This window comes from Kingella oralis (assembly GCF_014054985.1).
Classification (GTDB): domain Bacteria; phylum Pseudomonadota; class Gammaproteobacteria; order Burkholderiales; family Neisseriaceae; genus Kingella_B; species Kingella_B oralis.
Genome location: NZ_CP059569.1, coordinates 1,500,730 through 1,556,345, shown reverse-complemented (window position 1 = coordinate 1,556,345; position 55,616 = coordinate 1,500,730). Strand labels below are relative to the sequence as shown.

Below are 55,616 nucleotides of genomic sequence, written 5' to 3'. Positions count from 1 at the left end.
AAGCGGCGTTGCTCGCGGGCTTTGCGTTGTTCTTCGCGGCGCAAACGGCGTTGCTCTTCAAGGCTGGCTTGGCTGTCGGCATCGGCAAGCGTGGGCGCGGTATCGGCGGCAGGCGTTTGGCTGCGCGGTTTCGCGCTGGTGTTGTCTTGCGCCAACGGTGGCACAGGCTTCACGCGCGTCCTGGGCGAGCTGGACGTAATAGGGCGGCTGGCTTCGGCGGCGGTTAAAGTGGGCACAGTGGAAGCGGTTTGCGGGGCAACGCCGCTGGGGCGCAACACTTCGGTGGTTACTTTTTGCTGCTGCTGCGGTTGCGCCATTTTGGGTTCAATGTTGTCTTTGGGTCCGTTGCTGGCGACGGCAACAAACAAGCCCCCTGCCAACACGGTAATCGCGCCTGCGCCGATTAGGCGGCGGCGGTTTTTGTTTTTCAGGTGCTCGTATTCGTCTAAAACGTCTTGGTTTTGCGGTTCGGGTTGGTTTTGGGGTTCTGGATTCATGTTGACGGGTCTTTCTGATGATGCGGCGGCGGCTTGGGCGGGCAAGCTGCCTAAAACTTCGGCTACGGTGTGGAACGAGCCGAATACAATTATTCTATCATTTTCCGTAACTTGCGATAAGGCGGCGGTGTAGGCAGCCTGAATGGTGTTGTAGGGATGGATGGGCTGGATGTCATGTTTTTTCAGCTTGGCGGTGAGCGCGGTGAGCGTCATGCCGCGCGGCAGGTCTAGCGGGGCGATATACCATTCGTCGATGCTGCCTTGCAGGGTGTTGATAACGGCATCGCTGTCTTTATCGGCAAGGATGCTGAACACGGCAATCGTGCGTTTGGCGGGCAGGGCGTTGAGGCTGCTGGCAAGGGCGCGGGCGGCGTGCGGGTTGTGCGCCACGTCTAAAATGATTTCAGGCTGCCGTTGGATGATTTGGAAACGCGCGGTGTTTTGCGCTTGGGCGATGCCTTGCGCCAACGCTTCGTTGCTCACGGGCAGCTGCTGTCGCATGATTTGCACGGCGGCGACGGCGCAAGCGGCGTTGTTAAACTGAAACGGCCCTTGCAAGGCGGGCAGCGGTAAATCGATTTTCAGGCTGCTGTTGTTGGCCTGCCATTGCCAGCTGTCGATGCGGGTGAGATAGGAAAATTGGTGATTGAGTTGCAACAGTTTGGCGCCGATGTTTTTGGCGTGTTGCCCCAGCGAATGTGGCGCGGGGTCTTGCCCGAAAATGGCGGGTTTGCCTGCGCGGAAAATGCCGGCTTTTTCTTTGGCGATTTGCTCCACGGTGTCGCCCAGATAGGCTTGGTGCTCCAAATCCACGCTGGTAACAATGGCGCAATCGGCATCAAAAGCATTGACGGCATCCAGCCGCCCGCCCAAGCCGACTTCCAAAATCATCACGTCCACTTGATGCAGCCTGAAAATATCCACCGCGGCTAAGGTGTTGAATTCAAAATAGGTGAGCGACACGTCGCCGCGCGCGGCTTCAATGCGCTCAAATGCGGCAACGATGTCTTCGTCGCTCACGGGCTGGCTGTTGATGGCGATGCGTTCGTTAAAGCGCAGCAGGTGCGGACTGGTGAGCGTGCCGACTTTATAGCCCGCTGCGGCATAGATGTGCGACAAAAAGGCGCAGGTTGAGCCTTTGCCGTTGGTGCCGCCCACGATGATGACGGGGCAGGATGGGACAAGGTCCATCGCGTTTTTTACTTGGGTTACGCGGGTCAAACCCATGTCGATGGTGGTGGGATGGGCGGTTTCTAAATGGGCGAGCCATTGGGGGAGCGTTTTGCTTTGCATTTTTTATAGACTGCTTATGGTTATCGAGAGTTGTGTGTCATTGAACGGGCGGATGCCCGGCCTGTGTTTTCAGGCTGCCGAAATAGATTTCAGGCTGCCCAAACAATGCTTTCAGGCAGCCTGAAAATCGGTTTACGATTGTCGCGCGTTTTTTTGTAGCACAACGACTTGTTCTACTTTTTGGGGTTCGGTTTTAGGCGCTTGTTCCGCCACGGGCGCAACAGGGTTGGCGGGCTGCGCGGGGGCGGCAGCGGTGCCCACATCAGGCTCGTTGCCCGCCTGCATGCGTTTGATGTTGTCGCGGTGGCGGACGATGACCAGCGCGCCCACCGCCATCAGCGACCAGCCCCAGCTCGGATGATAGGGGTGCTGTATCACGATAAACGCGACAAACGGCGCGCCCGCGGCGGCAACCAAAGCGGCGAGCGAAGATTTTTTAAACTTGAACGCAATCGTCGCCCAAATCAGCGCCACCCAAAACGCCGTCCAAAACGACATCGCCAAAATCACGCCAAAGCCTGTTGCCACGCCTTTTCCGCCTTTAAAACCGAAGAAAATCGGATACATATGCCCCAGCACCACGGCAACCGCCGCCAAGGCAATGGTGTAATCGGGCAAGTTCAGCCATGTGGTCAGGCAGCGCGCCAAGCCGATGGCGAGCAAGCCTTTGAATGCGTCGCCCAGCAGGGTGTAGGCGGCTGCTTTTTTGTTACCGCTGCGCAGCACGTTGGTGGCGCCGGGGTTGCCCGAGCCGTAGGTTTTGGGGTCGGGCAAGTCCATTTTTTTGGAAACCAAAACGGCGGTGGAAACAGAGCCGATTAAATAAGCCACTACCGCAATCATCAATGCGAATAAGAACATACAAACACCGCGCCTTTCGTTTACAATAACAAAAACCGCGCATATTTTAACGGAACTTTAAGTAAATGGACAAAATTTTCTTACACGGCATGAAAGCCGACACGCTTATTGGCGTGTACGACTGGGAGCGCCAGCAGAAACAAACGCTTATCTTGGATTTGGATGTGGTTTTGCCCGAAAACGGCCACCAAGACGACAACATTGAGCACACCATCCATTATGGCGAGATGTGCCAGCTTATCCGCCAAGAGCTTGCCGATTGCGATTTTAAGCTGCTGGAAAGCCTTGCCGAATTCGTTGCCCAGCTTGTGTTTGAACACTATCCCACACCGCAGCTGCGTTTGCGCGTGAGCAAGGCGGGCGTGTTGCCCGATGTGCGCGAAGTGGGCATTGAAATCGAACGCTATCGTGCCTAATCCTATGCGCTTGGTTTCACGCGGCAAAGCCTGTTTGGGCAGCCTGAAACGCCTTGCCCGCAAAGTCATCCGTTGGGCGCGGATTCGCTTGCGGCGCGTTGCGGGCAGCCTGAAAAGCCGTTTGCCCGGCAAGCTGGTTTTTCCTGTGGCGCTGGTGCTGCGGCAATATCGTTTTGCCCGCGCCAAATTGTTGCGCTTGCTGGCGATTAAAGGGCGCACCGCGTGGATATTTTCGCCCGCTTGCCGCACGCATTTTGTGAGCGGCGAGCATCCCGAAAGCCCGAAGCGGCTGGAAGCGATTGAGCGCGTGTTGCGCAAATCGGGCTTGTGGCATTTGCTGCAAAAAATCGAAGCGCCCGAAGTAACCGACATCCAGCTGTCGCGCGTGCACACCCGCAAGTATTTGAACAGCCTGGAAAACCAAATCCCCAGCAATGGCACGGTGAAAATTGAAGAAGACACCTATTTAAGCCGCGACACGCTCGCTGCCGCCCGCCATGCCGCTGGCGCAGCCATTAAAGCGGTGGACATGGTGATGAAAAAGCAGGCGAAAAACGCCTTTTGCGCCATCCGCCCCCCGGGGCACCACGCCCATGCCGACAAAGCCGCAGGCTTTTGTTTTATCAACAATGTTGCCGTTGCCGCCATGCACGCCATCGCCGAATACCGCTTGCAGCGCGTGGCGATTGTGGATTTTGATTTGCACCACGGCGACGGCACGGAAGACATTTTCCGCGACGACCCGCGCGTGATGCTGTTGTCGTCGTTTGAGCATCCGCTGTATCCGTTTAGCGGCGTGCCGTTTACGGGCAGCAACCCGAATGTGATTAACTCGCCGCTCAAAGCGGGCGATGGCAGCAACGAGTTTCGCGATGTGGTGCGCGCCCAATGGTTGCCGCGCCTTGCCAGCTTTCGCCCGCAGATGATATTTTTTGCCGCAGGCTTTGATGCCCACCGCAACGACGATTTGGGGCATCTGAACCTAACCGAAGCCGATTACGAATGGATTACCAAAAAAATCATGCTGATTGCCAACCGCCACAGCCAAGGGCGCATCGTTTCGGTGTTGGAAGGCGGCTACAAATTAACCAGCCTTGCCAAAAGCGCGAAGGCGCATATCGCGTGTTTGGTGAAGGCGAGTCCGTTTATTTGAGGCAGCCTGAAAACAGAAACGGATGGCTTGCCAGCCATTTCAGGCTGCCTTTTGTTGAATCCTTTGTATAACGCGCAACGGATGGAGCGTCGGCGGCTCGCCGACATCTTGGCAAAACAGTCATACTCTGTTGAATAAACCGGTTGGCAGCGAGCCGCCGCCGTTCCATTTTGGATTTCAGGCTTTTGGATTTCAGGCTGCCTCCTGTTTAAATCCTTTGCCCAACCCCAAAGGCAGCCTGAAAACGCACGAAGTGAGTTTCGGCGAAGCCAAAACAAGCGCAGCCCGTTTCATCAGCACGCCACCCTGTTTTCAGGCTGCCTTATCCTCCCAAAAAACCTTTACACCATGATCCCCAGCAAATTCCACCGCATCGGCATCCTCACCCGCCCCAACACCCCCGACATCGCCCCCGTTATCCACGACCTGATTGCCTTTTTGCACGCGCAGCGGCTCGCCATCGTCATCGACAAGCCCTGTGCCGACAACGGCTTGGTGAGCGAGCGCGACCTGCAATTTTGCGCCGTGAGCGACAACATCGGGCAAGACTGCGACCTGATTTTGGTGCTCGGCGGCGACGGCACCTTCCTATCCGCCGCCCGCAAAGCCGCGCCCTACCGCGTGCCGCTGATTGGCGTGAACCAAGGGCATCTGGGCTTTTTAACCCAAGTTTCGCGCGAAAACATGGTGGAAGAACTCAGCAAAATGCTGGCGGGCGATTATTTAGCGGACGACTGCATTTTGCTGGAAACCAGCGCGCAGCGCGGCGGCGAAGCGATTTATCACGGCATCGCGCTCAATGATGTGGTGATTTCGCGCGGCGGCGCGGGGCAGATTATTGAATTTGAAGTGTTTATCAACAACCAGTTTGTTTGTACCCAGCGCAGCGACGGCTTAATCGTTTCCACGCCCACGGGTTCAACCGCCTATTCGCTGGCGGCGGGCGGCCCGATTTTGCAAACCGCCATCCGCGCGCTCACGCTGGTACCGATTTGCCCGCAATCGATGACCAACCGCCCGATTGTGATCGGCGATGCCAACGAAATCCGCATTTTGATTACCAAAGCGGGCGACGCGCGCGTGCATTACGACGGGCAATCGTTTGTGGACATTCAAAACATGGACGAAATCATCATCCACCGCTATCACAACGAACTGCGCGTGCTGCACCCGAGCAGCTATCAGTATTACAAAACCCTGCGGCAGAAGCTGCATTGGGGCGAGCAGTTGATTTGACGTTGTGGCAATTCATGAGTTGGCAAAGGCAGCCTGAAAACGAGCAAATGCTTGTTTTCAGGCTGCCTTTATGCTGGCTTGGTTGATTGGGCAAGGTGGGCGGGCAGTTTCTTGCGCGGCTTTCGTGTTGTTGAAATCTGGTAATCGCTCAATCAGCACGATGAGTTCAAGGATTATCCAGCCTATTTTTCCTCACGCACAAGATTTCAGGCTGCCTTAATCATCAAAGGCAGCCTGAAAACAGCGTTTACCGTTGCCGCGCCTTAAATCGCGGATTGCTTTTGCAAATCACATACACCTTGCCCTTGCGGCGCACGATTTGGCAATCACGGTGGCGGTTTTTCGCCGCTTTGAGCGATGACAGCACCTGCATCTTATTTCTCCTTTTTCAGCGCAGACATCATGCCCGCATAGCGTTGGTTGAATTGGCTGGCGCGCCCCTCTTTGTTGTGCTCGCGCTGCTTGCCCGTGTAAACCGGGTGCGATGCCGATGAGGTATCCAGCATAAATACGGGATATTCCTTGCCGTCTGTCCATTGCATGGTTTTGTTGGTGGGCGCGCACGAGCGGATAAGCCAGCCCTCGTTGACGCTGCTGTCGTAAAACAGCACGGTGCGATAGTTTTCCGGATGAACGCCTTGTTTCATGCCACACTCCTTGGTAGATAAAACGTTATGGTATAACACTAGTAAGAAACATGTCAATCCTTGCGCTGGTGCCATTGGCGCAACGGCAGGCGATACAGCAGCAGCGCCGCGATAATCAGCGCGCCGCCCGTCGCTTTTTCCCACGACAATTGTTCGCCTAAAAGCAACACGCTAAACAACAGCGTCCACACGGGTTCTAACACCATAATCATCGCCGCGTTGCCAATCGGGCAGATTTTTTGCGCGTGCGTTTGCAGCAAAAAGCGCGTGTTGGTAATCACCACGATACCGATAATCAGCCACATCCAGCTGGCGGCGGAAAGCGGGAAATGCCATGTTTCAAACGCCAGCGAATAGCCGCCGCACACGATGCCCGCGCAGGCGAGCTGCACGGTGGTGAGCGGCAGCGCGTTCATGCCTTTGGAAAATTGGTTGTTCAGCACGAAAAACAGCGCGCTCATCAGCGCGGAAAGGGCGAACAAGCCGCTGCCCAGCGACATTTGCAGCGGCGATTTACCCGCGTTGAGCAAATACATACCGCAGCCTGAAATGGCGAGCGACAGCCACAGCATCGGCGAGGGGCGATGGCGAAACAGCAGCCACGATAACACGGGCGCAAGCAGCATGGATGAGCTGAGCAGCAGCGCGCCTTCGCCAAAATGGGTGCTGTGCGCCACGCCTTGAATCCAGAAAAAAATGTTGCCCGAAAACGCCGCGCCCACCGCCGCCGCGCGGGCAAATTGTCCCGCCGTCCATTGGCGAAGCTGCGGCAGCGCAAACGGCAAAAACAGCAGGGCGGCGCCAACCATGCGCGCGCCGATAAAGCCTGCGGCGGGCAGTTCTTGCAGCGCGGCTTTGGAAACAAACCAGCCGCTGGCGGCCAGTAGGGTTACGAGTATGAGCCAGAGTTCTCCGCGATAGTGGTGCATGGTTGGGCTTTCGGGTTTTCAGGCTGCCTATAAGGGCGAAAGGCAGCCTGAAAATGGGTGGTGGAATAGTGGCTAATCCCCAAAACAATCAAACGGCTGAAAGCGCATCACATTTCAGCCGTTTGCTATTTAGGAAATACAAATACAATGATTAGGGTGTGATTCCCCGTTTTCGCTTTTCAGGCTGCCTGATTAGCCGCCAACCTTGTTGCGAATAATCGCTTTCACCACATCCGCATCGTTATCAATCACTTGCACGCGTTGGGGCAAATCTTCCAAGCCTGCCAGTTTGGCGGGGCGGGGCACGGCAACGCTGCCCACGGCTTCGTGGATGGTGGCTTCAAACTTGGCTGCCAGCGCGGTTTCCAGGCAAACGATGGTTTCGCCTGATTCGCGCAGTTGGCGGGCAACTTTGATGCCATCGGCGGTGTGCGGGTCGATGAGTTCGCCGTCGGTTTGGTACACGGATTTTATGGTGGCAAGGCGGTCGGCGTGGGTGCTGCTGCCTGAAACGAAGCCGTATTTTTGGCGGATGATGTCTAATTTGTCTTGCAGATTGAAGCCGTTGCCTTGGGCAACGTTTGCCCACAGGCTTTGCACTTGGTCGGCATCACGCCCCACCAAGTCAAAAATAAAGCGTTCAAAATTGCTGGCTTTGGAGATGTCCATCGATGGGCTGGACGTTACATAAGTGTGCGCGGCATCGCGTGGGCTGTATTGCCCTGTGCGGAAAAATTCGTCTAACACGTTGTTTTCGTTGGTGGCGACAATCAGGCGGTGAATCGGCACGCCCATTTGTTTGGCGATGTGCCCCGCGCAGATGTTGCCGAAATTGCCGCTGGGCACGCAGAAGCTGACGCGCTGCTCGTTGCTTTCGGTGGCGCGCAGGTAGCCCGCGATGTAGTACACCACTTGGGCAACGATGCGCCCCCAGTTGATGCTGTTTACGGTGCTGATGCAGTAGCGTTGTTTGAATTCGGCATCGTTTTGCACGGCTTTTACGATGTCTTGGCAGTCGTCAAACATACCGCGCACGGCGATGTTGATGATGTTGTCGTCTTGCAGGCTATACATTTGGGCGCGCTGGAAGGCGGACATTTTGCCATCGGGCGAGAGCATAAACACGTTGATGCCGCGTTTGCCGCGCAGGGCGTATTCGGCGGCGGAGCCTGTGTCGCCGCTGGTTGCGCCGAGGATGTTGAGCGTTTGGTTTTCTTTGGCGAGCACGTATTCGAAGGCGTTGCCCAAGAATTGCATCGCCATGTCTTTGAACGCGAGCGTGGGGCCGTTGGACAGGGCTTGGATTTTGATGCCGTCTTTGAGCGTGCGCACGGGGGTGATTTCTGCGCTGCCGAATGTTTCGCGGGTGTAGGTGCGGTTGATGATGTCGCGCAGGTCGGCTTCGGGGATGTCGGTGGCGAATAGGCGGATGACTTCAAAGGCGAGTTCGGCGTAGCTGAGCGTGCGCCAATGGGTGAGCTGCGCGGGGGTGATTTGCGGATAGTGCTCGGGAAGCATTAAGCCGCCGTCGGGGGCGAGCCCCATAAGCAGGGCTTGGCTGAATGTTTTGGCGGGGGTGTTGCCGCGGGTGCTGATGTAGTTCATGGTGTGGCTTTCGGGTTGGGGGTTGAAAATCAGTGGCAGCCTGAAAACGCGAATGTTGTTTTAGCTTTGCTGAAACTCGCTTCGCTCGTTTTCAGGCTGCCTTTTGCTGTTTATTTTTGTTTTTGCAGATTATCGATCATGGCGTTTGCGCCGCAGCGTAGCGCGCCTGATAACAGGCTGTCGCCTTTGTTCATGCAGCTGGGGCGTTCGTTGTCTTGCACGGGCTCGGTGAGCTGGCGGCTGGCTCGGTTGCCGAAATCTTCTACTGCGTTGCCGATTTGTTTGCCGTTCTTTTTCATGGCGGGCAGCTGGTCGCGCAACACGTTCACAATGGCTTTGCTGTTTTGTTTGGTGATGATGCCAGTGGAATCTAGCTGGGGGAGCAGTTGTTCTAGGGCGCGTTGTCCACCGGGGGTGTCCATCACTTTGCTGATGCCATCCAGGCTGCTTTCCCATGCTTTTTGCCCGCAATCGCTTTTGCGGGCTTTGAGGCAGTCTATGGCTTCGCTGCCGACGTTGAGGCTTTGGGTGTAGGTTTCGTTGTAGAGGGCGGATTCGTCGTAGGGGTTGTCGGCTTGGGCGAATGGGGCGGCGAGCAGTAGGGCGGCGAATAGGGCGAGGGCTTGGGCTTGGCTGTTCATGGGGCTTCCTTTTGGCTGTTTGGCGCGGCGTGGATTTGAGCGGTGTTGAACTTGGTTTCAGGCTGCCTTGGGGGATGCGGGATAGGATTAAGGCAGCCTGAAAGTGTGTTTTGGTTTTTCAGGCTGCCTTGGGGTTATTTGGTGAACAGGCGTTTGTAGCACGCGGTTACGGTTTTGGCGGTTACTTCGGCGGCCACTTTCACGCGTCCGCTTTCGGTGAGCAGTTCGGGCAGTTGGGCGGCGGTGATTTGGTTGGGGGCTTCTTCGCTGGCGCAGCCGCAGATTTTGTTTTCCCATTCGGTTTGTTTGGCTTGGCTCATGGCGAGGGCGATGGTGCGCCATTCGGTGCGGGCTTGTAGTTCGTTTACACAGCGGTTTTGCACATACATTTGCACGGCGGATTTGCCGATGCCTGCTGCGCTAGATGTGCCTGCGCCGCCGCCAAGCAAGCCGCCTACGCCTGCTGTGCCGCTGTCCGCGCAGGCGGTGAGCAGGATGGCGGTGATAAGGGTGAGTGCGGTTTTTTTCATGGTTTTTTCCTGTTAGGAGTGGGTAAAAGGGTTGGGCTTTGCTGAATGTAGGGTTGATTAAAAGGGCGATGATGCGGCGTTGTCGCCTTGTTTCATGGTTATTTTTACCAACTGTGTTTCAGGCTGCCTGAAAGGTGCGGAGTATATCAAGAATTTGCAGGGGGTTGGCGGCGGATGCGTGGTAGCCCCATGTTTCGGGGGTGTCGCTGGGGGCGATGTAGCCCCATGCGGCGAGGATGGTTTGCATGCCTGCGCCCAGCCCTGCTTGGATGTCGCGCTGGGCATCGCCTACATAGATGCAGTTTTCAGGCTGCATTTGCAGGGCGGCGCAGGCGTGGTGCATGGGCAGGGGGCTTGGCTTTGCTTGGGGGCAGGTGTCGCCGCTCACGACAACGGCGGGCGGGATGGAAAAGCCGAGTTTGGGGACAAGGCGGTTGGTGAAGGTTTGGGGTTTGTTGGTGATGATGCCCCATGCGATGTTTTGTGTGGCGAGTCGGGTGAGCAGAGGGTTGATTTCGGGGAAGAGCGCGGTGTCGCGGTCGAAGCATTGTTCGTATTCGGCGAGGTAGTCGGCGCGCCATTGGGGAAAATCGGGGTGTTCGGGGGGGATGCCTGCGCCCAGTCGGATGAGGGCGGCTGCGCCGTGGCTGGCGTGGAGGCGGATTTGGGCTTGGGGTTTGGGGGGGAGCCCGCGTTTTTGCAGCAGGCTGTTGAGGGCGTTGCCTAGGCTGGGGGCGGTGTCGGCGAGGGTGCCGTCTAGGTCAAAGAGGATGGCTTGGATGGGCATGGTTTTGGGGTTTCGTTGGGTGGCTGGGTTTCAGGCTGCCTTGGGATTGGGCAGCCTGAAAGCGTTTGCTTGTATGATTGGGGCAGCCTGAAATGCAGCGGTTTGGATGGGGCAAACGGGTTGCGCCTGCGGTTGCTGTATTCGTTTTGACTTGGTTTAAGCTTTTGGTTTGGGCTTTGCTGAAACGAGTGAATGTGTTTTCAGGCTGCCTTTTGAGCTTGGCTGAACCTAGTGGATGGTGGTTTCGCCGAAGAGCCAGTCCAGCTGGGTTTGGTAGTAGCTGTTGCCGTTGCGTTGGTCTATGTCTTTGGCGATGCTGCGGGCGTTTTCTAGGGCATCTTCGTTTTGCGGGATGATGGCGAGTAGGTAGTGCCAGTAGGTGATGATGTCGGTTTGGCTGGCGTTGAAGATGTCGTCGTTGTATTCGTTCATCAGCTCTTCGGCGGTGTCGGGGTCGTTGAGTGGGTAGTAGAGTTGGATAAGCTGGGGGATGTACTGGATAAATTCTTGCCGTTCTTGGTCTAGGTGTTCTATGGCGTGGTCTAGCAGGTGGCGGGCGCGTGCCATGTTGCCTGTTTGAATCAAGCTGTGGACGATGTAGTAATAGCAGTTGTGGGGGACTTCGGCGCAGGTGAGTTCGCCCGCCAGGATGGGCTTGGCGAGTTCCAGCACTTGGTTGTAGTCGCGGATGAAGTGGTGGTATTGGATTTGGGTGCTTTGTTCGCAGGCGGGGCAGTCGTTCATGTTGTCGTGTTCGTTGTTTTGCCATTGCTGGTAGTGTTCGCGCACGGCATCTACGTTGCCCAGCAGGATGTTTTGCTCCATCAGGGATTTATGCAGCATGGCGGGGCTGAATTTGTAGCGTTCGTACCATTGCTGCATTTCTTGGTTGGCTTCTTGGATGCTGTCCAGGGTGGCGTTGAGGTCGCGCGGCAGGTCGCCCACCAGCCATTTGAACCGCCACAGGCAGCCCATGAGTTTGTTGAAGGCTTGGTCTTCTTCGGGGCTGTTGTTGGGGGTTTCGCTGAATTGGTGCTGGCACCAGTGGGTGAGCCATTTGAGACAGTGCATTTGCCAATCGCAGCCGAAGCCGTGTTGGCGGGTTTCTTCGCCGACAACGTAGTCGCTGATGGCGGCGGCGGTGTCGTAGTCGTGTGCTTCCATGGCTTGGTTGAATTGCTGGATGGTGGCTTTTTGGCGTTCGCGGCGGTCGGTGATTTGTTCTATTTGGTCGGGGTGGAAGGTCATGGGGTGTTCCTTTGTGGGATGTGTTCGGCTTCGGTTTCAGGCTGCCTGTGGGGTGTGCGGGATAGGCAGCCTGAAACGCGGTTGGGCGAAGCCAAAATTATTCTTTGCGGTTGCTGCCGGCAACCATGTCAAACAAGAATAGGCGGCAGTCCAAATTGCCGTTGAACAGTGGGATTTTGCGCTTGGGTTTTAGGCGCATGAGCTTGGGCATTTCCATGTCGCCTGATAACAAGCCCGCTGTCCAGCCCGCGTAGTGCTGTTTGAGCCAGCTTCCGAGCTGTGGATAAAGCGCGTGCAAGGCTTGGATTTCGGCAAGGCGCACGCCGTAGGGCGGGTTGGCAACAAGAATGCCGTTTGCGCCGTTTGGGCGGGTGTCTTGCGCGTCTAACACGTTGAACTGGATGATGTTTTCTACTTCGGCAGCGGCGGCATTGGCTTGGGCGGCGGCGATGAGGCGGCGGTCGTTATCGGAGGCGGCGATGGCGTTTTCAGGCTGCCTAATGGCGGCGCGAGCGGCGGCTTTGAGCTTTGTCCACAAGGCTTTGTCAAACGTGTTGAATTGCTCAAAGCCAAAGCGGCGCATTAAGCCTACGGCGCGGTTTTGCGCTATCCACGCGGCTTCTATGGCGATGGTGCCGCTGCCGCAGAAGGGGTCTTGCATCGGCTGCGTGCCGTTGTAGCTCGCTAATAGCAACAAGCCTGCGGCAAGGTTTTCGCGCAAGGGCGCTTCGCCTGTGTCTTGGCGATAGCCGCGCTTGAACAAGGCTTCGCCGCTGGTGTCTATAAAAATGCTGGCGGTTTTGTCGTCTAAAAACAAATGGATGCGAACATCGGGGCGGGCTTTGTCCACGCTGGGGCGGCTGCCTGAAAGATTGCGAAAGCGGTCGCACAGCCCATCTTTGATTTTTAGCGCGCAAAAATCCAAACTTTTCACACGAGCGCGCTTGCCTTCAGCTTTGATTTTGAATGTTTTTTCTACGCCAAACCAGTCTTCCCATGCAATGTTTTTGGCGGCGCGGTAAAGGTCGTCTTCGCTGCGATAGGGCGTTTGGGCGAGTTGCAACAACACGCGGCTGGCGGTGCGCGAGTGTAGGTTGATGCGGTAAACGTGTTCCATGCTGCCACGCGCGGATACACCGCCATCGGTGGGAACGATTTGGGCGCAGTTTTGCTGGGCGAGCTCTTGCGCGAGAATAGGTTCTAAGCCGCGTGGGCAGGTGATGAAGAGAGAGTGGGGCATGAGGTGCTTTCGGGATGGGCTTTCAGAATGAATTTCAGGCTGCTTTTAAGGCTTGCGCTTGGATGCGTGGGCAGCCTGAAAGCCATGTGTTGCCACGAAATTCAACGTTGGCAAAGGGCGGGCTTTCAGGCTGCCTTCGGGCGCGTTCGGATTAGCGGTAGCACACGCGGCGGCGTTCGTATTCGTCGTAATAGCAGCGGCGGCGCGGCGGTGGGTCGTAGTAAACAGGGGTTTCGCTGATGTTTACGGTGGTGCCGGGCGGAGCGTTGACGGTTACGGTTTTGTGGATGGTGGTTTGCGATTGCACAGGCAGGTCGATTTCGGCATAGCGCCCGAATGGGGTTTCGCTGTATGTGCAAGCGGCGAGGATGAGGGAGAGGGGAAGAATGCGCCAGTTCATTTGCGTGGGATGGGGAGTCGCGAATAGGCGGATTGTATAAGATTGGGGGCTGGCTGGAAATGAAAGGGGTGGATTTTTGTGGGGATGTGGGATTTCAGGCTGCCTTTTGTGGGGATTGGGGCGGCGGGTGGGGCGGGCATTGATGGGCGGCAAGGATTGGACACAAACGGGAAAGCGTCGGGCATGAATGTCCGACCTACGACTGCCTCAGGGCATAGAACGCGTGGGCAACGAGTGCCCACCCTACGCTTGCTTTTCTGTTGATGCCATAGTTTCCCCAATATATAGTGGATTAAAATAAAAATGAGACAAGGCGGCGAGCCGCAAGGCGTACAAGTAGTACGTCAAGGCGAGCCAACGCCGTATCATTGCAATTTTAATCGACTATAGCACCGATGTCGTTGATGTGTGATGTAGCATATCAACGGCAAAAAAGCAGCCTGCACTTTGGAGATTTTAAAGTGCAGGCTGCTTTTTGGGGATGTAGGGTGGGCATTTATGCCTACGCGGTTTCAGGCTGCCTTAGGGCATAGAACGCGTGGGCAACGAGTGCCCACCCTACGCTTACTGTTGATATTTTTTTATAATTTCAGCTACAGTTATTTCAAGTGACTTAGGAAATATCCACCCACTCAAAGAGCGATTCCATGAACCTCCTGCGGCTTTAAGTTTATCTTTAATAGGCGTTGTATCTCCTTTAACTAAAAAAGATTTGATTTTTCCATCTTTTTCATAATCTTCCATATATACTTTGCCTGACTTTATTATTTTTTTTATTTCTTTTGATTTTTCATGTACCTCTTCTGGAGTTGAAATATTATTATGACTTCCACCATTCAATAATTGACGGATATTAATAGAAATTTGATTTAATAATTTTTCTTTAAAATCTACTATATTTGTATAAGATCCTACTATACCAATTGATTTCATCTTTTTCTCAAATTCTCTTAATGCTTTAAATTGTTCTATATCCAACATAGATTGTTCTATTGGTCGAGATGAAAAATAAACCATGACTGGTTTTCTATTTTTAATAAAGCATTCTATTTCTTCAGCAGTGCCACTCTCACTAACGCCTGTAGATGAACCTAAACGAGTCCAGAACACACCTATTGCCATATCACAATTATTGACAATTTGGTCGTTTATCACTCCTTGAGGCCTATCTCCCAACATGGGAGCTGAATGAGTTTCCCATTTTATTGGTAATAATACTGTCTTCATTTGCTCTGAATTTATATTATTCCAATTCATGATTACCTCTGTAATAGCCTCTCGTTCCTCAAGCACATCTCCTGGGCTTGCAATTAATATTTTAAAAACTTTTGCATCAAAAGACATAATTTTCTCCTTAAATAAATAATAAATTTAAAACTATTACTCCGCCCCAAACAACAACCCTTCCTTAATCCCGCGTATTCTATCACGAATCACAGCCGCCTCTTCAAACTGCAAATCCCGAGCCGCCTGCTGCATGGCTTTTTCCAGTTTGGCGATTTCTTTAATCGCGTCTTCTTCGTTGTGAATCTCGCCGACTTTAACCTTGTTCTTACCTTTACCTTTCAGACGACCCTTGCCGCCGTCTTCTTCGTGATACACGCCGTCAATGATGTCTTTGACTTGTTTTTTAATCTGCTGCGGCACGATGCCGTGTTCTTCGTTGAATTTAATCTGTTTTTCGCGGCGGCGTTCGGTTTCGTCGATGGCGGCTTTCATGGAGTCGGTGATTTTGTCGGCGTACAGGATGGCGACGCCGTTCACGTTGCGCGCGGCGCGGCCTATGGTTTGAATCAGGCTGCGGTGGGAGCGCAGGAAGCCTTCTTTGTCTGCGTCGAGGATGGCGACGAGGGAGACTTCGGGGATGTCCAAGCCTTCGCGCAAGAGGTTGATGCCGACGAGTACGTCAAACAGTCCGAGCCGTAAATCTCTAATGATTTCAACGCGCTCGACGGTATCGATGTCGCTGTGCAGGTAGCGCACTTTGATGCCGAGTTCGCTGTAATAGTCGGTGAGTTGCTCCGCCATGCGTTTGGTAAGGGTGGTAACGAGTACGCGTTCGCCTTTTTGGATGCGGTCGTTGATTTCGCTCATTAAATCGTCGACTTGGGTGGCAACGGGGCGGATGATGATTTGGGGATCGACCAGTCCTGTGGGGCGGACGACTTGTTCGACCACTTGTCCGGCGTGTTCTTCTTCGTATTTGGCGGGGGTGGCGGAAACGAAGATGGTTTGCGGCATGACTTTTTCAAATTCGTGGAATTTGAGCGGTCGGTTATCGCGGGCGGAAGGCAGACGGAAGCCGTAGTCCACGAGGTTTTGCTTGCGCGATGCGTCGCCTTTGTACATGCCGCCGATTTGGGTGACGGTAACGTGGCTTTCGTCGATGAACATGATGGCGTTGCTTGGCAGGTAGTCCATCAGCGTGGGCGGCGGTTCGCCTTCTTTTTTGCCGGAGAAGTGGCGGGAGTAGTTTTCGATGCCTTTGCAAAAGCCCATTTCGTAGAGCATTTCGAGGTCGAAGCGGGTGCGCTGTTCGATGCGTTGTTGTTCGACGGGGCGTTGTTCGCGGGCGAAAAATTCGATGCGTTCGCGCAGTTCTTCTTTGATGGACTCGCAGGCGCGCAATACGGTGTCGCGCGGGGTAACGTAGTGGCTGGACGGGAAGACGGTGTAGCGGCCGACACGGTGGTGCAGGCTGCCTGAAAGCGGGTCGAACATATCGAGGCGGTCGATTTCGTCGTCGAACAGGCTGATGCGTAAGGCGTTTTCGGAGCTTTCGGCGGGATACACGTCAATCACGTCGCCGCGCACGCGGAAGCTGCCGCGTTTGAAGTCCAAATCGCCGCGTTCGTACTGCATGGAAACGAGCGTGGTGATGATGTCGCGCTGCTCGATGGTGTCGCCTTCTTTGACGGACAACACCATTTGTTGATATTCGGTCGGGTCGCCGATACCGTAAATGGCGGACACGGTGGCGACGATAATCACGTCGTCGCGCGTCATCAGGTTTTTGGTGGCGGAAAGGCGCATCTGCTCGATGTGTTCGTTGATCGCGCTGTCTTTTTCGATGAACAAATCGCGGCTGGGCACATAGGCTTCGGGTTGATAATAGTCGTAGTAGGAGACGAAATATTCCACCGCGTTTTCGGGGAAAAACTCGCGCATTTCGGCATAAAGCTGGGCGGCAAGGGTTTTGTTGTGCGCCATGATGATGGCGGGTCGGCCGCTTTGGGCGATGACGTTCGCCATGGTGTAGGTTTTGCCCGAACCGGTTACGCCGAGCAGGGTTTGATAGGCCAGGCCGTCTGAAAGCCCTTCGAGCAGGCCGGCAATGGCGGTGGGTTGGTCGCCGGCGGGCGGGAAGGGTTGGTTTAATTTGAAGGGGGAGTTGGGGTATTGGATAAAGGGCATTTTCAGGCTGCCTTGGGGTGATGAAAAATAGCCGTGCATTATAGTGCATTGGCTGTTTTAGATTCGCAGAAACTAGCTGCGCTTGTTTTAGCTTCGCAGAAACTCGTTATACTCGTTTTCAGGCTGCTTTGCTATTGCGCCCGCGTTCAGGCAGCCTGAAACGCTTGCGCTATAATCCGCCTTTTTTAATCGGATAACCCATGTTGCCCAAACCTTTTTTCAGGCTGCCTCTGCTGGCGGCAATGTGTTGCGCCCTGCAAGGTTGTGTGGTCGCATCCGCAGTAGATTTAGCTGCCACCACAGTCGTGCAAACCGGCAAAATCGCCGTAAAAGGCACAGGCGCGGTGGTGCGGGCGGTGATACCCGATGGCGATAATGACGACAAAAAAGCCACCCAAAAAACCAAGCAAGCGCAAAAACAGCGCGAACAAGCCGCGCGTGCGCAAGCCCAACAGCCGCCCACATCCGATTTCAGGCAGCCTGAAACGCTGCCACAGCCACCGCAGCCACCCATGCAGCCTGAAAACGACTAGCCCACAGAAGCAAGCCAAAATAAGCTATAATCCGCCCGTTTCATTTTTCGTAAATCTCATCCTTAACCCAACCAACGGAGTAACACCATGAGCGCAATCGTAGATATTTTTGCCCGCGAGATTTTAGATTCACGCGGCAACCCCACCGTAGAATGCGATGTATTGTTGGAAAGCGGCGTAATGGGGCGCGCAGCCGTGCCCAGCGGCGCATCCACCGGGCAAAAAGAAGCCCTAGAACTGCGCGATGGCGATAAATCCCGCTACTTGGGCAAAGGGGTGCTCAAAGCCGTAGAACACGTTAACAACGAAATCGCCCAAGCCATCATCGGCATTGATGCCACCGAGCAAGCCTATATTGACCAAATTATGCTGGAACTAGACGGCACGGAAAACAAAGGCAATCTGGGCGCAAACGCCACCCTAGCCGTGTCGCTCGCCGTTGCCCGCGCTGCTGCCGAAGATGCAGGCTTGCCGCTGTATCGCTACTTGGGCGGCGCAGGCCCGATGGCGTTGCCCGTTCCCATGATGAACGTGATTAACGGCGGCGAACATGCCAATAACAGCCTGAATATTCAAGAATTTATGATTATGCCCGTGGGCGCGGCATCGTTCCGCGAAGCCTTGCGTTGCGGCGCGGAAATCTTCCATCATTTGAAAAAACTGTGCGATGCCAAAGGCTTCCCCACCACCGTGGGCGACGAGGGCGGCTTTGCGCCCAACTTGGGCAGCCACGAAGAAGCCTTGCAACTGATGGTGGAAGCCACCGAAAAAGCAGGCTACAAAGCAGGCGAAGACGTTTTGTTTGCGATGGATTGCGCATCCAGCGAGTTCTATAAAGACGGCAAATACCACTTAGAAGCCGAAGGCAAAGCCTATACCAGCGAAGAATTTGCCGAATATTTAGCCGACTTGGTTGCCAAATACCCCATCATCTCCATTGAAGACGGCATGGACGAAAACGACTGGGCAGGCTGGAAACACCTCACCGAAAAATTGGGCGACAAAGTGCAATTGGTGGGCGACGATTTGTTTGTAACCAACCCCAAAATCTTGGCGGAAGGCATTGAAAAAGGCGTGGCGAACGCGCTGTTGGTGAAAGTGAACCAAATCGGCACGTTAAGCGAAACATTAAGCGCGGTCGATTTGGCCAAACGCAACCGCTATACCAGCGTGATGAGCCATCGCTCGGGCGAAACCGAAGACAGCACCATCGCCGATTTGGCGGTTGCCACCAACTGCATGCAAATCAAAACCGGCTCGCTCAGCCGCTCCGACCGCATGGCAAAATACAACCAGCTTTTGCGCATTGAGGAAGAACTCGGCTCCGCCGCCTACTACCCCGGCAAAAAAGCGTTTTACCAGTTGAAAAAATAATCGCCAAGTGCGTTTTAGCTTCGCCCGTTTTCAGGCTGCCTTAGCAACGCACGATAGGCAGCCTGAAAACGCAAAACGGAATCAAAACAATGAAATGGATAACATGGGGCTTGCTCATCACGCTGGCAGGCCTGCAATACAAAATCTGGCTGCACAACGGCGGCTTGCGCAGCCAATACGCCCAAATGCAGCAGCAAGCCGAAAGCATCAAGCGCGAAAACGCCGTCATCCGCCACGACAACGCCATGCTGCGCGCCCAAGTGGACGACTTGCAAAACGGCTACGAAGCCCTGTCCGAGCTGGCCCGCAGCGAGCTGGGCTATATTGAAGAAGGCGAAACCTACTATAACCTTAAACGCGAATAACCACCGTGCCGTTGCCAGACCGCACGGTTTTCACATCTTGCCAACCGCGCCTAAAACCGCGCCCAAAAAGTACCCACCATGAGCCCAAAATTTCCCCCAGACGAAACCGAAAACGATCCCCGCTACAAAGCCTTTGTGCAACAAGTGGTGCAATACCGCACCGTTTACACCCTGCAAGACAGCGAAGACTATTTCGCCGAATGCCCATCCGAAGTGTATGACGACAACCTCGGCGAGCCCGAAGCCGTGTATTGCTTTTGGGACAACCTAGAAGACACCCAATCCTGCCAACACGACGAATGGCAAGACTACGAAATCGTGGAAATCCCGCTGGTGGATTTTATGGAAGACATCCTTATCGGCATGGACGAAGACGCGCATTTGGTGGGTGTGGCGTTTGATGAAGAGTTATACGGCACAGAAGTTGAACCCGTTGAGCTGCTGCGCGATTTGCTCAACGAAATCCGCGTGCAAAACCAATCGCACGAATACGAAAACTACGGCAAGCTGCGCCATTATTGCGACCTTTGGGAACAAGAAATCGCCGCGCAAAACGCCCCCATCATTCATTAGGCAGCCTGAAAACCATTAGGCAGCCTGAAACCATCCCTACAACCCTTTTCAGGCTGCCTCATCTTGATAGGCAGCCTGAAAACCCCGCAAGGAACATCATGGAAACCGAACACATCAACCAACTGCAAAACCAGCTCACCGACCTATCCCAGCGCAACAGCGACATCCGCGTGTATATGGACTACCAAGGCAAAAAAGAGCGGCTAGAAGAAGTTATCGGGCTATCCGAAGACCCCGAGCTTTGGAACGACCCCAAGCGCGCCCAAGAAATCGGCAAAGAGCGCAAAATCTTGGAAGGCATCGTGCTCACGCTGGACAACATTGAAAACGGCATCGCCGACAACCGCGAGCTGATTGACATGGTGGTAGAAGAAAACGATGCCGACGGCTTTGCCGCCATTGTTGCCGACGTTGCCGCGTTGGAACAGCAAATGGCGGATTTAGAGTTCAAACGAATGTTCAACCAGCCTGCTGACCCCAACAACTGCTTTGTGGACATCACCGCAGGCGCAGGCGGCACCGAAGCCGAAGACTGGGCAGGCATGCTGCTGCGAATGTACACCCGCTACGCCGAGCGCAAAGGCTTCAAAGTGGAAGTGATTGAGCAAGACGACGGCGAAATCGCAGGCATCAACAACGCCACCTTGCGCATCGAAGGCGAATACGCCTACGGCTTGCTGCGCACCGAAACAGGCGTGCACCGCCTTGTTCGCTATTCGCCGTTTGATTCCAACAACAAACGCCACACCTCGTTCGCCTCCGTGTTCGTGTATCCCGAAGTGGACGACAGCTTTGAAATTGAAATCAACCCCGCCGATTTGCGCACCGACACCTACCGCGCATCGGGCGCAGGCGGTCAGCACATCAACAAAACCGACTCCGCCGTGCGCATCACGCACTTGCCAACAGGCATCGTTGTCCAATCGCAATCCAGCCGCTCGCAACACGAAAACCGCCGCATCGTGATGGAAATGCTGCGCGCCAAACTGTTTGAACTGGAAATGCGCAAACGCAACGAAGAAAAACAAGCCTTAGAAGAAGGCAAATCAGATGTGGGCTGGGGCAGCCAAATCCGCTCTTATGTGCTGGATTCCTCGCGCATCAAAGACTTGCGCACCGGCTATGAAGTGGGCAACACCAAAGCCGTGTTAGACGGCGATTTAGACGGCTTTATTGAAGCCAGTTTGAAACAAGGCGTGTAGCTCCATCGTTAAAGGCAGTCTGAAACCTAAAATGGAGCGGCGGTGGCTCGCCGCCAAATGGCTGATTAAACACGGCATTGCTGGTTTGCCAAGATGTCGGCGAGCAGCCGACGCTCCATCGGTTACAGGTTTTGCAAAGGTTTCAGGCTGCTTTGATACATCAAACTGTTGGCATCGCTTGGGCGATTGGTTGGTGTATGCCGCGTTGTAAACAAGACAACAATAAGGCAGCCTGAAAACGCATAACCCCGTTTTCAGGCTGCCTTTGTTTACAGCAAGAACGACCGATTACAAAACCGCAATCGCAGCGTCGTAATCAGGTTCTTCTTTGATTTCAGGCACTAAGCCAACGTGCAACACTTTGTCGTTTTCATCCAGCACCACCACCGCGCGAGCGGTTAAACCACGCAATGCGCCATCGGCTTGGGCAACGCCGTAATCTTGCGCAAAGCTGCTGCGGAAGCTAGACAACGTTACCACGTTATCCAAGCCTTCTACGCCGCAAAAGCGAGATTGGGCAAAGGGCAAATCGGCGGAAATGCACAGCACCACGGTGTTGTTAAGCGCAGCAGCGCGTTGGTTAAACGTGCGCACCGATTGTTGGCACACACCGGTGTCGATGCTGGGGAAAATGTTGAGTACTTTGCGTTTGCCCGCAAAGTCTGCCAGCGTTTTGTCGGATAAATCGGCAGCGGTGAGCGTAAACGCGGGAGCAGCTGCGCCTACGGTGGGCAATGCGCCTTTCAGTTGCACGGGGTTTCCTGAGAATGTAACGGTTGTCATCGTGTTTTCCTTGTGGGGTGTGGGTTAAATGTATTTCAGGCTGCCTCATAGCCGCCTAAAACCAAATGCTTTTCGCCAGCCGCGCATATCATCAAATGTTTCGCAAAATGGGCAGCCAAAAGCAGGCGAATAGTAGCGCAACGGCGTTGCCGGTTGCAAGCAGGCAAGGCAGCGGCAGCCTGAAAAGGCGGTTTTCTGTTTTCGGATGCGGAAAAGACCGACGAAAGGAAAAGGGCGTTTCAGGCTGCCCGAGCGCGGGCGCAAAAATGGGCAGTCTGAAAAGGCTGATTCGCGTTCCTACGGCTTGCTGGCAAGCCGTGCGCGGGTTTTCCAATATTGCTGCGGGGGCGTTTCAGGCTGCTTCACACAGCAGCGGCAGCCTGAAAACAAATGATGCCGTTGCCATGTCATTAGGTTTTCAGGCTGCCGCAATGCGCTTACTCCACCACGCTCACCCCCGCCTGCGGCGTGCACACGAACACTTCTTCCTGCAAGCCCGTGCGCGTTTGGTAATGCGCGGCGATATGCGTTTTCACCGCATCCACCAAATCATGCGGCACAAGGGCGACGATGCAGCCGCCGAAGCCGCCGCCTGTCATGCGTGCGCCGCCGCGCTCGCCGATTATTTCGCTGGCAAGTTCCACCAGCGTGTCCACGGCGGGGTGGGTGATTTCAAATTCGTCGCGCATGCCCGCGTGGCTTTCTGCCATCAGGCGGCTGAGTGCGGGGATGTCGTTGCGGCGCATGGCTTCGGCGGCATCCAGCGTGCGTTGGTTTTCTTGGATGATGTAGCGGGCGCGGCGGGCGGCGGTTGCGTCCAAGCCTTGTTTGCCTGCGTCAAATTGGGCGAGCGACACATCGCGCAGGGCGGGCACGCCAAAATGGGCGGCGGCGGTTTCGCATTGGGCGCGGCGCGTGTTGTATTCGCTGCCCACCAAGCCGCGCTGCACATGGCTGTGGATAATCATAATCGCCAAGCCTGCGGGTATGGGCACGGCTTGGGCGTTCAGGCTGCGGCAGTCAATCAGCACGGCGTGCCCCGCTTCGCCGCGCGCGCTGGTGAGCTGGTCCATGATGCCGCAGTTGCAGCCAACAAAGCGGTTTTCGGCGTATTGCCCGATTTGGGCGATTTCGGTCGCGCTCAAAGGCAGCCTGAAAACGTGTTGCACGGCTTTGCCGATGGCAACTTCCAGCGCGGCAGACGAGCTTAATCCTGCGCCTTGTGGCACGTTGCCGCTGACGGCGATGTCCACGCCTTCGGGCAGCCTGAAACCGTGTTCGGCCAACGCCCAGATTACGCCGCGAATGTAGTTTGCCCATTGTTTGTCGGATGGGGCGATGGGCGTGTCCAGCGAGAATTCGTCGCGCTCGCCATAATCGGCGGCATACACGCGCACGCTGCGGCTGCCGTTGGGGGCGATGGCGACGTGGGTGGCGAAATCGATGGCGCAGGGCAGCACGAAGCCGTCGTTGTAGTCGGTGTGTTCGCCAATCAGGTTTACGCGACCAGGGGCGCGAATCAGCGCGGTGTGTGGGCGGGCGAATTGTTGGTGGAAGAGTTGGGGGAGTGGGGTGGGGGTCATGGGGTTTCCTTTGAAGTAGTTTTCAGGCTGCCTGAAAACAGAGATACAAATCAATGGTGGGTTATTAAAGTTTCAGACCTGAATTTCTTTACTCGACAGTCGCTACAACACCAGGGGCAATCGGTCTGCCGTTTTGTTGCAGCAGAAAACGCTGACCTTCGAATACTGCCAGTGGTTTTTCGGCTTCCAGCAACACTTCGGGGGTTTCGCCAGCTGCCACGGTTTGGGGCGAAACGAGCTTGCAGCGCACCGTTTGCCCACCTATCCATATATCCATGCTATCGCCTGCCGACAGAGCATGACCGCCTTCTTCGCGGCTTAGGTTGTAGATATAGCTGTGTAGACGGCGACTGTTTACTTGCAGCGTGGTGGATGGCTGCTGCCGTGGTGTCAGCGTAGCAGCATCGGCAATCAGCTGCCGTAAGCCCTGATAGCCGACATAAATGCGGGCGTGCTTGCCGTCCATATCATAGCTGTCAAGTAAATCGCGCATTTCCGTAATTTCAAGTTCCAGCAGGTCTTTCAGGTCTTTATTGGTCAGTACCTCGCTTTGGGTAAGAAAAACAGCCAGCGGCAGATAAGCCTGTCGCGCTATCAGTGTGTGTTCACGAATAATAGGTAGCGGTCCAGTTGCGGAATCAAGAACCAACACGCCAAGCGCAGCTTGGTGCGCCATATCAGCAGTTTGAGCGGCAGTGGCGTGCGGTGGCGGCACTAGAAATAACGCTTCGCTGCCGTCTGGGCAGATGTTTTGGGCGATGCAGTCGGGCAAAATATTTTTGCGCATTTCATCGCCCAGTAAAACGATGCGGCTGCTATTTGGCGCGGTGGTGGGGGGCGTATTAGCTGTTTTTTCACTGCTTGCTTTGTTTGGATAGCAGGCGACCAGCAGCAGAGAGAGTAGGGCAATACACAGAAAAGATATTTGAGACATAACGGTTTTTTAATCGGTTTAAGGCAGCCTGAAAATGGGTTTGGTGGTTTGCATTATGGTGGGCAACCAGTTGCCCACCCTACGCTTATTAAGGCAGCCTGAAAATCATCTTTCCAAATAATGCACCAGCGACAACGCCGCCAACCTTTCCGCCGCCTGTTCTGCCGTTAAATCGCGCTGCGCTTCGGCAAGCATTTCATAGCCCACCATAAACTTGCGCACGGTTGCCGAGCGCAGCAGCGGCGGATAAAAATGCGCGTGCAGCGTCCATTCGGGGTGCGCTTCGCCGTCAAACGGCGCGCCGTGCCAGCCCATGGAATAGGGGAAGCTGGTTTCAAACAGGTTGTCGTAGCGCGTGGTGAGCTGTTTCAATGCCAACGCCAAATCGGCGCGCTCGGCGGCGGATAAATCGGTGATGCGCTGGGCGGGGAATTTGGGCAACAGCAGCGTTTCAAACGGCCAAGCCGCCCAATAAGGCACCACCGCCAGCCAATGCGCGGTTTCCACCACAATGCGCTCGCGGCGACGCAATTCTTCGGCGGCATAATCGTGCAACAAATTGCTGCCATGCAGCCTGAAATAGCGTTGCTGTGCGGCGTGCGCCTTGGCGGGTAAATCGGGCAGAAAATCGCTCGCCCAAATTTGCCCGTGCGGATGCGGGTTGGAGCAGCCCATCACCGCGCCTTTGTTTTCAAAAATTTGCACCCAGCGATAGGTTTCGCCCAATTCCGCTGCCTGCGCCTGCCATGTGGCAACCACGCGCTCAATTTCAGGCTGCGTGAGCTGCGGCAGCGTTTTGCTGTGGTCGGGCGAAAAGCAAATCACACGGCTGATGCCGCGCACGCTTTGGCTTTGAAACAGGGGATTGGCGGTGTCGCTGAACGCGGGCGTGTCGGGCAGGAGCGCGGAGAAATCGTTGGTGAACACAAAGGGTTCGCTGTAATCGGGGTTGGTTTCGCCGTTGATGCGGCTGTTGCGCGGGCAAAGGTAGCAGGCGGGGTCGTGGGCGGGCTTGGGCGCGGTGTCGGCTTTTTCTTGCTGCCCTTGCCACGGGCGTTTGGCGCGATGGGGGGAGACTAAAATCCAGCTTTCGGTGAGCGGGTTGTAGCGGCGGTGGGGGTGGTCGGTGGGGGAGAACATGGGACGGATACTCGTGTGTAGTGCTGTGAAACAGAATCTAGGCTCTGTTGATAATCAATATTTTGGCGGCTTTTGCGCCCTAAAACGGCATCTGCGGCGTTAAAAATATCCGCCTAGGGATGGCATAGGCTCGCATTTTTGCCTTGTATCTGCCCTTTTAGGACGCAAAATCCGCTGCAAAATTTGAATGGCAATAGACCTTAGGCTATTTTATGGCGAATTTTTACGAAAACATACATTTTTTTTCAATTTAAATTCAAATTGTTTGCAAAAAGGGGGAAATTTTTGGGTTTACAAAGTTTTTTGTTTGGGCGAAACTCGCCTGCTGTAATTTTGTGTAATTTGGTTGTTAACCAGCTAAATTCGTTCAATCAAACGTTTTCAGGCTGCCTTTGCCGGGCAGTAGGCAGCCTGAAAACGGTGCAAACCCACTTTTGGAGAGGTCATCATGCAATTCAAACCAACATTTTTGGCTACGGTTTTATGTGCAACTTTGGGCTTGGCGGCTTGCGGAGGCGGCAACGGCAGCGCGCCTGCGAGCAACGCTTCGGGCGCACAAGCGCAGCAAAGCAGCGGCGCGGTAGCCGTGGGCGAGGGGGCAAAAGTCGGGGTTACGATTTATAAATACGACGATAACTTTATGTCGTTGATGCGCAAGGCTTTGGAAGCGGAAGCGGCAACGCAAAAAACCGCCGAGCTGCTGCTTAACGATTCGCAAAACAGCCAATCTACGCAAAACGACCAAGTGGACGTGTTGCTGTCCAAAGGCGTGAAAGTGTTGGCGATTAACTTGGTGGACCCCGCCGCTGCGCCCACCATCATCAGCAAAGCCAAAGCGGCGGATGTGCCCGTGATTTTCTTTAACAAAGACCCCGGCGAAGCGGCGTTGAAAACCTACGATAAAGCCTATTTTATCGGCACGAACCCGCAAGAATCGGGCGAAATCCAAGGCAAATTGGTGGGCGATTCTTGGAAAGCGCACCCTGAATGGGATTTGAACAAAGACGGCGTGATTGATTATGTGTTGCTCAAAGGCGAGCCCGGCCATCCCGATGCGGAAGCGCGCACCAAATATGTGGTAGAAAAACTGAAAGCCGATGGCTACAAAGTGAAACAGCTGCAATTGGACACCGGTATGTGGGATGCCGCCAAAGCCAAAGACATTATGCAGGCTTGGCTGGCAGGGCCTAGCGGCAAGCAAATTGAAGTGGTGTTGTCTAATAACGATGCCATGGCGATGGGCGCGGTGGAAGCGATGAAAGCGCAAGGCAAAGTGTTGCCCACCTTCGGCGTGGACGCGCTGCCTGAGGCATTGCAAATGATTAAAGCCGACACGCTGGCGGGCACAGTGTTGAACGACGGCGACACGCAAGCCAAAGCGATTTACGCGCTGGCGGTGGATTTGGCAAACGGCAAAGACCCGAAACAAAACCCTGCCTTGAAGCTGGAAAACAGCATCATCCGCGTGCCTTATGTGGGCGTGGACAAAACCAATTTGGATAAATTCGTGAAATAAACGCTTACTGCGTATTAAATAGGCAGCCTGAAAACGGGGAGACGGATGCAATGTCTTTGCAAACCGTTTTCAGGCTGCCTTAAATAACGGCAACAATCAGGCAGCCTGAAACGCCCGACCCGACCGCACACCAATCAACGAGACCGAAAACATGACCGCTTCGCCTCAACCCCAAACGCAGCCTGAAAACGAAATCCTGCTCACCATGACCGATGTGCACAAAGCCTTTCCTGGCGTGAAAGCGCTCGATGGCGTGAACCTCACCGTAAAAGCCCATTCGGTGCACGCGCTGATGGGCGAAAACGGCGCAGGCAAATCCACGCTGCTCAAATGCCTGTTCGGCATTTACGCCAAAGATTCGGGCAGCATTCAATTCTTGGGCAAAGAAGTCAATTTCAGCAGCGCAAAAGAAGCCTTGGAAAACGGCATTTCCATGGTGCATCAAGAGCTGAATTTGGTGAAACAGCTCACCGTGATGGACAATTTGTGGCTGGGGCGATACCCCACCAAAGGCTTGTTTGTGGACACCGCCAAAATGTTTGCCGACACGCAAGCTATCTTCAACGAGCTAGACATCCACATCAACCCGCGCGAGAAAGTGGCGAAACTATCGGTTTCCGAAATGCAAATGATAGAAATCGCCAAAGCCTTTTCGTATAACGCCAAAATCGTCATCATGGACGAGCCGACTTCATCGCTGTCGGAAAAAGAAGTCGCCCATCTGTTTAAAATCATTGAAAAACTGAAACAACGCGGCTGCGGCATCATTTATATCTCGCACAAAATGGAAGAGATTTTCAAAATTTGCGATGAAATTACCATTTTGCGCGATGGCAAATGGATAGACACACTCGCCGTGGCGCAAACCAATATGGACGAGCTGGTCGCTAAAATGGTGGGGCGCAGCTTAACGCAACGCTTCCCCGAAAAAACCAACACGCCCAGCGAAGTGGTGTTGCAAGTGATCCATTTAACCGCGAAAAATCAACCCTCTATTCAAGATGTGAGCTTTGAATTGCGCCAAGGAGAAGTGTTGGGCATTGGCGGCTTGGTAGGCGCAAAGCGCACCGATATTGTGGAAACGCTGTTTGGCATTCGCGAAAAACTCAGCGGCGAAGTGCGCGTGCATGGCAAGCTGGTGGACAACCATTCGCCTGTGGACGCGATTAAAAACGGCTTTGCGCTGGTAACCGAAGAACGCCGTAGCACAGGCATTTTTGGCGGCTTGGACATCAGCTTTAACTCGTTGATTTCCAACATTCGCGGCTACGAAAAATCGGGTTTTTTGAACAACAAAAAAATGAAAGAAGACACGCAATGGGTGATTGATGCCATGCGCGTGAAAACCCCCGCGCACAAAACGCGCATCGGCTCGCTATCGGGCGGCAATCAGCAAAAAGTGATTTTGGGGCGTTGGCTGCTCACCAGCCCCGATATTTTGATGCTAGACGAGCCCACTCGCGGCATTGACATCGGCGCGAAATTTGAAATTTATCAACTGATTAACGACTTGGCAGCGCGCGGCAAAGCGGTGATTATGATTTCATCCGAAATGCCCGAATTGCTCGGCATCACCGACCGCATTTTGGTGATGAGCGCGGGGCGCGTGGCGGGCATTGTGGAAACCGCTAAAACCAGCCAAGAAGAGATTTTGCAGTTATCGGCGAAGTATCTATAAGCCGTTTTCAGGCTGCCTAAATCAGCTTATCGCAGACCACATAGGCAGCCTGAAAATACATTCGCCCGCCAACCACCGATTAACACTTCACAACCCAAGGCAGCCTGAAAACACACGCGCAACCGCGTAAGGCAGCCTGAAAACCATCCCATCCAAGGAAACCTCAACATGACCACCGCTTCCAACCAAGCCTTTGAGCTATTTAAAAACTATGCACTCTATTTTGTGCTGCTGATTTTGCTCGCCGTCATCGTCTCCAAAGACACCAGCTTCCTGAGCCTCACCAATTTCAGCAATATTCTCACCCAATCCTCCGTGCGCGTGATTATCGCGCTGGGCGTGGCGGGGCTGATTGTTACGCAGGGCACGGATTTGTCCGTGGGGCGGCAAGTTGGGCTGGCGGCGGTGGTTTCTGCCACGCTGCTGCAAGCAACGGATAATGTGAACAAAGTATTCCCCAACTTGGGCGAAGTGCCGATTCCGTTGGTGATTCTGCTGGCGTGCGCCATCGGCGCGGTCATCGGCTTGGTGAACGGCATCATTGTAACCGTGTTAAATGTAACGCCGTTTATCGCCACGCTCGGCACCATGCTGATTATCTACGGCATCAACTCGCTGTATTACGACCACGTTGGCTCTGCGCCCATTGCGGGCTTCACCGAAAGTTATTCGCAGTTCACGCAAGGCTTTTTCCGCCTCGGTGGCTTTCGCTTGTCGTATATCACCGTGTATGCGCTGGTGGCGATTGTGTTGATGTGGATTATTTGGAACAAAACGCGCTTTGGTAAAAACCTATTTGCCATTGGCGGCAACCCCGAAGCGGCGCGCGTTTCGGGCGTAAACGTAACGCTTAATTTGCTCGGCGTGTACACGCTATCGGGTGTGTTTTACGCCTTTGGCGGCTTGCTGGAAGCGGGGCGCATCGGCTCAGCAACCAACAACTTGGGCTTTATGTATGAAATGGACGCGATTGCCGCGTGCGTCATCGGCGGCGTGTCGTTTAGCGGCGGCGTGGGCACGGTGATTGGCGTGGTGATGGGCGTAGTGATTTTCACGCTGATTAACTACGGTTTGAGCTACATCGGCGTGAGCCCCTATTGGCAATACATCATAAAAGGCGCGATTATCGTGATGGCGGTGGCGATTGATTCGCTGAAACACGCCAAGAAAAAATAGGCGGCCTGAAAACGCAAAAACAGCACGCGCAAAACGTGCTGTTTTTTGTTTGCCATATGGCGGGCGGTGCGCAGAACGGCTAAACGCCGTTTCAGGCTGCCGATTGTCGTTTACCGTTTCAACATCATAATCACGTTAAACAAGCTGGCGCACAGCAAAAAGATAATGGAAATTTTCAGCAGATTACCGCGCAAAATGCTGGTGTGTTTCAGGTTTTCGCGCTTGTGGTTCAGATTGCTAATCAGCGATTCTTGCTGCCCATTGGCGCGAGATTTGGGGTTAGTTGCCATCGTTTTGTCCTTTGAAAAGAAAGAATTATAACACAACCGCGTTTTCAGGCTGCCTTTGTATCTTTAAACACACAGAAACGCGCCAAGGCTGCCTGAAAATAGGGGCATCTGAAAAGATATGTTAAAATGCTGCGCGTTCAATTCATTAGAAACAGAAGGAATACATTATGGCAGCAAACGATTCAGGCAAAACCATTGCCGTTCTCGCCCTTGTGGGCATTTTGGGCGCGGGTGCGTTTATGGGCAATTCGTGGCTCAACGCGCAACACGCTGATTACAACATCTTGCTCAATGATTTTGGCGCGTTCCAAAGCGCGTTGTCGGGCGATGCCGAAGCGCAATACACCGTGGGCAAGTTTTATGCCGATGCGGGCAAATGGCAAAACGCCATCTTTTGGCTCAACAAATCCGCCGACCAAAACAACGCCCAAGCCCTGAGCGAAGCCGCGATGGCGTATTTGGACGGCAGAGACGGCGTGCCCAAAGATGCCAACCATGCCTGCCGCAATCTGGAAAAAGTGTACGACTTGCACAAAGATGCCGCCAACGCCGCCAACGCGGGCTTCTGCTACGATGAAAATATGCAGGCCTTTGCCCAAGCCTTGCCGTTTTACCAAATCGCCGCCAAAGCGGGCAACAACGCCGTGCGCTACAAACTCGGTCGTTTATATGATTTAGGGCAGGGCACCGACCAAAACTACGACACCGCCGCGTATTGGTATCGCCAAGCCGCCAAAGGCAACAACGCGCCTGCCTTGTATTCGCTCGCGCTGATGTATATGCAAGGCAACGGCGTGCCCAAAAGTCCGTTTGCGGCTTATGTGTTAGCCAAATCCGCGCAAGCCAAGCAAAGCGGCAACGATGCCAACGAGCTTGCCCGCCGCAATTTTGATGGCAAACTTTCCGAAATTGAAACCGCCTATCTGCCCAACGCGCCCAAAGCCAAAGCCGAAGTGGAGCAATATGTGAAATCGCACAGCGGCGCAGAAACGCTGGAATTGATTGACAGCCGCGTGCCTTACACCGAAACCGTCCCCGAATAATTTGCGGCATCACTGAGGCAGCCTGAAAACCGTTTTGCCCTTTCAGGCTGCCTTGGGGAACACATCAAAGGCAGCCTGAAAAGCCCGCAGCGGTGGTTTTCAGGCTGCCGCTTCGTTTACAATCAGACCGTTTGCTAACCATTTTGCAGGAGAAGACTGTGAAAACCCCCGCCCCTAAACCCGCCGTAAGCACCGCCAAAGCAGGAAAAGCCCTGTTGCTCGGCAGCATCGCGCTGATTGTCGTGCTGCTGCTGATTTTCATCCGCCCCTTCGCCCGCATTGACACCGGGCAGGTGGGCGTGGTGCGCACCTTCAACGGCAAAATCAACGACGAGCCCGCCAATGTGGGCTGGCACACCACCTTCACCAGCCGCATCGACAAATACACAGTCAAAGAAATCCCCGTGCAGCTGCAAGATTTGCGCCCCACCACCAAGGAAAACATCTCCCTGCGCGATTTGGATTTTGAAATCCAATATTCCGTCAATCCGATGAAAGTGCCGATGATTGCCGCCAAATATTCCAATATGAACGGCTACGAGCAAAACAGCAAAATCTACATCCCCGCCTATATGCTGGTGGAAAAACAGGCAAAATCCGTTTCCGCCGACGCAGTTTCCCGCTTTGAAGCGCTCGCCATCAATTCCAAACGCAACGAATTGGAAAACATCATCCGCACCAACCTGCAAAAAGACTTGGATGCCAACGACCCCGACACCTTTATCGTGAGCCGTGTAACCATTTCCAACCTGCTGCCCGATGAGAAAATCCAAGAATCCATCCGCATGATTGCCGATTCGGAAAACCGCAAGCAGGTTGCCATCAACAAGCTGGAAATCGCCAAAACCGAAGCCGAAGAAAACCGCGTGCGCTCGCAGTCGCTGGACGACAAAATCCTCGCCGAAAAAACGCTGGAAGCGCTGATTAGAATGGGCGAAAAAGGCAACGTGGTCGTGGTGCCGCTAGATTTTAAAGGCACGATTATGACCGGCACGGGCGGCGCCCATGCGCCAAACAGCCCCGCGCGTTCGCAATAGGCGGGGCGGCGTTTCAGGCTGCCTTGCGGACGGCATCAGAGGCAGCCTGAAAACGTTGCCAAACCTGCAAACGATGGCGCGTCGGCGGCTCGCCAACAGCATGCCAAGCGGCAAAACCTTATTGGATACGCCAGCCTTTGCCGCGCCATTTCGGTTTTCAGGCTGCCTTGGGGTGGCAAAGGTTTCAGCCTGAATGCCCTGTCAATCACCCAAAGGCAGCCTGAAACCGCCCCCAACCCTTTTCAGGCTGCCTATCCGCCCGCCCCAAAAGGCAACCTGAAACCCAAAAAACAAGGAATCCTCCTCCCATGGCAAAAGCCCCCAAAACCATCTACCGCTGCACCGAATGCGGTGGCACCGTACCCAAATGGCAGGGCAAATGCCCGCATTGCGGCGAATGGAACACCCTGCAAGAAGACATCGCCGCGCCCGAGCCGAAAAACGCGCGTTTCCAATCGTGGGCGGCGGATACCGCGCAGGTGGTGGATTTGTCGCGCGTGAGCGCGGTGGAAGTGCCGCGCCAGCCCACCGGCATGGGCGAGCTGGACCGCGTGCTCGGCGGCGGGCTGGTGGACGGCGCGGTGATTCTGCTGGGCGGCGACCCCGGCATCGGCAAATCCACCCTGCTGCTGCAAACCGTCGCCAAAATGGCGCAGAGCCGCAAGGTGCTGTATGTGTCGGGCGAGGAATCGGCGCAGCAGGTCGCCCTGCGCGCGCAGCGGCTGGGGCTGCACAGCGAGGGCATCAACCTGCTGGCGGAAATCCGCTTGGAGGCGGTTCAGGCTGCCTTAAAGCAGCACCAGCCCGCGCTGGTGGTCATCGATTCCATCCAAACCATGTATTCCGACCAAATCACGTCCGCGCCTGGCAGCGTGTCGCAGGTGCGCGAGTGCGCCGCGCAGTTCACCCGCATCGCCAAGCAGATGGGCATCGCCATGATTTTCGTGGGACACGTTACCAAAGACGGCGCGATTGCCGGCCCGCGCGTGCTGGAACACATGGTGGACACCGTGCTCTATTTTGAGGGCGACCAGCATTCCAACTACCGCATGATACGCGCCATCAAAAACCGCTTCGGCGCGGCGAACGAGCTGGGCGTGTTCGCCATGACCGAGCAGGGCCTGAAAGGCGTGTCCAACCCCTCCGCCATCTTTCTGGCGAGCTACCGCGACGACGTGGCCGGCTCCTGCGTGCTGGTAACGCAGGAAGGCAGCCGCCCGCTCTTGGTGGAAATACAAGCGCTGGTGGACGATGCGCACGGCTTCACGCCCAAGCGTTTGAGCGTCGGCTTGGAGCAAAACCGCCTTGCCATGCTGCTGGCCGTGCTCAACCGCCATGCGGGCATCGCCTGCTTCGACCAAGACGTGTTCCTCAACGCCGTCGGCGGCGTGAAAATCGGCGAGCCGGCCTCCGATTTGGCGGTAATACTGGCGATGGTGTCAAGCTTTCGCAACAAACCGCTGCCCGAGAAAATGGTGGTGTTCGGCGAGATTGGTCTGAGCGGCGAAGTGCGCCCCGTCTCGCGCGGGCAGGAGCGGCTTAAAGAAGCGGAAAAACTTGGCTTCCAACGCGCCATCGTTCCCAAAGCGAATTTGCCGCGCAACGCCAAAGAGTTTCCCAATCTGCAGATTTACGGCGTAGAGCGGCTGGATGAAGCGGTGCAGCTGTGTCGGGATTTGGCGGAATAAACGTTTAAAAGGCAGCCTGAAAAGGGGGGATTTTCCTGTTTCAGGCTGCCTTTTAGCCGTAGGTCGGGCATTGATGCCCGACAACCCCGCTCGCAATGTCGGGCATCAATGCCCGACCTACTGCTATCCCTGTGGTACATTAGGTAGTGAAGAATTACGAATGTCACTAAATGGATTAATATGACGTTATCAGGTGAGCGCAGCTCGTCTTGCCCACCTCAACAAAAAGCAGCAAGCGTAGCCTGCATGGGGTAGCGGGCTAGCTTACATGCCGTAGTATCGGCGAAATCCTTTAACGACTTCAAGGCGGATGCCTTGAAAAACAATCTTTCGGGAGATGCAATGCACGAATTTATCTACAAACAGGACAAAGAAAACGCCCTGTCCTCCGGCATGGGCTGCTTTATGAAGGGCACCTTGGTGGAAACGGAAGAAGGCTGGACGCCGATAGACGAACTGAAGGTAGGCGATTGGGTGATGTCGCGGCCGGAAAACGGCATCGGCGAGGCCGTGCCCAAACGGGTGGTGAACACCTTCCGCTACGAAGACAAGGAAGTGGTAATGTTGAATTTTTCTTGTTTTCCTAACCGAAATGGGAGAGGGGCAGCCCTGGTCGTTACTCCGAACCACCCGTTCTGCGTGTACGGCGTGGTTACCAACCTGATTGTCGAACATCCGGAATTTGGCAAGCTCGGTGCTTATTGGAAGGGCTGCGATTACGACGACGGCGAAGACGTGTTTGCCGGGGATGAAGGCAGGGCGAGATACGAAGCCCTGTGGGCATTTAAGCACACGCCCTACGAAATGCGGCTGTACGAACAGCCGGTGTGGAAGCGCGCCGACCAGCTTGAGCGCGGCGATGTAGTTCTGGGTCTTGAAAACGATTATTGCGTGGTGGAGGATTACCGCCCGCTGTATGCCTACCGCGATACCGACCAGGCTTGGATACAGCAGACCAATCTGGCTTACGGCTGGGAGCAGTCGGATCAGGGAGAAAATTATGATATGGTGCTGAATGAAGAATCGCGGCATAGTCCGACATGGGATTTGATGGATATGCCGAACGACGAGAACCTGCTGTATGTGGATGAGGACGGACAACGGCATTACCGCCGCTACCGCACCACGGTCTACAACATTGAGGTCGAGGATTACCACACCTATTGCGTTGGTTATCAATGTATCCTGGTGCATAACTAGAATTTATGTCGCCCTGCGACGCACGCAGTTTCCGAACTCAAAAGCAAGCGTAGGTTGGGTTGCAAAACCCGACAAAATGCAGCCTGAAAACCCCATCCCGTTTCAGGCTGCCGCCTCCTTTTTTTACCACACGGAGTTCCCATCATGAAACGCACGCTTATCAGCCTGAACATCGCCGCCGCCCTGTTACTCACCGCCTGCGGCACGCATCCGCCCGCCGCGCACAAAACCGCCGCGCGTCCCGCCATTTCATACGAAACCCCCGCCGACAAATTCATCATGTTTGAACGCAGCAATGCCGCCGCGGTGAAAGAATACGCAGGCGCGCCCGCCTATGCCGCGCTGGAAAAAACCGCCCGCATCGCACCCGCCCCGAGCCTGCCGCAAAACACCGAAAAATACGGCAAGATTGAATCCAACCCCGTGCAAGCCGTTGCCCGAAACCCCGTGTCCACATTCAGCATCGATGTAGACACCGGCAGCTATGCCAATGCGCGCCGCTTTTTAAACGACAACCGCCTGCCGCCCGCCCATGCCGTGCGGATTGAAGAGCTGATTAACTATTTTGACTACGGCTACGCCCCGCCCAGCGACGGCAAACCCTTTGCCGTGTACACCGAAACCATCGATTCGCCGTGGCAAGCCGATGCCAAGCTCATCAAAATCGCCATTAAAGCCAAAGAAATCCGCAGCAGCGCATTGCCGCCCGCCAACCTGGTGTTTCTGGTGGACGTTTCAGGCAGCATGCAGGCGCAAGACAAGCTGCCGCTGGTGAAAAAAACGCTGCGCATCCTGACCAAGCGTCTGCGCGCCGAAGACAAAGTTACCCTGATTACCTATGCCAGCAACGAAAAACTGGTGCTGCCGCCCACATCGGGCAAAGACAAAGACACCATCCTGCAAGCCATCAACCAACTGGAAGCAGGCGGCTCAACCGCGGGCGAACAAGCCCTGCAAATGGCATACGCCCAAGCGCAAAAAGCCTACATTAAAAACGGCATCAACCGCATCCTGCTGGCAACCGACGGCGATTTCAACGTCGGCATCACCGATTTCAATACTCTGAAAGACACCGTTGCCGAAAAACGCAAGGCAGGCATCTCGCTCACCACGCTGGGCTTTGGCACGGGCAATTACAACGAGCAGCTGATGGAACAGCTTGCCGATGCGGGCGATGGCAATTACAGCTACATCGACAACGAAACCGAAGCCAAAAAAGTGTTGCAGCGCCAGCTCTCGTCCACCCTGGCCACCGTTGCCCAAGACGTGAAAATCCAAGTGGAATTCAACCCCGCCACCGTGAAAGAATACCGCTTGGTGGGCTATGAAAACCGCATGCTCAAACAAGAAGACTTCAACAACGACAAAGTGGACGCGGGCGACATCGGCGCAGGGCACAGCGTAACCGCCCTTTACGAAATCATCCCCGCCGGCAAACAAGGCTGGCTCGACGAATCGCGTTACCAAGCCGCCCCGCCCCGTTCGGGCAGCCTGAAAGAATACGCATTCGTGAAACTGCGCTATAAAAACCCCAACGGCAAACACAGCATCCTGCTGCAACAGCCCGTTGCCGCGCAAAGCCAGCCCCTCGCCCAAGCCTCTTCCGCCACGCGCCTTGCCGTTGCCGCGGCCGCCTACGGGCAACAGCTGCACGGCGGCCAATACAACGGCAAAATGGGCTGGCAAGACATCATCGCCCTTGCCCGAACCGTTAAAAAAGACGAATACGGCACGGTGAACGAATTTGTCGATTTGCTCAACGAAGCCGCCGATTTGAGCGCGAAAGAACCCGCGGGCAAAGCGAAATAACATTTGCGCCCAGCCAAAGAAAGGCAGCCTGAAACCTGCTTTGCCCGTTTTCAGGCTGCCTTGGGTTCAGGAAACCTGCTATGGAAGCCATCAAACGGCAATACCAAGAAGCCGCCGCCCCAATCAGCATAATCACGCCGCCATCGCCCGCCTGTATGACCTGAAAGCCGCATAGGGCAGGGCAGCCTGAAACCCAATCCATCCGACAGAAAACCGTTTGGCGCGACCGCAAACGGTTTTTGTTTTTCAGGCTGCCGCTTGTTGGAAATCTTTGCAAAGCCTGCAAACGATGGCGCGTCGGCGGCTGATTTCGATTTCAGGCTACCGTTGGGGTTTGGCAAAGGTTGCAACCTAAGCAGGTCGGGCATCCTGCCCGGTCTGCCGGTAAACAACAGCTTGTTTTTCCGATATAAAAAGGCAGCCTGAAAACGGAGAAATCCATTTTCAGGCTGCCTTGTTTATTGGCTGTCAGCTATGGTTAGAACTTCAAGCCCACGCCGAAGTTGGCTTGCCAGTCGCTGCGCGATTTGCGGATGCTGTCGGCAAGACCGGCGCGAAGCACCAAGCCGCCCACCGATTCGTATTCCGCGCCCACGCCCGCGCGCACGGTGGATTTGTTTTTCGCGGTGCGAATCGCAAAGCCGTTTTGTGCGCCGTTAAAGCGTGCGGTCAAGTCTTTCTGACCGGAGGTGTGGATGTAGTCCAGCGACACTTTGGCAGACAATTTGCCCGCCGGCAGCTGGTGGGTGAAGCGCAAATCTTGGCCGATGCCCGCATCAACGGTGTTGAAGCTGCGACCGGACACTTGCAGGCCGCCTACGCCGTTTTCAGACACGCTGTCGGTGCGCACGCGGTTGTATGCCAGCATCACTTTGGGCTCGTAGCTAATCGCGTCGTTCAAGCGGAAGGCGTATTTTCCTTCGGCAAACACGCTGGCAACCGAGGGTTTGATGCGCGCATCGTATGAGCCGCTGTCATAGCCGTTGCTGATGTTGCGGCTGCCTTTCAGGCTGCTTCTGCCATAAGCCGCGCCGCCTGTGAGCGTGAAATCGCCAAAGCCTTTCACCGCAAACACGCTGCCAAACACCGCGTTGCCTTTGAGCTTGCTGTTGAGCTCGCCGTCCAATTTTTCACGGCCGCCGCTCACGGCTGCGCCAACGGTGAAGCTGTCGGTAACGCCGTAGCTTACGCCTGCGCCCAAGGTGGTATCACGCGCGTGGTCGGCAATGCCGTTTAACGCGTTGTTTTGCGTGGCGCGACCGGACACGCTGGTGTATATCGTGCCGCGCGGCAGCAGGCGCGCGTTGTTGTCCAACGCTTCACTGCGCGTGTCTTGGTGGTTTGCCAAGGCGGCGGCAGGCACCGCGCCGTAGATGTTTTTGTCTACGGCTTGCACCAAATAATCGCGGATTGCCAAGGCTTGCGTTTGCGCTGTGCCTTGCGCCACGGTGTTGGCAAACGGGTCTTTGCCTTTTAACGCCGCGTTGTCCGCGCTGTTGAACGCATCTCTGTACGCGCTGATGTCTGCCAGCGCGTTCACGCGGTCAAACGCAGTTTGTGATGGCTGCGGAACGGGTGTGGGCGTTGGAGTGGGGGTTGGCGTTGGGGTAGGCACAACGGGAACAGGTGTCGGCGTTGGTGTCGCAGGGTTGCGAATCAAACGCTCAATCACAGGGTTGGGGTTACGCACATCGCTGCTCACCACATTGGGGCTGGTGGTGTGGGCGCGTTGGGGTCTTCCGACAAACCGTCGTCCACATCGCGGCCAAAGCTCAATTTGCTCGGCGTGTCGCTGCGGCCCGACGAAGCCACTTGCACTTTGCCTTGCACATCCAGCGTGAGCGTGCCGCCGTTGGCGTTGTACAGCGCGTGTTGCGTTTCGCCGTCTGCTTGGTAGGTCAGCTGCGCATTGTTTGCCACCGCCAGTTTGTTGGTGTCGCGCATGTTCACGTCAGACGCAATCAGCGCATTGCGGTTCACGTTCACATTGGTCGCGCCCAGCACATCGTAATTCACCACAATCGCTCCCGCAGGGGTTTCCCGTTTGCCGCGGTTAGAGCGGCCTGCGTTGTTGGCGCGACCCAAGTTAAACGTGTTTTCGCCCGCGCCCAAATCAACGGTGCGGCCGTTCATGCGAACGTGTTCGTCGGCAATTGTCAGGCTGTCGTCGCCGTCGCCAAAGTTCATGTTGCCGTTGATAACGCTGCTGCCTGAAATATCCAGCACGTTTTTGCCCGCATCGCCGCGCACCGCCAAGGGGTTGATGTTGCGGTTAACGCGGAAGCCGTTGGCGTTGAACGTGGTGTCGTTGGCGTTCACGGCCGCGCCGTCCGCCAGATACAGCGCATGGGCATAGCCGTTCACAATGCTGTTGTCCAGTTTGATGTTTTGGTTGGCAACCAACGCGCCTTTATCCACGCCCGCGCCGTTGACGATTTTGCCTGCCAAATCGCCCGTTGCGGTGTAGCTGCTGTCTTTGCCTGCGGCATCCACTGCGCCGTTGATGATGTCAAACTCTTTGGTATGGCCGTCGGCGGGAATGGACACTTTGCCGCCCGTGCCTACTTCAACGCGCTCAATCAGCTCTTCTTTGCCGTTGCGGACGGGGACGAGTTTTTTGCGTTTGCCGCTGACCAGCCATGGGTCTGCCACTTCAATTTCCTGATAGTCGTAACCGCGGTTCAGGTAAACCTTGGTGCCCAAGTTTTCCAGCGGGTCTTTTTGGTTGTATTGCGTAACCAGCGACGAATCGAAGTAGCCATAAGTCGGCGTTTGGCTGTTGCCGCCTTCGGAGCGGTACACGCCTGCAATCAGGGTGCCCGCCATCAAGCCGTAGTTTTTCAGCTTGTCGGTGCCGTAAGTGTGCACCGGCAACGGGTTGCGGTAGCTATACGCATCGTTTTTGCCGCCCGGGGTCAGAATCGCGGCGTGGCTGCCTGAAATCACCCCTGTGTTGGTGATGCTGTGCGACAGTTTGGTATCGGTGAAGATACCTGTGCCTGCGCCGACCACGTTGTAGCCGTTACTGTATCCGCTGTCGTTTTCATAGCCGTGGTAAATTTTGGCGTAACCGCTTACCACGCCTTGGTTGTAAACCGTGCCGAGCTGTTGTGGCAATTCGTCCGGTTTTCTGGCTTCCAAATCTAAAATATGACCGTTGGAGCTGAATATGGAAATGCCGCTGCCGCTGCCGCGCACATCCAAGCCTGCGCGGTGGTTGTTGCTGTTCAAAATGCCGCCGTAGCCGCTGTTTTGCGCGTTATCGGGTTTGGCGGGGGTGGTGTTGCCTTTGTCGGTTAATTGAACGTTGTCTTTGTCGGTCAACAGCGGCACCACGGGCATATCGGGGATTGCCGTACCGCGTTTGGCGGCGTTGTATAACACGCCGGGTTGCGCTTCCAGATTGCCGGTAATCATGCCCATGTTGTTCACGCCATACAGGCGCAGCTGGGTGGCAAGCGGTTTTTGACCCCAGCCCGACCAGCTAACAGGGCCGGATACTTTGCGGTTGTTGTGCAGCGACACGCCGTTGCCTGTGGCAGCGATATTGATGCTGCGGTCGCCCGCGCCGTCGCCCGCGCGAATGTGGGCTTCGCCCGAAATGCGCCCTGTGTTGTTCAAGCCGGTGATGGTGTTGCCGTTGGCTTCGCCCAAAGAGGCGTAGATTTTGGGGATTTGCGCGTTTTCGGCATACGCCAACACCGAAATGCCGTTGCCGCTGGATAGGGCTTCGGCGGTGCCTTGGATGAACACGGAATTGTTGCTGGACGTGTTGCCGGAAACCTGTTTCAGGCTGCCTGAAATGCGTCCGCTGTTTTCTACCGCGCCCAAGGTAACGGTGGTGCCGTGTTTGGCGTTGCGGCCCGAGTCTGCCATCAGCGACACGCCGTTGCCCACGGCTTTGGTTTTGGTGTAGGTGTGTGTTACGTTCGCGCCGCCGCGCACTTCCGCTTCGCCGTTGATGTCGCCGCTGTTTTTCAGGCTGCCCATATACAGCGTGTTTTCTTTCTCTTGCGAGAAGGTGTAGCGGTCGGGTGTGTCCACATAAGTTGCCAGCGACACGCCGTTGCCCGAGGCAACGGGCGTTACACCGTAGAACATGGGCACGAATTTATTCGGCTGGCGGTTTTTAATGCCTTGGAACGCCTGCGCGTTCAGGCTGCCTGAAAGCGTGCCGGTGTTTTCCACTTTGGCGATGCGCACATTCAGGTTTTTGCCATACATATCGGTTTGGCTGGTGTCTTTGGGCGGACGGGGCGTGCTGCCGTCGTCAATCAGCAAATCGTCCAAATCGTCGTCGTCCAGCTCGTCGTCGTTGTTATTGTTGATGGCTGCGCTGCCGGATGATTTGCTGCCCGACGCGCCGCTTGCGCCGCCGATGCTGTCTTTGCCGAAATCGGTGATAGCGGCCAGCGAAATGCCGTTGGCGGTGGCAAAACTTTGCACTTTGCCGTGCACGCCGCCCAAGCCGCCTTGCAGCTTGGCTTCACCCTCGGCGATGCCGTTGTTCACAATGCCGTCGGTGAGCGAATATTCCACGCTGTTGGGGTTGGTGTGCGGTGTCCAGCCCAAAGCGTCAATCGCGTTTGCCATGCCGTTGGCATCAATGGTTGAGCCTTTTTCGCTTTTGCTGGTGGTGCGGGTGGCTTCCACGTTCACTTTGCCGTGGATAAAGCCGTTGTTCAGCGCGCCGGTTTGCGCGATTTTGCTGTCGTTATCTTTCGGGTTGCCATACCAGATAATCCGCACGGGATTGCCGGCGCGGTTGAAATCGGTTTCGGATGAGCCGACAGCGGGTTTTTTGTTGATGGAACCGTCGCGCTTTTTCGCGGCGGTGATGTCGGTGATTTTTTCCACGCGCTCGCCCGCATCAACGGTGGCGATGGCGCTGGAACCTTGTTGGTAAGGCACGGCGTGGGCAGACATAGCAAAAAGTGCCGCAGCAGTGTGCAGCACCAATGCCTTCTAGCTGAATTTTTTGGTGTTACTCATATATTTCCTTATTAAATAAAAGGTTATTGGCGTTAATAAAAACGGCGCGCATTATAAATTATCATTTCTTTACAACAAATGAAAATTATTCGCACAATCGTTAAGTTGTTAAATAGAAATTGTTTTTATTTGTTTTGGTGTGGAATTGGCGCAACAAAAAGCCCTGCGCGTCGGCAGGGCTGATGAGGTAAGTGTTTATTTTGGCTGGATAAACGCTGCGAATTCGTCTGTGTAGGCCGTGTGCAGCGCGCCGTCCCGCCGCTCAATGATGCAAACGGCCAAATGCTCTTGCCGCGCCAAAGCCAATGCGTCTGCCGCGCCCAATGTGGTCAGGCCCGTTGCCAAGCCGTCTGCCTCCATGCTGGTGTGGGCAATCACCGACAGCGAGGCGATGCTGTTATGCACGGGTTGCAGCGTGCGCGGGTTGATTAAATGCGTGTGCGTGTCGCCGTTTTCGTCTTGGCGGAAATTGCGGTAGCCGCCCGATGTTGCCAAGCCGTGATGCGGCAGGGCGATGATTAGATGCGGATGGTGCGGCGGCTCGGGGTGTTCAATGGCGATGCGCCACGGCTCGCCCGCGGGGCTTTTGCCTGCGCTGCGTATTTCGCCGCCGATTTCTACCAAGTAGTCGCCAATGCCTGCATCTTCCAACACTTGCGCCACGGCATCCACGCCAAAGCCTTTGGCGATGGACGATAAATCCAGATACAAATCGGGGTGTTTTTTGCGCAGCAGCGTTGCATCGCCTTGCTGTTGCAGTTCAAATTTATCCATGCCCACGGCGGCGGCGCGGCGGGCGGTTTCTTCTGCGTCGGGTAATGCGCCGCGCGGTTCGGGCCCGAAGCCCCATGCGTTCACCAGAGCGCCTAGGGTAACGTCCAGCCCGCCTTGCGTGATGCGGTTGATGCGTAGGGCAGCCTGAAAAACATGGGCGAAGTCGCGCGGCAGGGGGGTGTGGCTTTCGGTGTCGCGCAGTTGGTTGATGCGGCTGATGTGGGAGTTGGGGATGTAGGTGGACATTTCGTCGTTGACTTGCTGCAAGCGGTCATCGATGGCGGCTTTGAGCGTTTCGGGCGTGGGCTGGGGCGTGCCGTCTGCCCAGTTGATGTATTTGACGGCGTAGTCCGAACCCATGGTGTGCCCGCTGAGGGTGATTTGCACGGGGTCTTTGCCGATGGTGAGTGTGGTCATGATGGTTGAGAATGGTTATTGAAAACGGGCGGATTGTAAATGAATTGGGCGGGGAAGGCAGCCTGAAACTCGTTTCGCTTGTTTTCAGGCTGCCTCCGTTACGCTTTAATCACAAAATCATCATACGGCAGCGCTTCATACGTTGCCAAATCGCCTACATCACACGCTTCGCCGTGAAACAAATCCGCCCAAATCTGCTGATACATTTCCCGCGCTGTGATGCCGCGTGGCAAGGCGAAGGCGCAATTGGTTTGCGGGAAGCAATTTTGCAATGTTGCTTCCGACCACATCGCCACGCCGTAGCGCAAACTTTCTTTCACGCGAAATTGCCCGCCAGGCGAAAGCTCATCAAAGCGCGGTTTTAAATAGCCATTGACCAGTTGCCGCACGCTGGCGCGATTAGCCAGATTGAGCCCTTCAAATTGCGCCAAATCGGGGTGCATGGCTTCCATAAGCCAGCTTAAAAATTGTTCTAGGTAATGCGTGCTGATTTTTTTCTTTTTCATACGAGATTCCTTTTTCAGGCTGCCTCATTTGTTTTATTTTCGCATTAAAGGCAGCCTGAAAACGTCTTTTCATGCTGTTTTCACTTCGCAAGTTGTCTCAACCCTGCGTGCAGTGGCTAGGAAAAGCGGCTAAATAAAGCCTCATACGCCATCCCCCTTGACTTTACCACGGGGTAAACCGTTATATTGCGCACTTTCCAACTCATCCGTGAAAGGATAAATCATGGCAACCACCACCCTAAACATTCAAGGCATGACGTGCAACGGCTGCGTGAACAGCGTAACCCGCGTGTTAACGGGCATTACAGGCGTGAGCCGCGCTGATGTGGATTTGGCGGGCGCAAAAGCCGTTGTGGAATACGATGCCGCGCAAACCAACCCCGCCGCGTTGGCGGAAGCGGTGGACGATGCGGGGTTTGACGCGCAAGTGGCGTAATCCTGTAAACAACAATAGGCAGCCTGAAAACGTGTGGAATGCGTTTTCAGGCTGCCTTTGTGTTGTGCGGCAGGGCGTATGCAGTTTTCAGGCTGCCTATTCTTTGGCGCGCTGCAAATAAACGGTGGCTTCTTTTTGGCTGTCGGATAGGGCGATGGTTTCGCTGGTAACGGTTTCGCCGGTGTCCAGCTGCACATAGCGGATGGTGTAGCTGCCTGCTTCCAGCGCGGTGAGCGGGAGCTGGCTGCGCTCTTCGATGAAGAAGGTGCGCAGGGGTTGGGGGGCGTTGGCTTGGTGTAGCTCGGCGAATACGTCGGAGGTGTTGCGGATGTTGTCCACGAAGATGGTGAGCTGCTTGGTGGTGCTGCGGGTGTAGGGGTAGTTTTTCACATAGCCTGACGTGCTGGGGAAGGGCTCGCCGTTGGGCGCGGTGCTGGGGCGAACGTAGTTGCTGGGGGTGGCACCGGCTGGCGCTTCATTTTCAGGCTGCGTTGCATCGGCTGGGGCGGTGCCGGCGGTTTCAGGCTGCGTTGCGTGGGTTTCTTCTTCGGCGGCTTGGGTTTTGAGGTAGCTGTTCAGTTGCCAAAAAAACAGGGCGACAAGGGCGCAGCAGGCGATGATGAAGAGGGACTGCCACGGCTTTTGCTTGGATGTTTTGGATGCGGGAGCGGCGGTGTTGGACGCGCTGTGTGCGTTTTGGCTGCGCCGAAACTCATTGCATTCGTTTTCAGGCTGCCTTTGGGGTTGCGGGGCGGATTGCCGCCGCAGCGTGGGCTGTTGGGGGATGCGGAGGGTTTCCTGCTGGCGTATCCAGCGGTCGTGTTCGGCGCGTTGTTCGGGGTCGGACAGGACTGTGTAGGCGCGGTTGATGAGCTGCATGATGCGGCTGGCATCTTCGCTGGGGTTTAAATCGGGGTGGTATTGCTTGGATAGGCGGCGATAGGCTTGGCGGATGGTTTGCTCATCGGCATCGCGGGGAATTTGCAGGTTGTCGTAATGGGTTCGCATAGTGGGGTGGGGCGGTGTTTTGAGTCGTATTGGTTTTCAGGCTGCCTGTTGTGCGTCAAAACACAATCGGTTTTAAGGCTCAACGCTGGCTACACCTTGGTTGGCAAGCGCATCGGCGCGTTCGTTTTCGGCGTGTCCTGCGTGTCCGCGCACCCATTGCCATTGGATTTGGTGTTGCGCGGCGAGCCGGTCTAGCTGTTGCCAAAGGTCTTCGTTTTTAACAGGCTGCTTGGATGCGGTTTTCCAGCCGTTTTTTTTCCAGCCGTGTATCCATTTTTCCATGCCGTTTTTCACATATTGCGAGTCGGTGTAAATGACCACGGCGCAGGGGCGTTTGAGCGCGGCAAGCCCTTGGATGATGGCGGTGAGCTCCATGCGGTTGTTGGTGGTGTGCGCTTCGCCGCCGAACAATTCTTTTTCGTGGCTGCCATAGCGCATCAGCACGCCCCAGCCGCCTTTGCCAGGGTTGCCTTTGCACGCGCCATCGGTGTAGAGCGTTACGGTTTTGTCTTGGGTCATAAATTTTTTAGCTTCGCTAAATTATTGTGTTTTTAGCCTTGCGCGTTGCGCTGCAGCATACCCCTTTGTTCCCAAATCAAAGATTTGGACAAAGGGCAAGACTGCCTCAGGCTGATGAAAGCCAACAGCCGTTTGGCAAAATCGGGTAAAATTTGCCGTCTTAACTACCGCTTATCGCGGAAAAACGCATCCACCGCTTCTTGGAACAAATCGGCGTGAACGCTGTTGCTGTAACCCAGTTCCGCCACTTCGTCTTCAAAAGCAGCCTGAACGGATTCCACGATGTTTTCCGCCATCTCCGGCGGCATGGCACGCAAAAAGCCCTGCAACGCCGCCGCCAACACACGATTTTGCATCAGCAGCATATCATTGGTTTCTTCCAAATAATCCAAACGCTGTTCCAAATCTTCCATTTTGTCTCGCTTTTCGGCAAAAAAGCGGTATTGTAGCAAAACCCCTTTTTATGGACACGCCCAGAATGAATCAAAACAACCGGTTTGCTTCCGACATGGTATTCACACTCAGCGAAGACAACGATTTTCGCCCCGCCCCCGCGCCGCAAACGCCCGCCCTGCGCGATAACGATTGGGAGCGCAATCTCAACGCGCTGCGCAGTCGCCAAGAAACCACCCATGATAACGAGCGCACCCCGTTCCCCGACATCACCATCACGCCGCCCAGCGAGCGCGAGCACAACCTGCGCGATTTGTCCGACATCTATCCCAACACCAACGAGCTGCGCCCCTTTGGCGACAAAGAGCTGGATGCCGCCTACCGCGAATATTTGAGCCAAAGCGTGGCGGAGCACAACCGGCGCGACAGCATCACCGACACCGAAGTGGACGTGCTGATTCAAGAAGACTGGCTTGCCGCGCAAACCGCGCTGCAAAGCGAGCGCACGCGCCGCTACGCGCACGAAACCAAAACCGTGCTGCTCAAAAGCACAGCCGGCGAATCCGCCGCCGAAGCCGCCTCCGCCAGTTTAGGCAGCCTGAAAAACGATGCGCCCGTTGCGCTGCCCGATGTGGCGGTGCATGTGTACGAATTGCCCGATTTGCCTTCCACCCGCCGCGTGCGCGTGCTATCCGAGCAAGAATTGATGCAAGGCATCCGCGATAAGCTGCTGCCGCATTTAAGCAACGCCGTGGCGGGCATGGTGCGCCAAGCCTTGCAGAAAAAACTCGCCATGCTGTCGTATGATTTGCAAACCATGCTCAACGAAGAAACCCCGCAGCTGGTGGAAGATGTGCTAGACCACAATTTGAACGCGATTTTCCGCTCGGTGAAGGATGCGGCGGCGTTTAAGAAATAATGCTGATTGATGGGAAGAGGCAGCCTGAAAAATCCGAAGTGGTGGTTTTCAGGCTGCCTAAACTATTCCCCTGCCCCAAAAGGCAGCCTGAAAACGACCTCCCGCCCAGCCCAAACGGAGTTCCCATGCGCCACTTATTTCCGCTAATTTGCCTGCTCGCCCTCCCGCTTACCGCTCACGCAGGTGGCGACTACACCCCCGCGCAAATCAGCCAGTTTTCAGGCAGCGGCGGGCATTATCAATTTATTGTAACCCAGCAGGGCGACCGCCTGCTCTACAACGACTACTGCCGCAGCTATCGCGTTCTGATTGAGCCGCGCAAACGCACCCTGCACGACATCATGCTGCCGTTTCTCTCGCCCAACGACCACCCCGAGCCGCACGAAACCGAAGCCGCCGCGCAAGCATTGCAAAACGCCGCCGCACACAAGCGCACCGTTCACTTTGGCTACATGGGCGGCGGACTGTTCCCCGACAAACGGCAAAAATGCCTGTATCACGGCACGGGCATGGAGCTGCACCACGGGGATATTTTTGTGCATCAAGATGCGCGCGAGGGGTTGTATCCTTATTTGGATGGGGGATAGACAGCCTGAAAATCCTATTTTGCCCTGTTGTTTTGGTTTCGCAGAAACCTGCTTCATTCGTTTTCAGGCTGCCTCATCCAACTCGTAACCCGCGCCCCAAAGGCAGCCTGAAAACAATCCCCAACCCGCGTATAATCCCGCCCCTTACCCTTTCCCTCAAATAAATCCCCATGCAACTTTCCGATTTTGACTTCACCCTCCCTGAGCACCTTATCGCGCAAAACCCACCCGCCACGCGCGGCAACAGCCGCCTGCTGGTCGCGCTGCCCGATGCGCCGTTCACCGATAAACAATTCGCCGATTTGCCCAGCTACATCAACGCAGGCGATGTGCTGGTGTTCAACAACACCAAAGTGATGCGCGCGCGGCTGTTTGGGCAAAAAGCCAGCGGCGGCAAAATTGAAGCGCTGATTGAGCGCGTGTTGGACGCGCATACCGCGCTGGCGCACATTCGCTCGTCCAAATCGCCCAAGGCGGGCGCAGCGCTGATTTTTGATGGCGACATCCACGCCACCATGCTGGAACGCGCCGATGAGCTGTTTAAAATCCAGTTTGCGGGCGAAGAAACCGTGTATGAATTGTTGGAACGGCATGGCAAGCTGCCGCTGCCGCCGTATATCGTGCGCGCTGCCGATGCGGACGACGATGAGCGTTATCAAACCGTGTATGCCAAATTTCAAGGCGCGGTGGCAGCGCCCACAGCAGGTTTGCATTTCACCGACGCGCTGTTAGGCAGCCTGAAAGCCAAGGGCGTGGAATTTGCCGAGGTAACGCTGCACGTGGGCGCGGGCACGTTTCAGCCCGTGCGCGTGGACAACATCGCCGAACACAAAATGCACAGCGAATGGTTTGACGTGCCCGCCGACACGGTCGCCAAAATCGCCGCCGCCAAACAGCGCGGCAGCAAAGTGTGGTCGGTGGGCACAACTTCGCTGCGGGCGATTGAATCCGCCGCCCGTTCAGGCAGCCTGAAAGCAGGGCAGGGCGACACGGATATTTTCATCACCCCTGGTTTCTCGTTTCAAGTGATTGACCGCTTGATTACCAATTTCCACCTGCCCAAATCCACGCTGCTGATGCTGGTTTCGGCGTTTTCAGGCTGCGACAAAATTCGCGCGGTGTATCGCCATGCGGTGGAGCAGGAATATCGGTTTTTTAGCTACGGCGATGCGATGATTTTGGGGCGCGAATAAGCAGCCTGAAACGCCGTTTTGCCTATTGATAAGGAAGCACTCATGTTGCGTATTGCTTTATTTTTCGCGCTGGCAACCAGCTTGGCGGCGTGTTCGTTTAACAAAGCCGCGCCCACTTGGGCAGAAAAAGCGCCCTTTATCAACCGCATGGAAATTCACTCGGTGGACAAAGAAGCCAACGAATTGCTACACAAAACCAGCCATCTCACGCTGGGCGCAAGCGCCAGCCATAATGTGAAACTGGCGGCGGGCAAGCATTACGCCTTTTTTGCCGACTGCGCGGACGAGTGCAGCAATATAGATTTGTCGTTGCAGCAGGATGGCGCAACGATTAAGGCAGACATGGCGGCGGATGCTTCGCCGATGTTTGGTTTTTACGCCACGCAAGCGGGCAACTATCAGCTTGTGCCGCAGATGGTTTCTTGCGTGAACGCGGATAAAAAGGGCTGCAAATATGCGGTACAGGTGTTTGAGAGCGAACGGCAGTTGATTACGGATTAAGCCGCGCGGGGAATGAAGGCAGCCTGAAACTGGGTTTGAGCGTTTTCAGGCTGCCTCAAAAGGAGAACCAACATGAACAGCAAAACCTTTTACAAACACATCGCTGCGGCGGTGAACACCACCATGAGCGAGCGCGGCTTTGAGCGCAACAAACGCTCCTATCCTTGTTGGCAGCAGCGCATTGGCAGCCAAGTGCTGCATTTGATGATTAAAACGGGCAAATATCCGTGGCAGGACTACATTGGCGGCAATTTTTCGCTGTACGCCTTTTTGCGCGCGCCCGATGCCGAGCTGCCACAAGCGGGCGAATGGGGTGCGTTGTATGTGTTTGATTATGCCGATGAGCCGTTGCAACAGCGCATTTTGGCGCAAAACCGCACGGCGTATAAAAAGGCGGTGGCGTGGGATATGAGCCAGTTAAGCCATTTGAGCGCGGTGGAGCAGCAACTGGCGCGTTCGCAGCGGGCGTTGTTTTTGCCAATTTGGCGCGATGAGGTGGAGAGCGACCGTCCGTGGATAGTGGTGAACAAGGAATTGTTTTATACCGATGAAGCGGATATTCAGGCATGGGGCGAGATTGTGCTGGCGGTGTTTGCGCGGGTGGCGGAGCAAGTACGCGGCGGGGTGGTGTTGGGGGGATGATGGCGAATAATAAGGCAGCCTGAAACGATGGTTTTAGCGTTTCAGACTGAAACCTTTGCAAAACCTAAAAACGCCACAAGAAATAGTCAATTCTCCGTCATTCCCGCGTAGGCGGGAATCTTAGTTAAATTTACACAATGACTTGTTTTTACACAGATTTTTGAATATCAAACAAGATTCCCGCCTACGCGGGAATGACGGCATTTCTTATTTTTCAGGCTGCTGTTAGGGGTTTTGCAAAGGTTTCAGGCTGCCTTATTTGCATTCCCTTTTCCCCGCCCTTATAATCGCGCGGCAAACCGCAAACAACTGAAAAATAGGATAAAAAATGGCTGATATTCAATCTCAAAAAGTAACCGATGAACCGAACGAAAACACCATTTTTATGGTGTGGAATTTCAAAGACGGCATGGATGTTGCCCCTGTGTTCAAACGCCTGTGCGCGCTGGTGGGCAATCTAAACAATTCCGCCACCAACCGTTTTCCGCAGCAAAAAGCCAGCGTGGTGCTGGGCATCAGCCACGGCGCATGGCAACGTTTGGACTTGCCGCAGCCGCTGCCGCGCGAATTAGCCGAGTTCGCCCCGATTAAAGGCGCGAAACACACCGCCGTTGCCACGCGCGGCGATGTGCACCTGCATTTGCGCGCCGAGCAGCAAAGCGTGTTATACGATATGGCGGCGGTGCTCACCGATTTGCTCACACCTGCGGCGGACTGTGCGGAAGAAGTGCACGGCTTTCGCTATTGGGATGGGCGTTCCATCTTGGGCTTTGTAGATGGCACGGAAAACCCGCACGACCCCGCCGAGCGCGCGCATTTTGCAATTATTGGCGAGGAAGACGCCGCCTATCAGGGCGGCAGCTATTTGTTTGTGCAAAAATACCTGCACGATATGAACGCATGGCGCAAGCTGCCTGTTGCCGAGCAAGAGAAAGTGATTGGGCGCAGCAAGCAAGACGATATTGAAATGGACGATGATGCCAAGCCCGCCAATTCGCATATTGCGTTGGCGAATGTGGGCGACGAGTTGAAAGTGGTGCGCGACAATATGCCGTTTGGGCGCGCGGGGGCAAACGAAATGGGCACATATTTTATCGCCTACGCCCGCACGTTTAGCACGGTGAAAAAGATGCTGGACAATATGTTTATCGGCAACCCCGCGGGCAATTATGACCGCATTTTGGATTTCAGCACCGCGCACACGGGCACGCTGTTTTTTGTGCCGAGTATGGATATGTTGGATGAGTTTGCTGAGTAGAGAGTAAGCAAAATGGACAGCCGCTGATTGTTGAGCGGCTGTTTTTTGTGGAGCAGGGTTGGGCAAGAGTGAGGCAGCCTGAAACTCAAAATGGCGCGTTGGCAGCTCGCCGACATTTGGCGGACAAACCCCGCGCTACTGGCTTGTACCAAGTTTTCAGGCTGCCTCTGTTTACTGCGTAAGGTGCATTAAGCCAAAGGTTAAAACCGCCAGCACGCCGCTGATGGCGCTCATGGCAACGCAGCCTTTTACAAAGCCCATCCAGTGAAAACGAAAATCGTGCCTGCCCGCGCAATGCGCGGTGTTGGGGAAAATAAACAGCGGCGAGGCGAGTGTGCAAATCAGCAGCCAGTCCACCAGCAGCAAATCCACCGCATTCCACGCCATGCCCATTAGCCACAGATGGCAAAACACGGTGGCAAACGATGCACCGCGCCCTGCGTAAGCCAGCAGCGTGGTGGCGATGGCAAAGGCAAACAGCAGCGTGAACGCCAGCGCGGTAAATAGCGCGGCGTGCCTTTTTTGCGCGGGGCTGGGCGCGGGCAGGGCGGTGGCTTGTTGCATATCGGGCGGGTAGTCGTGTGCCATCGTCCACGGGAAATGGCGCACGCTGATTGCGACAAAAATCATCCACAGCAGCGACCAAATGATGCTGGATAGGAGTAGGGCGGGGGTGTTGAGCATAGGCGGTATTTTTTTGAACAAGGGGGGGGATTTGGAGTAGAGGCAGCCTGAAAATGGGTTTGCGATGCGATGGCTTAGGGGCAAAAGCAGGCAGAGGGCAGCTAAATCATTGAAAAAGCCCTATAATGCCCACGGAGTATTCCATTTGTTCAACCTCATAGGAGATTGCCATGTTGTTTCCCAACCCATTTGTTTATCAACGCACGCTTGAAGCCGACATCAAAAGTGCCACCATTCCTTCCATGCTGGAACAACACTATGGTCAGTGCGGCGAAGATTTAATTATTTTCTCCATCGCGCGCGCCTTGCAAACGCAAGGGCAGATTGGCGATTGGGCGGGTTATATGTATGTGGAAATTGGTGGAAACCACGCTTTTGCGGGCAACAACACTTATCTGTTGCACATTCACACAGGCATGACAGGCATTTTGGTTGAAGCCAATCCTGCGCTGTTGCCTGATTTGCAAAAAGGTCGCCCCGCCGACCAAATTATCCACGCCGCGATCACCAACGAAGACGTGGCAACGGTGGAATTATTTGTTTCCAATCATCATGAGCTGTCGTCGTTGCACAAAGAGTTTATTGAAATTTGGCATGGCGGGCAGGTGGGGATTAAAAACAGCGTGCAAGTGGCGGCGATGCGCCCCAATCGCTTGTTTGAAAACCATATTCCAGCGGACAAAAAGATTTTGCTGTTGTCTATTGATGTGGAAGGCAAAGATTTGGATATTGCCAAAGATATTGATTTTGCGCGCTGGCGACCGTTGTTTGTGCAGCTTGAACCATCGGAGCATTTTGCTTCGGGCGAGGGCGAGCGCATGACGGCGTTTATGCAGCAGCAAGGCTATGTGTTGATTGCGCGCACTAATGTGAATTTGATTTATATTGACCAAGCGATGCTGACAAAATTGGCAAGTGGCAATCGTTAAGCCAATGCAATATAGGCTGGGCAAATAGGCAGCCTGAAAACCGCCGAGCAATAAGGGATAAGCCTGATGGGTTTATCCTTTTTGTTGTCTGTTTTGCAAATGCGCCAGCAGTTTTTCGCCATCTGCAAGGCGGATGAGGGTTTGCACGAAGGCGATGGAATGCCCGAGCGCGGCTTTGATTTCGCTGGCGGGCATGGGGGCGTGTTCTAGGGCAATGAACGGTTCTAGTTTTTGGTAGTACGTTTGGTTGAGGATGCCGAGGTGGTCGGTTTGTTGTACGTTGCCGTCGGCGCGTCCGTAGGCGACGATGCCGCACTTTGATGCGTAGAGGAAGACGTAATCGCCTTGGCTGATGCGGGTGATTTTTTCTTTGTAGCCGTCTTCAAAGGCGGCGGCGACGTGGTTATCCAGCATAAAGCGGTGGTCTTGGGGATGGCGGGCGAGGTTGGTGTTGAGCAGGAAGTAGTGGGGCATGGTTGGGGCTTGGTTATGGGTGATTTTTGCTGCGGATGATTTGGCGAATAATTAGGCGGTTGGGGTTGAGGGCTTGGCGCAGGCGTTCGGAGAGGGGGCGGGGGGTGTGGCAGATTTGGGCGGCGATTTCGGCGGCGCAAAGGGGGGCGGTGGCAAGCCCGCGGCTGCCGTGGGCGGTGTTGGTGTAGGCGTTGGGCAGGTAGGGGCAGGGGGTGGCGATGCGGTAGTTTTTGTCTAGGGCGTAGGCGGCGTAGGTGGTGCGTAGGGCGGTGGGGTTGCTGATTGCGCCGACGGCGGGGAGGTGGTCGTGGCAGTCGCAGCGGGTAGCGGTGTGTCCTTTTTGTGGGAACTCGTTGCGTTCGTTTTCAGGCTGCCTTAATAGCTGGGCTTGGGCTTGATTGGGTTTACATGGGGTTTGATTGCGTGGAAATTTGTTGTACTCGTTTTCAGGCTGCCTTTGGGTTTTCAGGCTGCCTAAATAGTCGTGGCTTGGTTCGTTTACGTTTTGCCGAAACTCGCTGCATTCGTTTTCAGGCTGCCTAATGGGATGGGCGGCGTAGTAATCGGCAAACTGTTGGGCGAGGTAGGGGGAAAGTTGGGCGAGGGCTTGGCGGTTGCGGGCTTCGTCTTCGGCGTGCCAATCTCGGCTGGGGTTGTTGGGGGCGAAGGTGGCGCCGTAGCAGTGTTCGCCTTGCCATGCGGGGGAGATGTAGGAGGCGGCGGATAGGGCGGTTTTCAGTTTCAGGCTGCCTTTTGTGGCGGGGGCGATGCTGGTTTGCCCGCGGATGATTTGGAAGGGATAGTGTTGGATGATGGGGGTGTGGGCGTTGTCTGCGCCTGTGCAGAAGACGATGTGGCTGCCTGAAAAGATGCCGTTGGGGGTGTGGACGTGCCATTGGTTGCCGCTGTGGTGGATGCTTTGGGCTTTGGTGTGGGGGTGGAGGGTGATGTTGGGGTGGCGCAGTAGGGCGTGGATAAGCGCGGGCGGGTTGAGCCATGCGCCGTGTTGCCAATATAAGCCGCTTTGGGCGATGGGGATGCCTGCGATTTGGCTGGCTTGGGCGGGGGAGACGGGGCGGTAGAGGTGTTGATAATGCTGGTTTTGGGCGAGCTGCGCGTTGCGCTGGGTTTCGCTTGGGTTGTGGTTGAGATGCAGCACGCCGCTTGCTCCCCAGCTTTGCTGCATGGGGAGCAGGCGTTGCAGCAGGCGGCGGGTGTAGCCGTAGCCTGCGAGCAGGAGCTCGGTTTGGGCGGTGGGGTGGGGGGAGATTTTGGCGTAGAGCAGCCCTTGCCGGTTGCCTGATGCGGCTTGGGCAGGGGCGTGGGCTTCTAGCACGGTTACGCGCGCGCCGCGGGTGGCGCATTCGTGGGCGGTGGCTGCGCCTGCGATGCCTGCGCCGATGATGAGAACGTGGGGCTGGGCGGTTGTATTTGTTTCAGACTGCCTTGTGGGGGGCTGTTGCCATGCTTGGCGCGGCGGCGCGGGCTGTTGGGCGACGGGCGGAGTGTGCCAGATGATGTTTTCGGGCTGGGGGAAGTGTTCGTGCAGATGGCGGGCGGCGTAGGGCGGCAGCAGCCACAGGTCGGTTTCAGGCTGCCATTGGCGGATGTAGTTCACGGCATCGTGCGCCAAGCAGCGGGTGGCTTCTTGCCATGCTTGGGCAAGGGGTTGCTGTTGCTCGTTTTCAGGCTGCCATTGGGGGATAACGTGGTTGGCGGGCAGGCAGAAGATAAGGTGTCGGCTATCGGGATGCGCGGCAAGGTGGCTTTGGATTTGGGCAAGGGTGGGGATGTTTGCCCATGCGTGGGTGTGGTGTGTCATGTCATGGTGTGTGCGGTGGGGGCGCATGGAATGTTTGCGGTCTACTCCATGCAATCATGGGAATAAAAAGGCAGCCTGAAAACGAGAAATACCGTTTTCAGGCTGCCTTAGGATTATTTAGCAGGAGCGGAAGATGCGTGCCCTTTTTCAGGCTGCCCTTGCAAATATTTCAACGCTTTTTCGGTGTCGGTGGCGGTGTGCAACACCGAGGTTTCATCGGCTAGGGTAAACATATCGTGTGCTTTCATCGCGTCGCTGTATTGCACGATGGCTTTGGCGTAAACGCGGTTGGCTTCTGCCATTTGCGCGGCGGCAGGGGCAAGTTTTTTCGCAAATTCGGCTGTGCCGCAAGCGTCCCAATCCAGCAGCACCATTTGGTCGGAAGCATCGGCAATTTTTTCCAGCGCGGGGGCAAGCGTTTCCACCAGTTCTTTGCCCAACACGGTTTGCAATTTTAACGCTTGGATTTGCGGTGCGGTGTCTGCATACAGCAGGCGTTGGGAATTGTAAAACGATTGGTAGGCGCTGCAACTGGGTTCAAAGCCTGCCTTGTAGCTCCAGTTTTTGGCGTTTTGGCGCACTTCCATGTTGCTGATGTTGGAAGCGGCGAAAACATCTTGAATGGCTTGCAAATCGGCGTTTTCCAGGTCGTCCAATTTGGCTTTTTTGTTGGCTTTTTTATAGCCTTGGTTGGCGGCGGAATGGCCGCTGCTGCCTCCCCCGGCGGATGTCGGCACGTCT

At 55.3% G+C, this 55,616-nt stretch carries 57 protein-coding genes and 2 pseudogenes (2 of these 59 only partly in view); 27 read left to right on the top strand and 32 right to left on the bottom strand.

The features are described 5' to 3' along the window. The 3 genes and pseudogenes from H3L93_RS13170 to plsY form a co-directional block, all read right to left on the bottom strand. On the bottom strand, nt 1-317 hold the beginning of the coding sequence (locus H3L93_RS13170) for an SPOR domain-containing protein (RefSeq protein WP_246314019.1). Its footprint begins 622 nt before the window's first position; only the first 317 of its 939 coding nucleotides appear in the window; the start codon lies at nt 315-317; the stop codon falls past the left edge of the window. 222 nt (nt 318-539) lie between these two features. Then, nucleotides 540-1,790 (bottom strand): annotated as a pseudogene (gene folC, locus H3L93_RS13165) (bifunctional tetrahydrofolate synthase/dihydrofolate synthase); the annotation flags it as partial. 255 nt (nt 1,791-2,045) lie between these two features. Next, nucleotides 2,046-2,651 (bottom strand): annotated as a pseudogene (gene plsY, locus H3L93_RS08355) (glycerol-3-phosphate 1-O-acyltransferase PlsY); the annotation flags it as partial. A gap of 65 nt (nt 2,652-2,716) precedes the next feature. On the opposite strand from plsY, the gene folB reads away from it, so the two are divergent. Beyond that, a complete protein-coding gene (gene folB / locus H3L93_RS08350) occupies nt 2,717-3,067 on the top strand; it encodes a dihydroneopterin aldolase (protein ID WP_003794195.1) in 351 nt (116 codons plus the stop codon). Continuing rightward, nucleotides 3,042-4,220 carry a histone deacetylase family protein gene (locus H3L93_RS08345; RefSeq protein ID WP_246313968.1) on the top strand — a complete coding sequence of 393 codons (1,179 nt, stop codon included), beginning with the start codon at nt 3,042-3,044 and terminating at the stop codon, nt 4,218-4,220. The genes folB and H3L93_RS08345 overlap by 26 nt, the downstream gene beginning before the upstream one ends. Here the strand turns inward: H3L93_RS08345 and H3L93_RS13365 are convergent. Beyond that, a complete protein-coding gene (locus H3L93_RS13365; RefSeq protein ID WP_003794201.1) occupies nt 4,213-4,344 on the bottom strand; it encodes a hypothetical protein in 132 nt (43 codons plus the stop codon). The two genes, H3L93_RS08345 and H3L93_RS13365, sit on opposite strands and share 8 nt — an antisense overlap. 6 nt (nt 4,345-4,350) lie before the next feature. Between H3L93_RS13365 and H3L93_RS08340 the strand changes: the two genes are divergently transcribed. Then, entirely contained in the window at nt 4,351-4,572 is a 222-nt protein-coding gene (locus H3L93_RS08340; RefSeq protein ID WP_003794203.1) for a hypothetical protein, read from the top strand. Then, nucleotides 4,572-5,456 (top strand): NAD(+)/NADH kinase, encoded by an 885-nt coding sequence (locus H3L93_RS08335; RefSeq protein ID WP_040558331.1) that lies wholly within the window; start codon nt 4,572-4,574, stop codon nt 5,454-5,456. Before H3L93_RS08340 ends, H3L93_RS08335 begins: the two co-directional genes overlap by 1 nt. Nucleotides 5,457-5,703: 247 nt before the next feature. Here H3L93_RS08335 and ykgO read toward each other — a convergent pair whose 3' ends face one another. The 12 genes from ykgO to uvrB form a co-directional block, all read right to left on the bottom strand. After that, nucleotides 5,704-5,829, bottom strand: coding sequence for a type B 50S ribosomal protein L36 (gene ykgO, locus H3L93_RS08330; protein WP_003794208.1), 126 nt, complete (start codon nt 5,827-5,829; stop codon nt 5,704-5,706). Between the two features lies 1 nt (nt 5,830). Next, nucleotides 5,831-6,103: a type B 50S ribosomal protein L31 gene (locus H3L93_RS08325; RefSeq protein WP_003794211.1), complete on the bottom strand. Its 273-nt coding sequence runs from the start codon at nt 6,101-6,103 to the stop codon at nt 5,831-5,833. A 53-nt stretch (nt 6,104-6,156) separates the two neighbouring features. Then, nucleotides 6,157-7,032, bottom strand: a complete 876-nt coding sequence (locus H3L93_RS08320; protein WP_003794212.1) for a DMT family transporter — start codon at nt 7,030-7,032, stop codon at nt 6,157-6,159. A 192-nt stretch (nt 7,033-7,224) separates the two neighbouring features. Further along, nucleotides 7,225-8,637 carry a threonine synthase gene (gene thrC / locus H3L93_RS08315; RefSeq protein ID WP_003794215.1) on the bottom strand — a complete coding sequence of 471 codons (1,413 nt, stop codon included), beginning with the start codon at nt 8,635-8,637 and terminating at the stop codon, nt 7,225-7,227. A 110-nt stretch (nt 8,638-8,747) separates the two neighbouring features. Beyond that, nucleotides 8,748-9,278 carry a hypothetical protein gene (locus H3L93_RS08310; protein WP_003794218.1) on the bottom strand — a complete coding sequence of 177 codons (531 nt, stop codon included), beginning with the start codon at nt 9,276-9,278 and terminating at the stop codon, nt 8,748-8,750. A gap of 134 nt (nt 9,279-9,412) precedes the next feature. Further along, nucleotides 9,413-9,808 (bottom strand): hypothetical protein, encoded by a 396-nt coding sequence (locus tag H3L93_RS08305; RefSeq protein WP_003794220.1) that lies wholly within the window; start codon nt 9,806-9,808, stop codon nt 9,413-9,415. A gap of 118 nt (nt 9,809-9,926) precedes the next feature. Further along, a complete protein-coding gene (locus tag H3L93_RS08300) occupies nt 9,927-10,595 on the bottom strand; it encodes an HAD family hydrolase (protein ID WP_003794221.1) in 669 nt (222 codons plus the stop codon). Nucleotides 10,596-10,823: 228 nt separating this feature from the next. After that, a complete protein-coding gene (locus H3L93_RS08295; protein ID WP_003794227.1) occupies nt 10,824-11,843 on the bottom strand; it encodes a hypothetical protein in 1,020 nt (339 codons plus the stop codon). A 97-nt stretch (nt 11,844-11,940) separates the two neighbouring features. Then, entirely contained in the window at nt 11,941-13,083 is a 1,143-nt protein-coding gene (locus H3L93_RS08290; RefSeq protein ID WP_003794228.1) for a THUMP domain-containing class I SAM-dependent RNA methyltransferase, read from the bottom strand. A 151-nt stretch (nt 13,084-13,234) separates the two neighbouring features. Beyond that, nucleotides 13,235-13,483, bottom strand: a complete 249-nt coding sequence (locus tag H3L93_RS08285) for a hypothetical protein (RefSeq protein WP_003794233.1) — start codon at nt 13,481-13,483, stop codon at nt 13,235-13,237. A gap of 564 nt (nt 13,484-14,047) precedes the next feature. Then, nucleotides 14,048-14,827 carry a hypothetical protein gene (locus tag H3L93_RS08280; RefSeq protein WP_003794238.1) on the bottom strand — a complete coding sequence of 260 codons (780 nt, stop codon included), beginning with the start codon at nt 14,825-14,827 and terminating at the stop codon, nt 14,048-14,050. 36 nt (nt 14,828-14,863) lie between these two features. After that, entirely contained in the window at nt 14,864-16,897 is a 2,034-nt protein-coding gene (uvrB, locus tag H3L93_RS08275; protein WP_003794239.1) for an excinuclease ABC subunit UvrB, read from the bottom strand. Nucleotides 16,898-17,097: 200 nt separating this feature from the next. On the opposite strand from uvrB, the gene H3L93_RS08270 reads away from it, so the two are divergent. From H3L93_RS08270 to H3L93_RS08245, 6 genes are all read left to right on the top strand, one after another. After that, nucleotides 17,098-17,430, top strand: a complete 333-nt coding sequence (locus H3L93_RS08270; RefSeq protein ID WP_003794241.1) for an NF038104 family lipoprotein — start codon at nt 17,098-17,100, stop codon at nt 17,428-17,430. Between the two features lie 87 nt (nt 17,431-17,517). Further along, nucleotides 17,518-18,804, top strand: a complete 1,287-nt coding sequence (gene eno, locus H3L93_RS08265; protein ID WP_003794243.1) for a phosphopyruvate hydratase — start codon at nt 17,518-17,520, stop codon at nt 18,802-18,804. Nucleotides 18,805-18,893: 89 nt separating this feature from the next. Continuing rightward, the gene (locus tag H3L93_RS08260; RefSeq protein WP_003794245.1) at nt 18,894-19,169 is read left to right on the top strand and encodes an FtsB family cell division protein; all 276 of its coding nucleotides are present in this window, start codon (nt 18,894-18,896) and stop codon (nt 19,167-19,169) included. A 78-nt stretch (nt 19,170-19,247) separates the two neighbouring features. Next, nucleotides 19,248-19,742 (top strand): DUF2750 domain-containing protein, encoded by a 495-nt coding sequence (locus H3L93_RS08255; RefSeq protein ID WP_003794247.1) that lies wholly within the window; start codon nt 19,248-19,250, stop codon nt 19,740-19,742. Between the two features lie 98 nt (nt 19,743-19,840). Next, nucleotides 19,841-20,944: a peptide chain release factor 2 gene (gene prfB / locus H3L93_RS08250; protein WP_003794249.1), complete on the top strand. Its 1,104-nt coding sequence runs from the start codon at nt 19,841-19,843 to the stop codon at nt 20,942-20,944. A gap of 31 nt (nt 20,945-20,975) precedes the next feature. Then, nucleotides 20,976-21,155, top strand: coding sequence for a hypothetical protein (locus H3L93_RS08245; protein WP_003794251.1), 180 nt, complete (start codon nt 20,976-20,978; stop codon nt 21,153-21,155). A 77-nt stretch (nt 21,156-21,232) separates the two neighbouring features. On the opposite strand, the gene tpx is transcribed toward H3L93_RS08245, so the two are convergent. The 4 genes from tpx to galT form a co-directional block, all read right to left on the bottom strand. Then, a complete protein-coding gene (tpx, locus tag H3L93_RS08240; protein WP_003794253.1) occupies nt 21,233-21,727 on the bottom strand; it encodes a thiol peroxidase in 495 nt (164 codons plus the stop codon). A gap of 437 nt (nt 21,728-22,164) precedes the next feature. Then, the gene (galK, locus tag H3L93_RS08235) at nt 22,165-23,310 is read right to left on the bottom strand and encodes a galactokinase (protein WP_003794258.1); all 1,146 of its coding nucleotides are present in this window, start codon (nt 23,308-23,310) and stop codon (nt 22,165-22,167) included. Nucleotides 23,311-23,398: 88 nt separating this feature from the next. Beyond that, on the bottom strand, nt 23,399-24,244 hold the full coding sequence (locus H3L93_RS08230) for a hypothetical protein (protein WP_003794261.1): 846 nt from the start codon (nt 24,242-24,244) through the stop codon (nt 23,399-23,401). A 105-nt stretch (nt 24,245-24,349) separates the two neighbouring features. After that, on the bottom strand, nt 24,350-25,384 hold the full coding sequence (gene galT, locus H3L93_RS08225; protein WP_003794263.1) for a galactose-1-phosphate uridylyltransferase: 1,035 nt from the start codon (nt 25,382-25,384) through the stop codon (nt 24,350-24,352). Between the two features lie 448 nt (nt 25,385-25,832). Between galT and mglB the strand changes: the two genes are divergently transcribed. The 3 genes from mglB (at nt 25,833) to mglC (ending at nt 29,754) form a co-directional block, all read left to right on the top strand. After that, nucleotides 25,833-26,900 (top strand): galactose/glucose ABC transporter substrate-binding protein MglB, encoded by a 1,068-nt coding sequence (gene mglB, locus H3L93_RS08220; RefSeq protein WP_003794267.1) that lies wholly within the window; start codon nt 25,833-25,835, stop codon nt 26,898-26,900. A 151-nt stretch (nt 26,901-27,051) separates the two neighbouring features. Then, nucleotides 27,052-28,578 (top strand): galactose/methyl galactoside ABC transporter ATP-binding protein MglA, encoded by a 1,527-nt coding sequence (gene mglA / locus H3L93_RS08215; protein ID WP_003794269.1) that lies wholly within the window; start codon nt 27,052-27,054, stop codon nt 28,576-28,578. A 168-nt stretch (nt 28,579-28,746) separates the two neighbouring features. After that, nucleotides 28,747-29,754, top strand: a complete 1,008-nt coding sequence (mglC, locus tag H3L93_RS08210; RefSeq protein ID WP_003794272.1) for a galactose/methyl galactoside ABC transporter permease MglC — start codon at nt 28,747-28,749, stop codon at nt 29,752-29,754. A 110-nt stretch (nt 29,755-29,864) separates the two neighbouring features. On the opposite strand, the gene H3L93_RS08205 is transcribed toward mglC, so the two are convergent. Next, nucleotides 29,865-30,044 (bottom strand): hypothetical protein, encoded by a 180-nt coding sequence (locus H3L93_RS08205; protein ID WP_003794275.1) that lies wholly within the window; start codon nt 30,042-30,044, stop codon nt 29,865-29,867. Nucleotides 30,045-30,211: 167 nt separating this feature from the next. Between H3L93_RS08205 and H3L93_RS08200 the strand changes: the two genes are divergently transcribed. The 6 genes from H3L93_RS08200 to H3L93_RS08175 all read left to right on the top strand — a co-directional run bounded on the left by H3L93_RS08200 (nt 30,212) and on the right by H3L93_RS08175 (nt 36,821). Further along, on the top strand, nt 30,212-31,087 hold the full coding sequence (locus H3L93_RS08200; RefSeq protein ID WP_003794277.1) for a tetratricopeptide repeat protein: 876 nt from the start codon (nt 30,212-30,214) through the stop codon (nt 31,085-31,087). Between the two features lie 158 nt (nt 31,088-31,245). After that, nucleotides 31,246-32,124, top strand: coding sequence for an SPFH domain-containing protein (locus H3L93_RS08195; protein ID WP_246313967.1), 879 nt, complete (start codon nt 31,246-31,248; stop codon nt 32,122-32,124). After that, the gene (locus tag H3L93_RS08190; protein WP_155802965.1) at nt 32,093-32,317 is read left to right on the top strand and encodes a hypothetical protein; all 225 of its coding nucleotides are present in this window, start codon (nt 32,093-32,095) and stop codon (nt 32,315-32,317) included. Before H3L93_RS08195 ends, H3L93_RS08190 begins: the two co-directional genes overlap by 32 nt. A gap of 115 nt (nt 32,318-32,432) precedes the next feature. After that, nucleotides 32,433-33,812 (top strand): DNA repair protein RadA, encoded by a 1,380-nt coding sequence (gene radA / locus H3L93_RS08185; RefSeq protein WP_003794282.1) that lies wholly within the window; start codon nt 32,433-32,435, stop codon nt 33,810-33,812. A gap of 342 nt (nt 33,813-34,154) precedes the next feature. Continuing rightward, nucleotides 34,155-35,012 (top strand): Hint domain-containing protein, encoded by an 858-nt coding sequence (locus H3L93_RS08180; protein ID WP_003794283.1) that lies wholly within the window; start codon nt 34,155-34,157, stop codon nt 35,010-35,012. 144 nt (nt 35,013-35,156) lie between these two features. Further along, a complete protein-coding gene (locus H3L93_RS08175; protein WP_003794286.1) occupies nt 35,157-36,821 on the top strand; it encodes a VWA domain-containing protein in 1,665 nt (554 codons plus the stop codon). A gap of 478 nt (nt 36,822-37,299) precedes the next feature. On the opposite strand, the gene H3L93_RS08170 is transcribed toward H3L93_RS08175, so the two are convergent. From H3L93_RS08170 to H3L93_RS08155, 4 genes are all read right to left on the bottom strand, one after another. After that, nucleotides 37,300-38,511, bottom strand: coding sequence for an autotransporter outer membrane beta-barrel domain-containing protein (locus H3L93_RS08170; protein ID WP_155802967.1), 1,212 nt, complete (start codon nt 38,509-38,511; stop codon nt 37,300-37,302). An 8-nt stretch (nt 38,512-38,519) separates the two neighbouring features. Further along, nucleotides 38,520-41,747 carry a hypothetical protein gene (locus tag H3L93_RS08165; RefSeq protein WP_003794292.1) on the bottom strand — a complete coding sequence of 1,076 codons (3,228 nt, stop codon included), beginning with the start codon at nt 41,745-41,747 and terminating at the stop codon, nt 38,520-38,522. Between the two features lie 261 nt (nt 41,748-42,008). Continuing rightward, entirely contained in the window at nt 42,009-43,004 is a 996-nt protein-coding gene (locus tag H3L93_RS08160; RefSeq protein ID WP_003794295.1) for an FAD:protein FMN transferase, read from the bottom strand. 98 nt (nt 43,005-43,102) lie between these two features. Continuing rightward, nucleotides 43,103-43,510, bottom strand: coding sequence for a hypothetical protein (locus H3L93_RS08155; protein ID WP_003794297.1), 408 nt, complete (start codon nt 43,508-43,510; stop codon nt 43,103-43,105). A gap of 223 nt (nt 43,511-43,733) precedes the next feature. Between H3L93_RS08155 and H3L93_RS08150 the strand changes: the two genes are divergently transcribed. Further along, a complete protein-coding gene (locus H3L93_RS08150) occupies nt 43,734-43,946 on the top strand; it encodes a heavy-metal-associated domain-containing protein (RefSeq protein ID WP_003794301.1) in 213 nt (70 codons plus the stop codon). 96 nt (nt 43,947-44,042) lie between these two features. Here H3L93_RS08150 and H3L93_RS08145 read toward each other — a convergent pair whose 3' ends face one another. The 3 genes from H3L93_RS08145 to H3L93_RS08135 all read right to left on the bottom strand — a co-directional run bounded on the left by H3L93_RS08145 (nt 44,043) and on the right by H3L93_RS08135 (nt 45,886). Continuing rightward, nucleotides 44,043-44,954, bottom strand: a complete 912-nt coding sequence (locus H3L93_RS08145) for a J domain-containing protein (RefSeq protein ID WP_003794303.1) — start codon at nt 44,952-44,954, stop codon at nt 44,043-44,045. A 72-nt stretch (nt 44,955-45,026) separates the two neighbouring features. After that, on the bottom strand, nt 45,027-45,473 hold the full coding sequence (gene rnhA, locus H3L93_RS08140; protein ID WP_003794304.1) for a ribonuclease HI: 447 nt from the start codon (nt 45,471-45,473) through the stop codon (nt 45,027-45,029). 164 nt (nt 45,474-45,637) lie between these two features. Next, nucleotides 45,638-45,886, bottom strand: a complete 249-nt coding sequence (locus H3L93_RS08135) for an NGO1151 family protein (protein ID WP_040558338.1) — start codon at nt 45,884-45,886, stop codon at nt 45,638-45,640. A 65-nt stretch (nt 45,887-45,951) separates the two neighbouring features. Here H3L93_RS08135 and H3L93_RS08130 point away from each other — a divergent pair, with 65 nt between their 5' ends. The 6 genes from H3L93_RS08130 (at nt 45,952) to H3L93_RS08105 (ending at nt 50,966) form a co-directional block, all read left to right on the top strand. After that, nucleotides 45,952-46,785, top strand: coding sequence for a hypothetical protein (locus H3L93_RS08130; RefSeq protein WP_155802969.1), 834 nt, complete (start codon nt 45,952-45,954; stop codon nt 46,783-46,785). Beyond that, nucleotides 46,785-47,372: a hypothetical protein gene (locus tag H3L93_RS08125; protein ID WP_003794310.1), complete on the top strand. Its 588-nt coding sequence runs from the start codon at nt 46,785-46,787 to the stop codon at nt 47,370-47,372. The genes H3L93_RS08130 and H3L93_RS08125 overlap by 1 nt, the downstream gene beginning before the upstream one ends. Before the next feature lie 170 nt (nt 47,373-47,542). Beyond that, nucleotides 47,543-48,565, top strand: coding sequence for a tRNA preQ1(34) S-adenosylmethionine ribosyltransferase-isomerase QueA (gene queA, locus H3L93_RS08120; RefSeq protein WP_003794315.1), 1,023 nt, complete (start codon nt 47,543-47,545; stop codon nt 48,563-48,565). 42 nt (nt 48,566-48,607) lie between these two features. After that, entirely contained in the window at nt 48,608-49,066 is a 459-nt protein-coding gene (locus tag H3L93_RS08115) for a hypothetical protein (protein WP_003794317.1), read from the top strand. Nucleotides 49,067-49,138: 72 nt separating this feature from the next. Next, a complete protein-coding gene (locus tag H3L93_RS08110; protein WP_003794319.1) occupies nt 49,139-49,708 on the top strand; it encodes a hypothetical protein in 570 nt (189 codons plus the stop codon). Nucleotides 49,709-50,036: 328 nt separating this feature from the next. After that, nucleotides 50,037-50,966 (top strand): Dyp-type peroxidase, encoded by a 930-nt coding sequence (locus tag H3L93_RS08105; protein WP_003794323.1) that lies wholly within the window; start codon nt 50,037-50,039, stop codon nt 50,964-50,966. 171 nt (nt 50,967-51,137) lie between these two features. On the opposite strand, the gene H3L93_RS08100 is transcribed toward H3L93_RS08105, so the two are convergent. Further along, nucleotides 51,138-51,650, bottom strand: coding sequence for a hypothetical protein (locus H3L93_RS08100; RefSeq protein ID WP_003794324.1), 513 nt, complete (start codon nt 51,648-51,650; stop codon nt 51,138-51,140). 170 nt (nt 51,651-51,820) lie between these two features. Between H3L93_RS08100 and H3L93_RS08095 the strand changes: the two genes are divergently transcribed. Then, the gene (locus tag H3L93_RS08095; protein WP_003794326.1) at nt 51,821-52,579 is read left to right on the top strand and encodes an FkbM family methyltransferase; all 759 of its coding nucleotides are present in this window, start codon (nt 51,821-51,823) and stop codon (nt 52,577-52,579) included. A gap of 72 nt (nt 52,580-52,651) precedes the next feature. Here H3L93_RS08095 and H3L93_RS08090 read toward each other — a convergent pair whose 3' ends face one another. The 3 genes from H3L93_RS08090 to H3L93_RS08075 form a co-directional block, all read right to left on the bottom strand. Further along, the gene (locus tag H3L93_RS08090; RefSeq protein WP_003794329.1) at nt 52,652-53,053 is read right to left on the bottom strand and encodes a hypothetical protein; all 402 of its coding nucleotides are present in this window, start codon (nt 53,051-53,053) and stop codon (nt 52,652-52,654) included. A 13-nt stretch (nt 53,054-53,066) separates the two neighbouring features. Then, the gene (gene mnmC1 / locus H3L93_RS08080; RefSeq protein ID WP_003794331.1) at nt 53,067-54,875 is read right to left on the bottom strand and encodes an FAD-dependent 5-carboxymethylaminomethyl-2-thiouridine(34) oxidoreductase MnmC1; all 1,809 of its coding nucleotides are present in this window, start codon (nt 54,873-54,875) and stop codon (nt 53,067-53,069) included. Between the two features lie 113 nt (nt 54,876-54,988). Beyond that, nucleotides 54,989-55,616 carry the 3' portion of a hypothetical protein gene (locus H3L93_RS08075; protein WP_003794333.1) on the bottom strand. It continues 68 nt past the right edge of the window, so only the last 628 of its 696 coding nucleotides appear in the window; its start codon lies beyond the right edge, outside the window; it ends in the stop codon at nt 54,989-54,991.

Coding starts and splice junctions, on each gene's coding strand:
- H3L93_RS08105 (WP_003794323.1), top strand. CDS start 50,037: ATGGCTGATATTCAATCTCAAAAAGTAACCGATGAACCGAACGAAAAC.
- galK (WP_003794258.1), bottom strand. CDS start 23,310: ATGACCCCCACCCCACTCCCCCAACTCTTCCACCAACAATTCGCCCGC.
- rnhA (WP_003794304.1), bottom strand. CDS start 45,473: ATGACCCAAGACAAAACCGTAACGCTCTACACCGATGGCGCGTGCAAA.
- H3L93_RS13365 (WP_003794201.1), bottom strand. CDS start 4,344: ATGACTGTTTTGCCAAGATGTCGGCGAGCCGCCGACGCTCCATCCGTT.
- H3L93_RS08110 (WP_003794319.1), top strand. CDS start 49,139: ATGAACAGCAAAACCTTTTACAAACACATCGCTGCGGCGGTGAACACC.
- H3L93_RS08135 (WP_040558338.1), bottom strand. CDS start 45,886: ATGGAAGATTTGGAACAGCGTTTGGATTATTTGGAAGAAACCAATGAT.
- H3L93_RS08095 (WP_003794326.1), top strand. CDS start 51,821: ATGTTGTTTCCCAACCCATTTGTTTATCAACGCACGCTTGAAGCCGAC.
- prfB (WP_003794249.1), top strand. CDS start 19,841: ATGGAAACCGAACACATCAACCAACTGCAAAACCAGCTCACCGACCTA.
- H3L93_RS08160 (WP_003794295.1), bottom strand. CDS start 43,004: ATGACCACACTCACCATCGGCAAAGACCCCGTGCAAATCACCCTCAGC.
- uvrB (WP_003794239.1), bottom strand. CDS start 16,897: ATGCCCTTTATCCAATACCCCAACTCCCCCTTCAAATTAAACCAACCC.
- H3L93_RS08130 (WP_155802969.1), top strand. CDS start 45,952: ATGAATCAAAACAACCGGTTTGCTTCCGACATGGTATTCACACTCAGC.
- H3L93_RS08255 (WP_003794247.1), top strand. CDS start 19,248: ATGAGCCCAAAATTTCCCCCAGACGAAACCGAAAACGATCCCCGCTAC.
- H3L93_RS08285 (WP_003794233.1), bottom strand. CDS start 13,483: ATGAACTGGCGCATTCTTCCCCTCTCCCTCATCCTCGCCGCTTGCACA.
- H3L93_RS08190 (WP_155802965.1), top strand. CDS start 32,093: ATGCGCCAAACAGCCCCGCGCGTTCGCAATAGGCGGGGCGGCGTTTCA.
- H3L93_RS08280 (WP_003794238.1), bottom strand. CDS start 14,827: ATGTCTTTTGATGCAAAAGTTTTTAAAATATTAATTGCAAGCCCAGGA.
- H3L93_RS08290 (WP_003794228.1), bottom strand. CDS start 13,083: ATGCCCCACTCTCTCTTCATCACCTGCCCACGCGGCTTAGAACCTATT.
- H3L93_RS08305 (WP_003794220.1), bottom strand. CDS start 9,808: ATGAAAAAAACCGCACTCACCCTTATCACCGCCATCCTGCTCACCGCC.
- H3L93_RS08150 (WP_003794301.1), top strand. CDS start 43,734: ATGGCAACCACCACCCTAAACATTCAAGGCATGACGTGCAACGGCTGC.
- tpx (WP_003794253.1), bottom strand. CDS start 21,727: ATGACAACCGTTACATTCTCAGGAAACCCCGTGCAACTGAAAGGCGCA.
- H3L93_RS08295 (WP_003794227.1), bottom strand. CDS start 11,843: ATGACCTTCCACCCCGACCAAATAGAACAAATCACCGACCGCCGCGAA.
- galT (WP_003794263.1), bottom strand. CDS start 25,384: ATGTTCTCCCCCACCGACCACCCCCACCGCCGCTACAACCCGCTCACC.
- H3L93_RS08175 (WP_003794286.1), top strand. CDS start 35,157: ATGAAACGCACGCTTATCAGCCTGAACATCGCCGCCGCCCTGTTACTC.
- mglA (WP_003794269.1), top strand. CDS start 27,052: ATGACCGCTTCGCCTCAACCCCAAACGCAGCCTGAAAACGAAATCCTG.
- H3L93_RS08205 (WP_003794275.1), bottom strand. CDS start 30,044: ATGGCAACTAACCCCAAATCTCGCGCCAATGGGCAGCAAGAATCGCTG.
- mnmC1 (WP_003794331.1), bottom strand. CDS start 54,875: ATGACACACCACACCCACGCATGGGCAAACATCCCCACCCTTGCCCAA.
- H3L93_RS08100 (WP_003794324.1), bottom strand. CDS start 51,650: ATGCTCAACACCCCCGCCCTACTCCTATCCAGCATCATTTGGTCGCTG.
- thrC (WP_003794215.1), bottom strand. CDS start 8,637: ATGAACTACATCAGCACCCGCGGCAACACCCCCGCCAAAACATTCAGC.
- H3L93_RS08145 (WP_003794303.1), bottom strand. CDS start 44,954: ATGCGAACCCATTACGACAACCTGCAAATTCCCCGCGATGCCGATGAG.
- H3L93_RS08300 (WP_003794221.1), bottom strand. CDS start 10,595: ATGCCCATCCAAGCCATCCTCTTTGACCTAGACGGCACCCTCGCCGAC.
- H3L93_RS08230 (WP_003794261.1), bottom strand. CDS start 24,244: ATGTCTCAAATATCTTTTCTGTGTATTGCCCTACTCTCTCTGCTGCTG.
- H3L93_RS08325 (WP_003794211.1), bottom strand. CDS start 6,103: ATGAAACAAGGCGTTCATCCGGAAAACTATCGCACCGTGCTGTTTTAC.
- queA (WP_003794315.1), top strand. CDS start 47,543: ATGCAACTTTCCGATTTTGACTTCACCCTCCCTGAGCACCTTATCGCG.
- radA (WP_003794282.1), top strand. CDS start 32,433: ATGGCAAAAGCCCCCAAAACCATCTACCGCTGCACCGAATGCGGTGGC.
- mglB (WP_003794267.1), top strand. CDS start 25,833: ATGCAATTCAAACCAACATTTTTGGCTACGGTTTTATGTGCAACTTTG.
- H3L93_RS08115 (WP_003794317.1), top strand. CDS start 48,608: ATGTTGCGTATTGCTTTATTTTTCGCGCTGGCAACCAGCTTGGCGGCG.
- H3L93_RS08200 (WP_003794277.1), top strand. CDS start 30,212: ATGGCAGCAAACGATTCAGGCAAAACCATTGCCGTTCTCGCCCTTGTG.
- ykgO (WP_003794208.1), bottom strand. CDS start 5,829: ATGCAGGTGCTGTCATCGCTCAAAGCGGCGAAAAACCGCCACCGTGAT.
- H3L93_RS08320 (WP_003794212.1), bottom strand. CDS start 7,032: ATGCACCACTATCGCGGAGAACTCTGGCTCATACTCGTAACCCTACTG.
- mglC (WP_003794272.1), top strand. CDS start 28,747: ATGACCACCGCTTCCAACCAAGCCTTTGAGCTATTTAAAAACTATGCA.
- H3L93_RS08165 (WP_003794292.1), bottom strand. CDS start 41,747: ATGTCTGCCCACGCCGTGCCTTACCAACAAGGTTCCAGCGCCATCGCC.
- H3L93_RS08180 (WP_003794283.1), top strand. CDS start 34,155: ATGCACGAATTTATCTACAAACAGGACAAAGAAAACGCCCTGTCCTCC.
- folB (WP_003794195.1), top strand. CDS start 2,717: ATGGACAAAATTTTCTTACACGGCATGAAAGCCGACACGCTTATTGGC.
- H3L93_RS08245 (WP_003794251.1), top strand. CDS start 20,976: ATGGAGCGGCGGTGGCTCGCCGCCAAATGGCTGATTAAACACGGCATT.
- H3L93_RS08270 (WP_003794241.1), top strand. CDS start 17,098: ATGTTGCCCAAACCTTTTTTCAGGCTGCCTCTGCTGGCGGCAATGTGT.
- H3L93_RS08310 (WP_003794218.1), bottom strand. CDS start 9,278: ATGAACAGCCAAGCCCAAGCCCTCGCCCTATTCGCCGCCCTACTGCTC.
- eno (WP_003794243.1), top strand. CDS start 17,518: ATGAGCGCAATCGTAGATATTTTTGCCCGCGAGATTTTAGATTCACGC.
- H3L93_RS08155 (WP_003794297.1), bottom strand. CDS start 43,510: ATGAAAAAGAAAAAAATCAGCACGCATTACCTAGAACAATTTTTAAGC.
- H3L93_RS08090 (WP_003794329.1), bottom strand. CDS start 53,053: ATGCCCCACTACTTCCTGCTCAACACCAACCTCGCCCGCCATCCCCAA.
- H3L93_RS08125 (WP_003794310.1), top strand. CDS start 46,785: ATGCTGATTGATGGGAAGAGGCAGCCTGAAAAATCCGAAGTGGTGGTT.
- H3L93_RS08260 (WP_003794245.1), top strand. CDS start 18,894: ATGAAATGGATAACATGGGGCTTGCTCATCACGCTGGCAGGCCTGCAA.